Raw genomic sequence first — 57,671 nt, 5'->3', positions numbered from 1 at the left:
TTAATTTTAGGCATATTGATATCCATTAACACAACATCCGGATTATTATCTCTTACAAGATTAGCTGCATCCGTTCCGTCATCCGCTTCTGCAACTACCTTAAATGCCGGTTCGAATTCTAAAATTCGTTTGACACCTTCGCGAAATAATTTGTGGTCATCAATTAATACGATATTTACTTCTTTTTGTGCGTCCATATATATATCTCCTTTTCTACTAAATGATACTAATTGAACTGTCATGTTGTCTTCATCATTAATAGATAGATAGTTTTCTCTAGATTAAATAAGTCTATTGTAGTATATTTCATCATTATTGTCTCATTTCAGCTCAAACTATTTTTAACAGCTTATTTATTTATGAATGATGACACCCCTATGAAAAAATCCAGATACTTTCTACTTTTCTGCAAAAAGCTCTTTTTTTCTACAATATCTCTTTTTCATTATATACTTAAGTTAACGAATATGGAACATTAATTGTAACCGTTGTTCCTTTTCCTTCCCCTGTCACGATTTCCAGCTTGCCGTCAAGCATCTCCACGCGTTCTTTCATCCCGATTAATCCAAAGGAATTATCACTTTTTTCTTCCGGATTAAACCCTTTCCCGTTATCGGCTACAATCAGAATCAATCTATCTTTTAAAATTTCTAATTTCACTTTGATTGTTGTTGCTTCACTATGCTTTATCACATTCTGCGCAGCCTCCTGCATTAGCCGGAACAAAGCAACCTCATATTTGGAATCTAATCTTTTTTCTTTCCCAAATACAATAAAATCTACATGAATATTATGATATTCGGTCAATCTGTCAACATATTTCCGGATTGTCGGGATAAGTCCCAAATCATCCAAGGCCATTGGACGCAGGTCATAGATAATTCTCCGCACCTCCTGTAAAGAAGCACGAACATTTTTTCGCAGCGATTTAATTTCTTTGCTCACTTCTTCTGGCGACCCTTTTTTTATGACATAGTCCAAAATATCGGACCGTAACAAGACATTAGCCAGCATTTGAGCCGGTCCATCGTGGATTTCCCGGGAAAGCTTCTTCCTTTCCTCTTCTTGTGCTTCAATGATTTTCAAACCAAATTCCTGTTTTTCTCTGGCATCTTCAATCATCTCATTGACCTGTTTCATGTCATCCATCATAAAATTAAAAATAACCGTCATTTTAGCGGTAAGCTCTTCTCCGCGTTGCAATATATGTGTAAGATTTGTCAATCTGAGCTCTATCTCATCACGCCGCTTCCTTAACAGTTTTTCCTCTTCGCGCATAATGACTAATTTTGTTTGCAGATCATGTGTTTTTTCATAAACCTTCCGCACTTCTTCCTCAGAGTATTTCATAAAGTCTCTGCTGACTGCAGCAAGCTTCTTACGGTGATTTTTGACTTCGTTCTCTAACTGATCACCGTTTTTGATATATTCCTTTACTTTCTTTTTCGTTGATTCTAATTCCCCAGAAAGGTATTCATACTCTTTTCTGCCTTCCTCGGTCATTTCAAATACTTCATCCTTACTCTGGTTTACCATCTGCATTACATTCTCTACAATGTTATCTATCGCTTGACTGCTTAATCTTATTGTCATAAGAAACTCACCAACCTATGTTATAATTATTCGTAGCTTTCCTTGGTTTTATAAGGTTATTTAAAAATTAATTTCACCAAAATCCGGTATATATCTGTTAAATTAAATATGAAGCGAAGATAACAGCTGCTCAAGCGGACTTAAACGGCATTCCCAAAAGACACAGCTGGTTACAATGCCTTAGGGATGTTATGTAATACTTAAAATAATGAGGTGAAAATAAAATGCTATCAACTTATTATACCGTAAATAAACAGGGTACAGACGAAATAACCATTCAAAAGTCACGTTTTATCGCAAATGTTAAAAGGGTGGAATCAGAAGAGGAAGCACAGGAATTTATTCAATCTATTAAAAAGGAACACCGGGATGCGACACATAATTGCTCCGCATATATTATCGGGGAAACCGATTATATCCAAAAAGCGAATGATGACGGTGAACCAAGCGGAACAGCTGGTGTCCCAATGTTAGAAGTATTGAAGAAAAAAGGATTAAAGGATACTGCTGTGGTCGTGACAAGATATTTTGGAGGAATCAAACTGGGAGCCGGCGGGCTTATCCGTGCTTATGGCTCAGCAACCACACAAGGCATCCAAACGACCGGAATCGTCCGCAGAGAACTGATGCAAGGTGTTTCCGTCACTGTCGAATATACACTGCTCGGCAAGCTGGAAAACGAAATTCGTCAGCAGTCCAAATATCTTTTGGAGGACATTCATTATCTTGAGAATGTCGCATTTATTATTTATGTCAAAACGGAAGAAACCGATACTTTCCAAGATTGGATAACGGAAATGACAAATGCGCAAGCAGCATTCGAACTGCTCGGCCAGAAATATGTCGACATCGATGTAGAGGATACGCCTTCATAATAAAAAAACTCTGTCAGATTGCTCGATAATCCGACAGAGTTTTTATTTAATAACTTCTTTTTATGTTTGTGGTCGTATTTAATGATAATTCCTTAATAAGTAATTGAATGATTTCATCCATTGAATTTACTTTTTGATTTTCCGTATCATGAATAACCCGTTTCAATATCTTCTGATACTGTTCTTGCTCTCTGCCCATTCATCTACCGCCTTTAAATATTTTTTCTAAAAGTCGTTAACCTATACTCTACATGCAAATATGTAATATTGCACTCTAAGATGAATTTTCTTACTAAACGTAATTCTATATAAAAATAGAAGCGTTGTCTACTAATTTCGATAAATTTTTTAACTCTTTTGATAGATTCATAAATGACAGCGATTTCATCTATTCAAAGGCGTAACCCCCCCGTCAAAACTCCTCTTTACAGCTAATTCAAATCTCACAGCGAATCAAAAGTCCTACCCTCAGGAGAAATAGTACGCACAAAATTTGTTTTAAACATAGACGATTTATCTAATTTTCGATATAATCTATTACAGATTTATTTTTCCTGACAATTAGTAAAAATTTGTTTAAATTAAGGAAAGAATAGAGGAGAATATATTGGTGTCCAGATTAAATGATAGAAGTCGTAAAAGAAAAAAATGGCCATTTATTGTTGGTGGAATCATACTGTTTTTCATTTTAGTCGTCGGCGGCGGGGCCTTTTTTGTGTGGAATCAGGTTGGCAAGGTTGTTGAATCGATGCATAGTCCATTAGAAAGAGATAATGACCCTGAACGGCAGGATGAAATCAACCGGCTCTATAGCGATTCAGATGCAGTTAACATTCTGCTTCTGGGAGTAGATGAACGGGATGGCGATGTCGGACGTTCGGATACGATGATACTGCTTTCCTTAAATCCAAGAACCGACTCCATGCTTATGTTAAGTATTCCTCGTGATACCTATGTAAATATCCCGGATCGGGGAATGGATAAAATCAACCATGCGTATGCATTTGGTGAAGCTGCTCAAACAGGAGGCGGTACTGAATTATCTGTGGAAACAGTAGAAGAAGCCTTTGATTTGCCTATCCACTCCTATGTACGTGTGAATATGGAAGGTTTCCAGCAAGGTATTGATGCATTAGGCGGCGTTACTGTTCAAAACAGCACAGCTTTTTCTCAAGACGGGCATGATTTCAGCGAAGGAAATCTCACTTTAAATGGCGAGGAAGCTCTTTCTTATATCCGCATGAGAAAAGAAGACAGCCGCGGTGATATGGGAAGAAATGAACGCCAACGTAATGTTATCGTTGCTGCAATGGATGAAGCAGCCAGCTTTTCAAGCATTACCAAAGCAGGCAACATCCTGGACATCTTAGGAAATAATGTCCAAACGGATTTAGATATGAAACGGTTGCAAACATTATTTACAGACTATAGCGGAACAAGAAATAATGTCGAAACAATGGAAATAGAAGGAGACGGTCAAACCATCGGCGGAGTTTGGTATTATGTGGTACCTGATGATGAATTTAACCGTATCCGCTCAACGATTACCGACCATATGGAACAAAAATAAAGAAATGTGTCATTACTGAAACTTTTTTCATAGATTTCAGAACTGCAGACAGCTGATTCCAATTGGAAAACAAAACGTCACCTGGTAAATATACAGCGTGACGTTTTTTCACACAGTCTCTTCCTTTTTCTGATTGGATCAATATACTTTTAAAAATTTCATGTCATTCTATCTATTTTTCTAAAAAAAATGTAGAACGTGGTATACTTTTACGTAAAGAGATATTTTTTAATGGGGGTTAGAAAATGTGGAAAAAAAGTTTATGGATGATTCTTTTTATCGCCCTGTTAGCCGGGTGCTCTGAAGAACAAACCGACCCGACAAATACGTTAAATCAATATGCAGAAGCAGTAGAAGAAGGAGACTATGAATCTCTGTATCATCTTTTTTCTCAGGAAACAAAAGATACATATAGCGAAGAAGAGTCCGCTCTGCGCTTAGGAAAATTATATGATGATATTGCTGCTACGGATATTGAAATAAATATACAGCAATTAGAGGAAAGAGAAGTCGCTAACGCATATGACGACGGCATAGCAACGATTCCCTTCACTGTTAGCATGAACACAATCGCCGGTGAAATTTCATTTGATTACCAGGCAGAACTGACTTTAATCGAAAAGGAAGATGAAGAAGACAGCTGGCTGATCAATTGGGATTCCGGCTTTATCTTCCCTGATCTTGCAGATGGCGGAGAAATCCGCATTTCTACCAACGAGCCGGAAAGAGGAGAAATCCTTGACAAAAATCAGATGCCACTGGCAATCAATGATACCGTATACGAATTTGGAGTTATCCCGAGTGAATTGGGAGAAAATGAAGCAAAGCGCGAAGAAATAGCCCGTTTACTCGGAATGTCTGTCGACTCTATTAATTCCAGTATCGAAGCAGAATGGGTGGAAGATGATTTATTTGTTCCGCTGAAAACCATCCTCCCAGATGATTCAGATACCGTACAGGAGTTAAATGCAATCGATGGCGTTTCCTATCGTGAAATAAACGGCAGGGTTTATCCAGAAGGCGAAATAACTGCTCACTTAGTAGGTTATCTCCGCTCCGTAAATGCAGAGGATTTGGAAGAGCTAGACCCGACAGAATACACTTCTTCTGACAGAATCGGAGCACGGGGATTAGAAAGTTTATTTGAAGAAGAGCTTCGCGGTAAAAAAGGAGCGACGATTCAAGTAACAAAAGATGACGGAGAAGATGTGACTTTAGCTGAAACAGAAGCAGTAGACGGAGAGAATATTACAGTAACAATTGATATCAATATTCAGGATGATGTTTTTCAAGGATTTGATGAGGAGCCTGGCAATGCAGCTGTCATCGATCCAAAAACGGGGGAAACATTAGCCTTAGTCAGCAGCCCGTCTTTTGATCCAAACGATATTCTTTATGGCACTGCCCCAAATTATTGGGCAGATATGGAAGAGGATGAGTTACAGCCTATGCTGAATCGTTCTTCCTCCACGTTTGCGCCTGGTTCTGTTATTAAACCGGTCACTGGCGCAATCGGGCTGAAAAACGGTACGATTGAATACGATGAAGGCATTGAAATTGATGGATTGCAATGGGAGGATTACAATGTAACACGTGTATCGACCTCCGACGGACCTGTGGATTTAGATGATGCCCTGGTTCGTTCAGATAATATTTACTTTGCAATGAAAGCCGTTGAAATGGGCGGAGATGCTTTTGTTAAAGGGCTGCATGAATTTGGAGTTGGAGAAGAATTCCCATACACCTATCCGGTTTCAGATTCTACCATTTCTAATTCAGGTGAGTTAGACGACAATTATTTACTGGCACACACAAGCTATGGACAAGGTGAAATTGAAATGAGCGCGCTGCATCTGGCAACTACTTATTCCGCCTTCTTGAATAATGGAGATATGATACAGCCGACATTATTAACAGATGAAGAAACCGGGCAGTTTTGGAAAGAAGGCTTAGTTACGGAAGAACAAGCGAATCAAATCCAAGAGTCCCTTCGTAATGTGGTCACAGAAGGAACTGGTAAACCTGCTGAAGAAGCCGATTTTCCTATCTCAGGTAAAACAGGTACCGCCGAATTAAAATTAACCGGAGAAGACAGCGGAGATGAAAATAGCTGGTTTGTCGGCTACCCGACAGATGATCAAGATCTCATGATCGCCATCATGGTGGAAGGAACCAAAAACAATGACCGCAGCTCCGGAGTGGAGAAAGCTACAGAAATATTAATGGATATTAAAGAGTAGAGCTTCTATAGCAAAAAGGGTTTGAGCAACAATACCAGTGCTCAAACCCTTTTTTTATAAGCAAAAGAAAGCCATTTAACAGAATAGCATCTGTCAAACAGCTGAAATGGAAATATAGTCATTTTATTGATTGTTTAAGGCACTTGTTAATTCTAAGAATGTTTCTTTATCATCGTTATCAATCGCTTTATCAATCAGCCTTCTGACATTTTCATACTCCATTTCTGCTATCACCTGGTCTAAAGCCTTTTGCTGTTCGGAAACCTCCTGCGAATCTTCAGGTAAATAATAGGATTCTGCAATACGGTGAAGCATTTCCAAAAAGCCGGGAATCGAAATCAATTGTGACATGGAGATAGTGAGTACTTCTTTGCCTTTTTGAAAAGCAAAGACATCATCGACATTCTCAATTTTTTTCGTCTTGCGATTAATACGAACTTCCGTAGATTTTACAGGGATAAATTGATATACCTTCTTATTCATGATAATAGAGAAGTATTGATATGCTAAAATAATCCGGATATATTTCTCTTCTGTCTTTACATAATAAGGCTTTAACATTTTAACAGTAACCATCTTATCCCCCCTATTTAGGACACACTCTAAATTTTCTGTTAATTTATTCTACCGGATATAGCTGAAAAAATCAAGCAGAGATTTTTAATTGTTTAGAAAACTTGGTTTTTATTAAAAATTGAAATGATCACGGGCTTCCATTTAACGCTTCTGCTTCTTCCTCTGAAAAAACTCTCGAACGAGTTAAAAATCTTTTTCCTTCAGGTCCTTCTAACGAGAACATCCCGCCCCTTCCATTAACAACATCAATAATAAGCTGCGTATGCTTCCAATACTCAAATTGATCTCTAGATATATAAAATGGGATATCGCCTGGCAGTGTTCCTAATAAGACATCCGACTCGCCGGTTTTTAGCTCTCCAAGCGAATAACACATGGGCGAGCTTCCGTCACAGCAGCCTCCTGACTGATGAAACATAAGCGGGCCATGAATGTCTTTCAGCTTCTCCATCAAGTTCTGCGCATCCTGCGTTGCAACCACTCTGTCTACCATGGAAAATACCTCCTTATTTAAGTAACTGCAGACAAGAGAATCCGTATGTTTCGGCAGGCATACGTATCTAACCTATGCCTGCCATTTTGCTGTTCCTATAACCTTTTTTTATTTTAAAATAAACCAGCCGGGCCTTCGCTGTAGCTGACCAGTAAGTTCTTTGTCTGTTGATAATGATCCAGCATCATTAAATGATTTTCTCTGCCGATTCCTGATTTTTTATATCCTCCAAATGCGGCATGCGCAGGGTACTGATGATAACAATTGGTCCATACGCGCCCGGCTTGAATGCCGCGTCCAAAACGATACGCTGTGTTCATATCACGTGTCCAGATACCAGAACCTAGACCATATAGTGTATCATTTGCGATTTCCAGCGCCTCTTCCTTATCCTTGAATGTAGTTACGGATAATACCGGACCGAAAATCTCCTCCTGGAAAATACGCATCTTATTATTCCCTTTAAAAATTGTCGGCTGCACATAATACCCGGAAGCCAGTTCTCCGTCAAGCTTATTAACATCTCCACCGACAAGAACTTCTGCACCTTCCTGCTTGCCAATATCGAGATAAGACTTAATTTTTTCAAATTGTTCTTCCGAGGCTTGGGCTCCCATCATCGTCTCTGTATCAAGCGGGTGACCAATTTTAATTTGATTGACACGTTCAATTGCTTTTTCCATAAACCGGTCGTAGATTGATTCATGCACAAGGGCGCGGGACGGACATGTACAAACTTCCCCCTGGTTCAGGGCAAACATGACCATTCCTTCAATTGCTTTATCTACAAAGCTGTCATCCTTATCTAATATGTCTTCAAAAAATATATTCGGTGATTTGCCTCCCAGCTCCAAGGTTACTGGAATTATATTTTCAGACGCATATTGCATAATGAGACGGCCAGTCGTGGTTTCGCCTGTAAATGCAATTTTCGCGATACGGCTGTTTGTGGCAAGCGGCTTCCCTGCTTCTACTCCAAAACCGTTGACAATATTCACCACACCGTCTGGCAACAAGTCCTTGATTAAATCCAACAGCACATGAATCGAAGCCGGTGTCTGTTCAGCAGGCTTCAATACAACGCAGTTTCCGGCAGCCAATGCTGGGGCAAGCTTCCAGGTTGCCATTAATATTGGAAAGTTCCATGGAATAATTTGACCGACGACTCCTAACGGCTCATGAAAATGGTAAGCAACCGTATCATTATCAATTTGGCTCAGCGTCCCCTCTTGCGCGCGAATCGTCCCTGCAAAATAACGGAAATGATCGATTGCCAATGGAATATCTGCTGCCAAGGTCTCCCGGACTGCTTTCCCGTTCTCCCAGCTTTCTGCTACGGCCAGCTTTTCTAAATTCTCTTCCATCCGGTCAGCAATACGATTTAAAATCAGTGCCCGTTCTGCGACAGATGTTTGACCCCACGCATCTTTCGCCTCATATGCTGCATCAATCGCCGCATCCACGTCTTCCTTTGTGGAACGGGCGATTTCACAAAACACTTCACCTGTAATCGGAGTTGTATTCTCAAAGTAGTTTCCCTTTAGCGGCGGCTGATACTTTCCCCCAATGTAATTATCATAACGCTTTTCATAGTTTACAATAGCACCTTCTGTGTTCGGATTAGCATACCTCATTTAAACTCCTCCTTATTGTAAGCGATTACATTTTGATGTGAATAATATATTAATTTGTTATTACAGTATAGCAAATATTATCTTACATTTACAATAATTTCAACTATTAAATTTTTTATGTATGAAAATCCTTTATATTTCGTTTGCAAACTGCTCAGCTATAGGTATTTAAACTTGACTATACCACCATATTGAAAATATGCTTTCTATTTCCTGTTTAACGAACGCGAAGATGCAGCGGATCAAAATCAACCCGCTGCATCTTCGCTTCGTTCTATCCTCAGTAAATTATAGAGATACTATTTACTTCAATTCAGGAATTACTCGAACTTCTTTTGCCATTTCAGATTGGCATAAAGGGCAGCTCGGCTCAGCTTCAAAACTAAACGATTCTCTCATCCATCCTTGACAATCTTCTTGAGTGCATGACCAGACGTTTGTTTCCACCTCTGGCACTGGTTCCTTAGGTCCACGCGAAAAAGACATTATAGCATCTCCCTTCCTTATATACAGTATACGCTAAAACTTGAAAGAGTGAAACTTTTGAGCATAACAACTTTTCATACTTTTTTCAAATATTGTACCTTTATTTCCATAAATTCATGTGTCAGCTTCTTCTTATAGCTTGTACTACTTTCCATTTTGATATACTGTTTAAAAGCGAAATGCTCTATTTTTATTATATGCGCTGAATAGCTATATATGATAAAAAGATTCATATATACAAAAAAGAATTAGACAGCTTTTTGTATACTGCCCAATTCCTTTTGTATTCCCATACATGAAACATATGGATATCATCAATTATTTCAATGCAAATTTTTCAATTGCTTTACCGACACCGTCTTCCAGATTACTGTCTGTTACAGCATTAGCTGCTTCTTTTATTTTTTCTTGCGCATTGCCCATCGCAACACCTACACCTACTTGCTGAATCATTTTCAAATCGTTCAGACTGTCACCGACTGCCATAATTTCTTCCATGGAAATCCCGGTACGATCGCAAAGAAAGGATAATGCATTTGCTTTGCTTACACCTTCAGGGTTAATTTCAATATTTGTCGGCAAAGAGTTTGTTATTTCTAAACCCTCCAGCTCCTTTAACCTATCTTTAACTTCCTGCAGTCTATCCAGATCCTCTGAAGCACATCCGAATTTAAGCCATTGATAATCTTGTATATTTACTGTTTCATCGCCTTGAAATACTCCTTCCGTAGAAATCATCCATCTGTGTACCCCTGCTTCTTCGGTATATTGCTGCAGTTTTTCTACTGTTTCATTAGCCAACAGTTTCTGCTGGAGCAATTCTTTTTCCATTGTCCACACCTGGCCGCCGTTAGCTGTAATCATAAATGTCTGTAATTTTAACTCTTCTGCATAAGGATAGCATGTATCAATTCCCCGTCCAGTACTTAGTACCACTTGGATACCTTGACGCAATGCCTCCTGGATGGCTTCCTTATTACGCTTTGATACCTCAAGTGCCGGATTTAACAATGTTCCATCCATATCCAAGGCAATTAACTTCACCGATTTTGTCATTTTATTCATACCTCATTTCTCTGTTATCTTGTTTAAGTATACTGGAAACCCGGATGCTTTTACTACTAAAACGCAGCTTGGCGCATCCATTAGATTTTGAACTACCCCCGCTTATCCACCTTATAAGTTGCTTGAAGTGGGAGATTCCTAAGAACACCAACCTACCGGTCAGTTATGGATTAGGCTATCCCCGCAGTCCCTGCGGTTAATCGCAATGCTTCTTTACGAAGATTCCTGCTTGCGTTCCTATCTCTTTGGTGATGGCATTGACATGTTTCGTGGTATAGGATTGAACAGAATTCTTTTTTGATTTAAAACGAGGTGCCTTATTCTGTTTCTTATAATAGCGCGGATAGGAATCATTCACGTTTTCCACCGCTTTTTGAAGGGCAATACTATCGACTTCTTTGAGGAAGGGATAGGTTTTCTTCAATTCTGGAACCGCTTTGATTGCCTTATTTATTGAAAAATTCGCTCTTCCAATTATTTTGAAGAAGCTGTCCGTTTTGTACCATTTCATTCACCGTATGCCAATAGTGGTCTTTTTGTTTTCCTGTAAAATAGTTGTAGACAAAGCGGGAGCAGCCGATTGTCTTATGGATGAAGGTGATTTGTTTTTTGTTCGGATAGATACGAAAACGAAATGCTTTTTTTACTTTCATAGCTTCTTACCTCTCCTGTCTATTATATCAGAAAAAGGATGTTTACAGAACTTTTGTTCGATTAAATATTGGACAGTTTAGACACTCAAAAGCAATCTTTTGTGCATGGGAGATTCGTCTCTCCCTTACCTCTACGTGCTTGAAGAGGGAGTTTTCTCTCGTTTTTTTATAAAAAAACTGCTGTTTCTACAAATTATCCTATTATATTTCCCAGGAAATACTCTGTTTCTCGTTTTCAAAAAGAAAACACCTAATCAGATATTTCTAATTAAGTGCTTTCTAAACAGCTAGCTTTCGATAGTTTTCCCAGATTCATCTATATCATTGATGATTTCCTGAAGCTGATTTTTTTCGGTGAATTGAATAATCTGCTCCAAATCTAACAGTAAAATAAGTTCATCGTCAATCGTTGCTACACCTAATAAAAAGGTATCTTTTATCTCACCGACAAGCTTAGGGGCAGACTTAATGAAGGAAGCTGGTATATCCTTTACCTCTGTCGCCTGATCCACAACCATCCCAATTTGCATCTCATCAACTTGTACAACGAGCGTTCTGGTCTGGTCTGTGATATCAACACCGCCTAGATTCAATCTTTCCCGTAAATCAATAATAGGGGTCATTACTCCCCGCATTTCCGTAACACCTTTCATAAAACCAGGAGTACGAGGTATCTCTGTTAGAGATAATGCCCGCTCTATGGAAACGATTTGCTGCACATGAACAGCAAAGGTCTGTTCTTTTAATCTGAATATAATATGTTTCTCTGTATCCATTTACTTTCCCCCTTTCTTTAAATGCGCTTTAATCAATCAGCGCATTAGGATCAATAATCAAAGCGACCTCACCATCACCTAATATGGTTGCTCCTGATACGGCAAATACTTCTCCAAGATAATTCCCTAGCGATTTTAATACAACTTCCTGCTGACCAATCAGTTCATCGACAATTAATCCCAGCAGTTTTTCTCCCTTTTTGATGATTACAGTAGAATAACGATCTGCTTCCGTATCATAATCAGGAACCTTTAGTACCTTACCTAAAGACAAGACAGGTATAATTTTGCCACGATAATCGATAACATCTGCTCCTTGCGCACACATAATCTTTTCTTTAGGAAGCATAATCGTCTCTAAAATAGAAGTTAATGGAATCGCTAATGTTTCCTTCTTAACATGGACAAGCATGGTAGTAATAATCGATAAGGTCAAAGGCAGCTGGATGGAAAAGGTGCTTCCTTTCCCTGTCATAGTTGTTACGGAAATTTTACCGCCTAATGCTTCGATTTTATTTTTTACAACATCTAAGCCAACACCGCGTCCCGATACATCGGAAATCGTATCAGCTGTACTGAATCCTGAACTCATAATTAACGCTGCAACTTGATCATCGGTTAACTCTTCGGCTTCTTGAGGTGTAATAATATTGTTTTCAATCGCTTTTTCCGATACTTTTTCGCGGTTGATTCCCGCACCATCATCTTCTATTTCGACAAAAACATGATTTCCGCTGTGGTAAGCACGTAATACGAGCTTGCCTTCCTCCGGCTTATTGTTCGCAATCCGCTTCTCCGGCCTTTCAATTCCATGATCACAAGAATTACGAATCAGATGGACCAGCGGATCCCCAATTTCGTCAATGACCGTGCGATCTACTTCTGTTTCTGCACCTTTTATTTCCAGGGCAATTTTTTTATTTAAATCTTTGGATAATTGACGGATCATTCTTGGAAAACGGTTGAAAACCTGCTCGATTGGAACCATTCGCATCGCCAGAATCAGCGATTGCATATCCGAACTTACTCTGCTTAAATGCTCTACAGTCTCTCTTAAATCACTATTGTCTATTGAGGAAACAAGCACCTCAAGTCGGCTTCTATCAATCACAACCTCTTCAAATAAGTTTAAAAGATTATCAATCTTATCGAGATTTACCCGGATATTCTTAGAAGCAGTTTTCTTTCCGTTATTTTGTGCAGCCTCTTTATTTTTCGACACTTCTGCCTTTGTTTCAGACTTCTTCGCTGGTACCTCTGTCACCTTTTCACTGACCGTTTTTTTATTTGCTTGCACGATTTCTTTCTCTGCTGTTTTTTCCTCTGTCTGTTCCTCCGTATCCGAAGCCGTTTCATCCGTTTCGATCACATGTGCTTCAACCGTTTCCACTTCTGATACATTTTTCACTGCTTCCACCAAGGCGTCCGGCTCTTGGTCTGTCAAAAATAAAAGTGTAAATCCTGAATCAAATGTCCCTTCCTCAATCTCTTCTACAGTCGGGGAAGTACGGATAATTTCTCCCAAGTTCTCTAATACTTCAAACACCATAAATGCCCGGGCGCCTTTTAAAATACAGCTCGCTTCAAACGTTACTTTTAAATCATAGGGGGTCATCCCTTGTTCTTTGGCCTGCTGAACAACCGTGAACTGAAATTCATCTAAATCGGATGCTTTGAAATAATTTCCTGTATCTTCCTTTTCTTCCACTGCTGCTGCAGCTGCTGATTCAGAAATACCTTCTCCTTTTTCAATTGCTTCCAGTTTTTTCACATGTTCACTGACATCTTTTTTACCGTCTCCTCCGTTTCGCACAGAATCAACCATATCTTCCAAATCATCAATAGACATAAATAACGTATCGATGATTTCCGTGTTTGTCATTAATTCTTCATTACGAATCAGGTCCAGAACGTTCTCCATTTTATGCGTCAGAGAGGCAATATCTTCATACCCCATTGTTGCTGCCATCCCTTTTAGCGTATGGGCAGAGCGGAATATCTCATGTACATATTCCAAGTTAGAAGGATCTTCTTCTAATTTCAATATAAAATCATTGATTGACTGTAAATGCTCCTGGCTTTCATCTAAGAAAATATCCAAATATTGTTGCGTATCCATAAGATTTCCCCTCTATTCTAATCTTCATTTGTTTCATCCGGAACATTGATCTCATAATTAGGTAAAACCAGAACTTCTACACGTCTGTTCCTTGCTCTGTCTTCTTCTGTATCATTAGGAAAAGCCGGTTCAAATTCTCCATACCCCTTCACGCTAAACAGTGTCGGATCAAGATCATCATTTTGCATCAAAATCTGCATAAAATTCATTGCCCGTGTCACGCTCAATTCCCAATTTGATTCAAAATCTGCGTTATGAATTGGAACATCATCGGCATGGCCGCTGATAACGACCTGATGCGGAGGCTCTGTATGCAGGATTTGAGAAACATCTTCTGCAACCTGTATTCCTTCTTGTTTGACCACTGCACTTCCAGAATCAAACAGAATATCATTGCGCATGGTCACCAGCAGCCCTTCTCCTGTTAAAGTTGTTCCAAATTCTTCAGTAAGACCTGCTTCTTCAATATATATATTAATTTCTTCCTCGACCTGTCTAAGCCTGAGAAGCTCCTGTTCTCCTTCTATATCAGCTTCGTCAGCTGTCTCCTCTTCGCTTCCTTCTTCATCATCTGTGCCCTCTTCCATATAATCTCCTTCGTCCCGGCCTTCTTTCATACTGGGCGGAATTGGTTCCGACTCGTAATCTAACAGTCCTGTCCCTGATCCGGATGATAATTCATCACGAAAGACATTAGCAAGCTGGAAATATCTTTCCACATTGACATCACTGGAAGCAAATAAAACTATAAATAAGGCTACTAATAAGGTTAATAAATCAGAATAAGGAAGCAGCCAAGATTCATCTACATGTGATTGTTTTTTCTTTCTTTTTCTTCTAGCCATCGCTATCCCTCTTCTGCAGTTCTGCCAGCTCTTTGGAAGAAAGTAAAGATCCTAATTTTTCCTGCACAATTAAACGGGAATCGCCTGTTGTAATAGACAAGACGCCTTCCACAATTAATTCTTTTTGCAGTACTTCCCGCTTCGATTTTTCACGCAATTTATTAGCGAATGGGTGCCATAAAACATAACCTGTGAAAATCCCCAGCAAGGTCGCCACAAAGGCTGCTGAAATGGCATGTCCCAATGCGTCAATGTCAGACATATCAGCGAGTGCTGCAATCAATCCGATTACTGCACCAAGTACTCCCAGTGTCGGAGCATATGTACCAGCTTGTGAAAATATAGCAGCACCTTCTTCATGCCGCTGCTCCATCGCTTCTATCTTTTCAATCATGACATCTTTGATAAAATCCGGTGATTGTCCATCAATGGCTAATTGCAAACCAGACGAAAGAAAGGGGTCATCTACTTCATTTACTTGGTTCTCTAAAGAAAGAAGCCCTTCTTTACGCGTTTGATCTGCCCAATCCATGAATAAGACAATAAGCTCTTTTGAATCAGTTTGTTTCTCTTCAAAAAATAATTTCTTAAATAATGCCGGGACTTTCTTCAGCGCACTTCCCGGGAAGGCAATCGTAACTGCTGCAACTGTCCCTAACAGGATGATAAGAAATGCTGCCGGCTCAAGCAATGCAGCTAAGTCTGCTCCTTTTAATACCATCCCTACGCCGATAGCAATTAGTCCTAATATTAATCCTATGACTGATGATTTATCCATATGTATCCTCCCGTTTTCCATTGTACCTACTTTTAATATCGGTAAAATTCATAAATTATGAAGTCCCTTGGAAGGTAAATTTCGCATGAATCGACAAGTATTTTACAAATGATTGATTAATCTAAAGAAAAACAGGCTGTGCAAATCAGCACAAACCTGTTTTTCTTTAGTCTACTTGATAGATGACAGCTTGATAAGGTTTGAGTTTTCCCAGCGCTGCCTCTTCGTAATTGTTGATTAGCAATTTTAAGTTTTTATCCTTTAATTTCTCCGGTAATTCATATTCCGTTGCTTTCCCAAAGACATTCACCAAAATAATCCACTTATCTTCTTGATATGTTCGCGTATATGCATATATATCCGGATGTTCCGCTATCATTAGATTATAATTTCCATAGATGAGTCCCTGCTCTTGTTTCCGTAATGCAATCAGCCGTTTATAAAAATTCAAAATTGAATCGGCATGGTCTTGCTGTTCCTCTACATTGATAGCTGTATAATTTGGGTTTACTTTCATCCACGGTGCTCCTGTTGTAAAACCGCCATTTGCTTCATTGTTCCACTGCATTGGTGTACGGGAATGGTCTCGGCTTGTCTTAGCTAATGCAGCCAATATTTGCTCTTTCGGAACGCCTTTTTCCAGCTGCTCCTTATAAAAATTCTTTGAATCAACGGCATCATATTCCTCGATTGATTCAAATGGCGCATTCGTCATTCCAATTTCCTGTCCCTGATAAATAAATGGCGTTCCCTGCATCATAAAATATAGTACAGCGAAAGCTTTTGCCGAAGCTGCATGATACTTTTCCGGGTCTCCCCAGCTGGAAACAGAACGCGGCTGATCATGATTTTCTAAAAATAATGCATTCCAACCGACTTTCTCCAGACCCTTCTGCCATGTGGTAAACACATCCTTCAGTTCTTCTAAATCAAGCCCTTCCCCTGTTTCACGTCCCCAAAGATTGAGATGGTCAAATTGGAAAATCATATCAAATACCCCATGCTTTTCACCAACCCAGTCATCTGCCTGTGAAAGTTTCACGCCGTTAGCTTCCCCAACAGTCATAATGTCATAGTGATCCAGCGTTGCTTTTTTAAACTCCTGAAGGAATTCATGGATGCCCTCCTGATTCATATGTCCTTTAAAGGAAGGAACGTATTTTTTCTTTTTCGGGTTCGGCATATCTGGAAAGCTGAGTTTCTTTTTAATATGCGAGATTGCATCCACACGAAAGCCGTCAATTCCTTTATCCAGCCACCAGTTGACCATTTTGTATAAATCATTCCGGACTGCTTCATTTTCCCAATTTAAATCGGGCTGTTTTTTAGAAAAGATATGCATAAAGTATTCTTTTGTCTGCTCATCATATTTCCAGGCTGAGCCTCCAAAAATAGATTCCCAGTTATTTGGTTCTTCTCCATTCTTTTTCCCTGGATGCCAAATATAATAATCGCGGTATGGATTATTCTTCGATGACCTCGACTCGATAAACCAAGGATGTTCGTCAGAGGTATGATTAATCACTAAATCCATAATCAGACGCATGCCTTTTTGATGTGTTTTTTCAAGAAGCTCGTCAAAGTCCGCCATTGTCCCAAACTCTTTGGCAATCGCTTGATAATTGCTGATATCATAGCCATTATCATCATTAGGAGATTGATAGACAGGGCTCACCCAGATAACATCGATCCCTAAGTCCTTTAAATAATCTAATTTAGAGATAATGCCTTGAATATCGCCGATTCCATCTCCATTAGAATCCATAAAGCTTCTTGGGTAAATTTGATACGCTGTTGCTTCTTTCCACCATTTTTTATTCATTTTTCGACTTCCTTTCTTCGATCGCTGTGTAGGTTATTCGCTTAAACTAAAATAAGTCTATAGTGTTATAATAACATTAATAAACATATAAAAAGACTCTATAAAACAGAAAAATCAAACTCATCAAAAAAATAACGATTACACTTATCATAATCGTTATTAATCGGAAAAACAGCCAAATACTATATATAGCGACACCTATTTAATTGGCAATACTAATTAATATTCAATTAAGACATGAATAAAATAGTATAGGTTCTATTTGATACTATTTTATTTGATATTTTGTCCATAAATTTAATCAGATATATTAAAAGATAATTTCATTTATTTTTTAAACTGGTTTTCACACTCAAAATAAACACTTTTCATCTGTTCAAATCGTTATAATAACAATATAAAGCATATTTACAAAGAAATGAAAAGTTCTATTAAAATTAAAATTTATATTTTTTCACTTTTTTAAACGAACAGATTCACGGTAAACAATATCGTGTGGGATTATAATCCTTTTTCTAGTTAGCTTCTGATTCATGCACATCTTAATAATTGCTTTTGCTGACTCTACACCTAGCTGATAAATTTGAATATCAACAGTTGTCAACGCTGGTTTTATAATCTCTGAAAAATAAATATTATTGAAACTAGCCAACGATATATCTTCAGGAACTTTAAGTCCATATTCCTCTAACATGCTAATAACACCAACACTAATTAAGTCATCACTTACAACTATTGCATCCGGCTTAACTTCAAGTTTTAAAATTTGTTCCACAGCTTCTCTGCCGCCAGACTTTAAAAATTCTGTATGAAGCGCATATTCTTTTAGTACAGGAATCGCAGCTTCCTTCAAAGCCATTTCATAACCCTTTTGCCGATCAATAGTTACAACAAGATCAGCTGCTCCTCCAATAAAGGAAATACGTCTGTGCCCATTTTCTATTAAATACGCGGTAATATCTTTTCCTGCTTTTATGTTGTCGTTATCTACATGAACAATTTCATTTTTATACTCTAAAGGTTTTCCTACTATAACAAACGGAAAATCTTTCTCTTTTAAGAAATCTATAATTGGATCATTTAAACGGGAATAAAGTAAAATTATTCCGTCCACATACTTCCCTAAAACCATTCTTTCAACTTCTTTAAACTTTTCTTGCTCTGTTTGGCCAGTTGATAAAAGTATTGAAAATTGTTCTTGATGAAAGTAAGAACCTATTCCTCTTAAAACCTCTGCAAAAAATGGATTTTGCAGAGATTTATCTGCGGAGGAAGGCATAATGACACCAATTGTCTTTGTAGACTGTACAACTAAATTTCTTGCGGTTAGGTTAGGATGATAACCTAAATCTTGCATTGCTTTTCTAACTTTTTGCTTTGTCTTCTCGCTAATCCTCGAATTATTTGCAATCACTCTTGATACGGTGGATGGAGAACATCCGGTAGCCTTTGCTATATCCTTAATAGTAACAATTTTTATCACCCTCTAATTAGCTGGTTTATACAAATTTAGATTAAAACATTATATATAATATCCTTTCTTATATTTTAACCTATACCCTAGCCTTTTGTACCGCCTGAAGCCAAACCAGAAATTAAGAATCGTTGCAAGAACAAATAAATTGTTGCAATTGGTACAGCAATTAATACAGAACCTGCTGCAAATCTAGTAAAATTATTAGCAAACTGATCATTAATAAAATTATACAACCCTACAGCTAATGTATAATTCTCTTCACTGGATAACACAATAGAAGGAAGTAAGAAATCAAATAATGGAGCCATAAAATTAAATAAAGCAACCACTTCTAGAATTGGTTTTGCTAGTGGTAAAAGAATACTCCAAAAAATCCTAATAGGTCCTGCTCCATCGATTTTAGCGGCTTCATCCAATTCCTTTGGAATCGTATCAAAATACCCTTTTACAAGCCAGGCATTAAATGGTATTTGTCCTCCTAAATAAATTAAAATTAACCCTGTTAAAGAATCTAATAATCCAATCATATTTAAGAAAATGTATAGTGCTACCATCGCCATCATTACAGGGAACATTTGTAAAAGCAAAAAGATGTATAGCCCATTTTTACGTCCTACAAATTTAAACCTTGAAAAAGCATAAGCAACAAATGCTGTCAAAACAACACTTCCAATAGCGTTGGCAAAAGCAACAATTAACGAATTTTTATACCATAATAGATAATCACTTTCCGGACTGAATAGCCATTGATAATGTTCCAATGAAAAATTATCTGGAATAATACTAGAAGAATACAGACTTGTACCCTGATTCAGTGACATACCAATTGTCCAAAGAAGCGGATAAAAAATAACAACGGCAACAACTGCCAATATGAGATAAATAGCAGTTAATTCTAGCTTCGATTTTAATTTTGAATTCATTAAATGTCACCTTCTTCTTTAAAGGATCTTGTTCTACGGAATTGGTAAAAAGCAAACCCCGATACAATCAATCCCATAATAATTGAAATAACAGCTGCCATTGAGTAATTATTTGTATCAAAAGTTAATTTATATACCCAAGATATCAGAATATCCGTTCCACCAGCATTCTGTCCTCGTACAGCAGGACCGCCTTCATTAAATAAATAAATGACGTTAAAATTATTAAAGTTTTGAGCATATTGCATGATCAATAATGGCGCAGTTGCAAACATAACATGAGGAAACGTAATATTTTTGAATTTTTGAATCCGTGAAGCCCCATCAATATCTGCTGCTTCGTACCAATCTTTTGAAATACTTTGTAGTATCCCTGTAAATAGTGCAAAAATAAATGGAAACCCGAGCCATGTTTGTACCATAATAATAGCTACCCGACTATAGAGCGGGTCACTCAGCCAAGCCACCCCATCCCCGCCAAATAAAGGAATAATAATATCTCGGTTAATCGCTCCAAAATCATCATTAAACATCGCAGCAAATACAAGAATGGTCACAAACGCTGGAACAGCCCATGGCAAAATTAAAATTGTCCTAATTAATTTTTTAAATTTTAGTCTTTCATCATTTACCAATACTGCTAGAAAGAAACCTAAAGCAATCTGTAACGTTGTAGCAACTACCGTCCAGACAATGGTCCAGACAAATACACTGAAAAAGGTTTCTTGCCAAATTGGAACAGTAAATAAGTTTTTGAAGTTATCCAAACCGACCCAGTCTACTAAGTTCCGTGGCGGGGAATGGTATAAATCATAATTTGTGAATGCTAATAACAGAGAAAACAATAAAGGAAAAATAACAACAAAAATCATTAAGAATAAACCTGGAAAAGTAATAATATAAGGGAACGAATAGTCATAAACTTCTTTAATAACTTGTTTAAAACTTAATGGTACCCATCCCCTTTTTATTTTTTGGGCTTGTTTTCTGGCATCGAGCACATTAAACACATAAAGTGTAATTGCTATCACTGTAACAATTAAAGACAATACTCCTAATACCAGTAATCGAATGGAATGGTCAACCCCTGGGATAGTACCTAATGTACGTAAACCCCAAAGGCCGTAATTTATCGCCTCTAAAAATGCAAATAGAAATGCTCCTTCGATAACAATAAAGATAGCTCCTTTAATGTATCTGCGGTTATATAACTGACCTAACCCTGCAAATAATATGGAAAGTATAGTAGCAATAGCAGGGTTATGTTTTTGAAAATTCTTTTTTGGCTTTTTTTCTGGAGTAGTCAACCTTCCCCCTCCTTCAACTTTAAGTTAATGTACATAATAAAACCTCTTTTACATGCAGTTTGTTTAAATTAAAAAGAGGAGCTTATCTCCTCTTTTAATTATTCTCCTCCGCCTGCAGATTGTATATTATTATTAATCTGATCTACAGCTTCTTCTAACACTTCTTGGGCATCTTGCCCTTCAGCCAGGAATTGTAATGCATTTTGCATCGGTTCCCACACTTGAGCCATTTCTGGGGAACTCGGCATTGGGACGCCAAACTCGATTTGTTCAGCAAAGTCTGCATACATCGGATCTTCGATATTATTTAAAGCCTCTTCATTCGGAGGTAACTCTCCTGCAATATCATAATAAGTTTGTTGGTTCTCTTCATTTGTAATAAACATTGCTAAATCTTGAGCCCAATCCTTATTATCTGAATAATATGAAACCATCCAAGATTTAACACCTACAAATGTGGCGCTTGGCTCATTATTTATTTGTGGAAAAGGAGCAAATCCTAAATTATCACCTAAAGCGTTTTCATAAACTGGAATACTCCATGGTCCATTTATAACTGCACCTATTTTCCCTTCCGTAAACAATCCGTCAATTACATCTGCATTTGTACCTGCGGGGATTTTCCCAGATCCAAAAAATTCTTGATAAAATTCTCCGCCTTCAATTGCACCATCATTTGCTAAACCTACATCTGTCACATCATAGTCACCAGCTTCTCCCCCAAAGATATAACCGCCATAGTTTACTAAGAATGGATAAGCAAAATAGAAATCATTTGGTCTCATCAAAAATCCGTATTCGTCATTAGAAGCATCCGTATGTTCTTCAAGAATGTCTAACACATCTTCCATTGTTTCTGGAGCTTCACCCACTATACTTGTATTATAAAAAATACCATATGTTTCAATAACTGCAGGTAATCCATATATATCTGTTTCATCATCATAAGTATAAGTTACAGCGTCTACTGCTGCATCTACATATCTATTTAATTCATCATCGGTAACATCAAGAGGTTCTGCTAGTCCTTGCGCAACAATATTTCCAATTTGGTCATGCGGTTGATAGAACAAATCTGGCCCATTCCCTTCAGGTCCAGCTAATGATAACTGCTGTAATTGCTCAACCATTGGTTGTCCTTCTACCCTAACTGAAATGCCTTCCTGCTCTTCGTACCTCTCTACAATCTCATTAATGGCTTCCATTTGCTCATCTTGATCATTCATCCAAATCACTAGTTCTTCTGGTTTTTCTTCTTCTCCGCCAGCACTTTCTTCTCCAGGTTCTTCTCTGTCAGGTGCACATGCTCCTAAAATTAGAACAAACAAAAAAGAAACTAATGCAAAGAAACGAACTTTCCCTCTCATATTCCCAACTCCTTTTTTTATTCCACATTTGCGCAAACGTTTGCACAAATATTCTAGAGTTAATACTAATCTATTATTTATTTTTTTGCAAGGGGTTTCAAAAAATATTTTTTTGTTGAATGGAGAAGTGTTAGAAAAATAGTCATTTTTTCCAATAGAAAAATTTCTATTATATTTTCCTCTTGACTTATGACAGACTTTTTGCCAATAATAGATTTAACTACTTCATGTTTCACTAAAAATTTAAGGGCAATGCTTTGTCATAACAACAACCCCTGTTTTCTTAACCAGAAAGCAGGGGTTGTTTATTTTTAAGGAGGAGTTCCATGTTAAAAGAAGCCATATATCATAGACCGAAAGGGAATTTTGCTTACGCTTACAAAGAGAAAACATTGCATATTCGGCTGAAGACGAAGAAAAAAGATGCAAACAAAGTAAGCTTGATTTACGGTGATCCCTATGATTGGAAGAAGAAAAAATGGACTTATAAGAAAAAGTCGATGTCTATTTCCGCTTCAGATGACTTATTTGATTACTGGTTCATTGAACTTGATGTGCCTACGAGACGCTTAAGATATGGTTTTGAAATAAGCGATAGGAAGAATACATTAATTTATACAGAAAAAGGGTTTTATCCAAATATAGAAACTGACGATATATCCTACTATTTTTGTTTTCCATTCATCAATCCAATTGATATTTTTAAAACACCTGATTGGGTGAAAGAGACAGTGTGGTATCAAATTTTCCCGGACCGGTTTGCAAATGGAAATAAGAAAAATGATCCGGAGAAGGTTTTGCCCTGGGCTAGTGAAGCACCTGCCTTAGACAACTTTTTTGGCGGGGATTTTGAAGGTATCATTAACAATTTGGATTACTTAACTGATTTGGGAATAAACGGGATCTATCTGACTCCTATTTTTAAAGCATATTCCAACCACAAATACGATACCATTGACTATATGGAAATTGATCCGCAATTCGGAGACAAAGAAACGTTTAAAAAGCTTGTGGATGAATGTCATCAAAGAGGAATACGTGTGATGCTGGATGCTGTTTTTAATCATAGCGGTCTGTACTTTGGTCCTTTTCAGGATGTGCTGGAAAATCAGGAGAAATCGAAATACAAAGATTGGTTTCATCTGCATGAATTCCCGGTAAAGGATGTCTATCCACCTAACTATGATACATTCGGATATGTTGAAACGATGCCAAAACTAAACACAGAGAACCCGGAAGTCCGTTCTTACTTTTTAGATGTTGCCGCATACTGGATTGAAGAATTTGATATTGACGGCTGGCGTCTGGATGTAGCAAATGAAGTAGATCATTCCTTCTGGAAAGCATTCCGCAAGAAAGTTAAATCAATTAAACCTGACTTATATATTCTTGGAGAAATATGGCATGATGCACTCCCATGGTTGGAAGGAGACCAGTTTGATGCAGTCATGAACTATCCGTTTACCTTGGCAGGTTTAGATTATATTGCCAAAGAAAAGATTGACACTAAACAATTTGCTGACCGATTATCCAAATCTTATGCTTCTTATATGGAAAACAGTAATGAAGTGGCCTTTAACTTGCTCGACAGTCATGATACTCCTAGAGTTTTGACAGAATGCGGCGGGGATGTTAAAAAGGTTCGTCTATTGTATGCTCTGTTATTCTCTTTCCCTGGCACACCTTGTGTGTATTATGGCGATGAAATTGGTATGACTGGAGGAGAAGATCCCGAATGCAGAAAATGCATGGTATGGGATGAGGAGAATCAAAATACCTCTCTAAAAAACTTTATTAAACAATTTATTCAACTGCGCTTTACTGAAAAAGCATTTACACAAGGGAAGCTATCTATTATTCAGCCAAAAAAAGATGACTATTATTTTCATTTTATCCGAACGGTTGAAGACAGCTCTATTCACTTTTTTATAAACCCTGCGAATCAACCGACTGAGGTATCACTTGACTGTACTTCTACTAATCACGTTTTTAATCTATGGAATCAAAAGAAAATGCCAATTGAAAATAATAGTTTACGCATAGAAGTGCCAGCTAATGATTTCCTTATTTTAAAATTACAAAATTAGTATTATCTAATGATAGAATATATTTTTTAATTTCTTTCACCGGGTGTTATTTAAAATAAATAGTAAAAATAAGGGCTTAAATTTTTTTCATTACGAAATTATATAGAGTAAAAGTAACTGAAAGATATCTGTAATGAAAATGGAAATGTATTAGGATTTGCATTAATGACAATAGACCGCAGAAGGCATATTATTTTTATAAGATATAAAAAAGGAATTTCACATAACATGCGAAATTCCTTTTTTTCTATTTTTAGCTAGTTATATTCTCAGTGTTTTTGTCTTAAGCCCACCACATAGAAGCTGGAGGCTCCACGATATTCACCTGTTTTAAGTTCTTCACTGCAGCTTGAAAACCTTCTTCAACCGACATAATCGGATCTTCATGCTCTATACTAATCACATAATCATAGCCATATGTCCGAAGCGCACTCACAATATTCGACCATTCCTGAATACTATGGCCATACCCTACGGAACGAAAAGTCCAGGCACGTGTCTGCACTTCTCCATAAGGCTGCATATCAGTCAGCCCGTACATATTCACATTATCCTGGTCAATATACGTATCCTTAGCATGGAAATGATGAATGGCACCAGCTTTTCCAAGAATCTTGATTGCTGCTACCGGATCAATTCCCTGCCACCATAAATGACTCGGATCCAGGTTCGCCCCAATGGCATTATTTGTTGCTTCCCGCAGTTTTAGCATCGTATGCGGTGTATGGACGAGAAAACCGGCATGCAGCTCCAATCCTACTTTGACACCATGGTCTTCTGCAAATTGTCCCTGCTCTTTCCAATACGGAATCAATTTTTCTTCCCATTGCCATTTTAAGATATCGGCGTATTCCGTCGGCCAAGGGGTTACCGGCCAATTAGGATATTTCGAATCTTCATGGGAGCCCGGTGTACCTGAAAATGTATTAACAACCGGAACATCCAGCATCTCTGCCAAACGCACCGTTTTGATGAATGTATCATGGCTGGCTTTTGCCTGAGCTTTATTTGGAGAAACAGGATTATCATGACAGCTGAATGCGCTGATGGTTAATCCGCGTGATTCAATCTTATCTTTAAATTCTTTTCGCTTCTCACTGCTTTCCAATAATTCATCGATTTGACAATGCGCTGTACCGGGATTACCGCCTGTCCCTATTTCTACCGTATCCAGTCCAGCACCTTTCACATAATCAAGCATGTCTTCCAGCTTTTTATCTGCAAATAAAACCGTAAATACACCTAATTTCATTTTTCTCAGCCTCCCTTTAATTAATCGAGATACTTTTTCCCTGTTCACTGCTTTCATAAATGGCATCAATGACCTTCGTTACCTGCAGCGCATCCTCTGGACTGCTTTTCAATGTATCTTTCCCCAAGCAGGCATCGACAAAATTCTGTGCCTGTAAAAGGGCCGCTTCCTGTTGATCTTCCTTCGTATCGGCATGTGTCTCCACCATTCTATGATACTTCGGCTGATAGAATTCATAAGGAAAGACATTTACCCCTCCATTTTCGCCGGATATCGAGATATGTGTTTTATCCGCTTTGATATTTGCGGCCCAGGAGCATTCAAATAGCAGGGTGCTTCCATCATCAAAACGGATGTAGGCACTCACATGGTCATCGACGTCAATCGCTTCATGATCATAGCTTCCCCAGTCGTTAACCTGATCTGGCTGCTTACTTAAACACTGATAGGTTTGAGCATTGACCTCTATTGGTTTCGAAGGGGAAACAAGCCAAAGGGCTGTATCAAGTAAATGGCATCCCCAGTCAATCAAGCTTCCTCCGCCTTGAAGCTGTTTGTTTATAAATACACCCCAGCCTGGGACCTTTCTTTGCCGCATGGCTTGCACGCGCGTAACAATAGGTGCTCCCACTTCCGGCATCGACTCTTTTGCCAGCATCACAGAATCTACAAAACGATAATGATATCCAACCATTAATAGTTTATTATTTGCTTCTGCCGCTTCCAGCATGCGCTTTCCTTCATCTGCATTCATTGCCATTGGTTTCTCACATAAAACATGAACCCCTTGATTTAAGGCAGCAACTGCTATTGATTCATGAAATTTATTTGGTGTGCAGATGGTCACCGCATCTACGTGCTTGAACATGTCCAAATAATTTTCATATACATGAGGAATCGCATATTTTTCCGCTACTTCCTTCGCGCGGACCAAGTTAACATCCTGTACACCTGTTATTTCTACTTTATCACTTAATGACTGATAAACAGGGATATGGCGGTTTTCCGCTATTCCCCCTGCTCCAATCAGTCCCATTTTCAAACGCTTCATGATTTGTCACTTCTCCAAGGAATAGATTCTTTTTGTTTCAACGGATTCTAATGCTGCTAAAATAATAGCGAGCGATTTCTTTCCTTCTTCACCGTCGATCAAAGGTGTTGTATCATTTTGAATGGAATCAATAAAATGATCAATGACATGTGTCGTTGTCTGGCCGCCTTCATCATTGGACTGAATGGCGCCCAGCTCGTATTTTACTGTTTCGCCATTCGTATATTGAACAACTAAAGAATACGCCGGATCATCTTCTAAACGTAATGTAGCTTTCTCTCCGTAAATAATGGTGGAATTATCTTCTTTCGCTGTATAAGCCCAGCTGGCTGCTAATGTACCAATCGTGCCTTTTTCTGATTTGAGTATCAGCGTCGCGTTATCATCTACATTTGCATTTTCTTTTGCACTGGTTTCCACGAACGCACCAACCTCTACAAATTCATCCTGTAATAAATAACGGATTAAATCTGCTTTATGCACGCCTAAATCACCCATTGCCCCAATAAATGCTTCGTCTTTTTTAAAGAACCAGCTATCTTTGCCATCTGCACTCCATCCTTCGGGACCGCCATGTCCAAATGTGGTACGGAAGCTGTAAACCTTGCCAACCGCTCCAGATGCAATCAGTTCTCTGACTTTTTGATGCGAGTTGACAAAACGCTGATTATGTCCGATCATTAATTTCTTTCCACTCCGCTGTGCCGCTTCAATCATCTGATCTGCCTCTTCTGCAGAGGTTGCCATCGGCTTTTCACAAAGCACATGCTTTCCGGCATTCAGTGCATCCACACTGACAGGTGCATGTAAGTAATTTGGCAGACAAACGCTGACAGCATCAATGTCATCTTGTTTCAACAGTTCCTTATAATCTGTATATGCCTTTGCTTCATATTTAACCGCTGCTTCTTCTGCCCGTTCCCCGACGATATCGCACACTGCCGTGATTTCCACATGTTTATTTGCTGCATATTCCGGCAGATGGCGATGCTTTGCTATACTTCCGCATCCGATAACCGCTATTTTCAAACTCATTTTACCGCTTCCTCTCTCTATCTTGATTTATTTTTCAATCGGCTGATAATTGCCATACGTATGCTTTGGAGTATCTTGATTCTTAGCCCATTCTACTGCATTTTTGATTACTTGCTGGACCTCAGCCTGATGATACGTCGGATAGGTTTCATGGCCAGGACGGAAATAGAATATCTTCCCTCTGCCGCGTTTAAATGTTGCTCCGCTGCGGAAGACCTCTCCGCCGGTAAACCAACTGACAAAAACCAATTCATCTGGAGCAGGAATATCAAAATGCTCTCCATACATTTCTTCTTTTTCAATTTCAAAATATTCGCCGATTCCTTTGGCAATGGGATGAGATGGATCTACATTCCATACACGCTCTGTATCATCCGATTCACGCCATTTTAAATCACAGCCTGTCCCCATCAGTGATTTAAAGATTTTAGAGAAATGGCCGGAGTGAAGAACAATTAATCCCATTCCTTCTAATACACGCTGTTTTACGCGTTCCACAATGTCATCCTGTACTTCCCCATGCGCCATATGCCCCCACCAAACCAGGACTTCTGTGTTATTCAGCACTTCTTCTGTTAATCCATGCTCCGGTTCGTCTAATGTCGCTGTTGTTACGTCATGCCCTGCTTCTGTTAAAAAGCCGGCGATTGCGCCATGGATACCTTTTGGGTAAATGGATGCAACGGTTTCATTTGTTTTTTCGTGACGATTTTCATTCCATACAGTTATATTCATTCCTGTACCTCCTAGTTGTCTTATTTGCGTAAAGTAACGATTAATAAATCCAATAGAGAGAAAAACAGATCACAAGGATATAATCGCTTTCATTTACAGATAATCTAATTATTATCATAAAGGATATTCTATCAATTTAACATAAATGATATAATGAAAACATGAACTATTTAATTATAAAAGGAGAAAAATATGAGAGTCAGCTTTTGCGGTTATTCCTATCATAACCAATTATTTCACACGATGCATAAATCTCGTTATGCCTCTTATCTGTTTCGATTACAGATCGAAGGTAAAGCGAAAATTAAAGTAAACAATGAAACACATCATATTGAAAAAGGCGATTTATTAATTGTCAAACCCGGGGAAACCTATGAACTGCATGTAGCAGAAGGCCAACAAAGCGGTGACTATTGCTTATATTGTGAAGGCGAAGAAGTTGACCAGCTTTTTCGCCACAGGCCAGTACTTTCCAAAATTACGATGGATCACACCGTTTTAAATTTATGGCAATCCCTCTTTATTGAAGAAAGAAGACCGGAAAAAGAAAAGAATAGTAAATTAACTCACTACTTGCTAAGTGCACTTTGTGTTTCTCTAGAACGCTCATTGGATAAAAAATCAACAGACATTAACAGACCTTATATTGTTACAAAGATGATGCGCTATATTGAAGAAAATGCAACCAAACAAGACTTCAAAATAAATGATATTGCAAATTATTGTAATATGAGTGTGTCAAGATGTGTTCACCTTTTCAAGGAATATATTGGACAAACAATGGTGGAATATGCACAATCGATTCGGATTTCTACCGCAATCAATCAGATGAAATATACAACAATGACATTAGAAAATATTGCCCAAAACTGCGGCTTTGGCTCTTATTCGTATTTTCACCGTGTTTTCAAGAAATTTCATCTTGTTTCTCCAAGGGAATATCGTGAGAAAATGTTTGAATCTTAATGGTTGAATAAGCAAGTCAGTAAATTAAAAATTCCAGTGAACCATCCAAAGCTAAATAGAATTTATACCTTTAAACAGCTATATCTGAATTACTTATAACTCTATACCCCTTTGTTGGCTTATAGCAATAGTACCTTTAAGTATTGCAGCCCAGGAAGTCAAAAATTAATAGTTACTTTTAAAAAAAGTTATTTAATGAACTATGCTAAAGTTCTATTTTAATGGCAATTATCAAATCTCTTATCAAAATAATTTCAGTTATGCCGTGAGAGGTTAGATTAGAAAACTCTCAATAAAGAGAAACTTCCTTGTTTTGTGCTAAGAAGTTTCTCTTTTTATCCCTGTATCTTATCTTGGTCGTCTCTCTTTTGTTTCTGGGAATTTAGGAAACGGCTGATGCGGCATTGTTTGATACCAATATGCAACTGATGAAATATCATCTGCACGTTCAAACAATTTAATATCATCATTACCTATTTGTTGAAGCGTCACTGTCAATTTTTCATCAAAACGTATTGGATCCGGTAAATGCCAACGATACAGTCCATGCATTGGCAACGCATCTCTTCCGAATCCATGCGTCGGAATACTATCTTTAGTTGGAAAATTATCCCTTGTATGATCCTCCGTAGATTGAAAAGCATAACCTAAAAACGGTGTATTATAAGTGGATGATCGAATAACTCCATCTTTATGTTTTTTATGAAAAGCCCAAGCTCCGCCAAAATAATCTTCGGTACCTGTGCCGCAAATAGTCGGATATTTTTCATCATCATCAATATAGAATTTAAATTCTCCTTCGCCCCACCAATAACGCTCCAGTGCAGTTAAAGCAAGATAGGTTCCAACATAATGCCCCTTTCCTTCAATATTCCTGACTACCGTATAATCTTTTGCTTCCTTCGTATATTTTTCTCGACGCCATTGTGCATGAAAATATGCTGTATCATCGTCTATTTCGTCTTCTACGGTATAATTAATAGTGTAGAAGAAAGCATCAATATCTCCCTCGTGTTCATTTGTTATTTCGATACGTGCTTTTTTCCTAAATGGCATTGGAAAATAACAATTCATTGCTCCGGATGGATTAACTACGATAGGCATAGAATTAATATCACATCGTGTTCCAAAGCCATTACAGAAGAAGTCTCCCAATGGAGATTCAACAGATGGTGTTTCTTCATTATCCCAATACATCCGCAATACAAGATCTCTTAGTACAAAGCTTCCGTGTATGGTTGCATCTGTCACTGTCATCCAAATATGACGAATAGTTCCCGGCCCCTCTATTTCTGCCAATGTCAAGGTTTCCCCACTCTTTATTTGGATCATCGGGCTCCCTTTTCTGCTTGGTCCTAAATCACTTCCTTCTTTACCACCTTCTCCGGCTGCTCCAGTAGGATTCTCTGGATTAATAGACCTGCTTTTATTCTTTTTTAACTTTTCAATTCCTTCTAGTGTAAACATTTCAAAACTCCCTTTCTATATTATAATTTATCCTTTTATTGCTCCTCCGGTTAGACCGGAAATAATTCCTTTTCTGAATATAACTGTTAATATAACAATTGGTAGCATTGCAATGATTGAACCGGCAAATATGGTGCCGTATGGAATGGAATATGGACCACTGAATAGTGCAATACCAACCGAAACCGTCCGCATTGACGGATCTGAATTTATAATTAATGCCAGGAAGAATTCAATCCATGTTGCAATATAAGTGAAAATCGCTGCTGTAAATAACCCAGGCTTAATTAAGGGAAGGTATATTTTGTAAAAAATAGTAAATACATTTGCTCCATCAACTCTTGCGCTTTCTAGCAACGAAGTCGGAATCTGTACAAAATAATTTCGTAACAACCAAACTGCGAATGGCAAATTAAAAGCTATATAAGGGATTACCAGTCCAGTATATGTGTTCAACAAACCTAAATTATTCAGCATAATATAGACGGCCGGCGCAACGGTAACTGGAGGAAACATCGATAAAATCAACAGTCCAACCATCATTGGATATTTATTCGGTAATGGCAGTTTTGCTATAGCAAAGGCTGCCATACTTGAAAATATTAGTACAATAATTGTTGCAGATACAGATACAATCATACTGTTGAATAAATTTTCTAAAAAACCAAAATCAACTAATGCTTCCCGATAATGATCTAGTGTCCATGTTTCCGGAATTAAACTGGGCGGATAATCCCCCAATTCAGATGCCGGTTTTAAAGACGTAATAACTATCCAATAGAATGGGGCTATAATAATAGCCAAAAAACTAATCAAAACGGCATAACGGCCAGCAGTGGATAATCGTCGCATAGGTTAAGACTCTCCTTTCACAACAGAGCGAATCAGCGGATAAAATGTAATTGACAACATAATAATGAAAAATACAACGCTTACAGAAATCGCTGAACCTAGACCAAAATTCAAATTCTGAAACAATGATTTTTGTGCTAACATTGCAACTGGTTGGGTAGCATTACCCGGTCCGCCACCTGTTAATACAAACGGTAAATCAAATACCCCAAAAGCTTGTAATAAGCGAAAAATAATAGAAACTGCAATACTACCTTTAATAGCTGGCAACGTAATCTTCCAAAATTGTTGCCAAACATTTGCTCCATCCATGGAGGCAGCTTCATATTGATCCTTTGGAACCATTTGTAATCCTGCTAATAATATAATGACAACAAATGGGGTGGTCTTCCATATTTCTGCAATCATCATGCTGATAACAGCTGTATCGGGAGTCGCCAGCCAAGCAATTGGGCTGTCAATCAGATGTAGTGTTTCCAAAACATAGTTTAATACGCCATAGACAGCATTGTAGATGTATGACCACATCTGACCGGATACGACAGTGATTAACGCCCATGGGATTAACATAACAACCAGAGATACATTTAATAAACGCTTCACTTTATTAATCGCTAGCGCAATTAACAGTCCTAGCACAATTTCAACAGCAACCGTGACAAAAGCAAAATAGAATGTAAGCCATATGCTATCCCAATAAACCGAGTTGGTGAAGATATCAATGTAATGCTGCAGCCCAATAAAATCGAATATATACCCGCTGCTTGAGATATCTACATTGTTTAAGCTCATACGAATGGTGTAAAAAATTGGATAGAACATAATCGCTGCAAGCACCAGAAAAGCAGGAAGTACCATTAAATATCCGGGCACGTTTTTTTTCCATGGTCTATGATGCAAGGGTTGTTGATTCACATTTTTAGTTCTATTTGACATGCCTAAACCTCTTTTCTTGTGTTATAATCCAGATTCATTTGCTGATTTTATTTGTTCTTCCATAACTTCCAGTATTTCCTTAACATCTCGATCTCTGACAAACATATCATTCACATTCATATATATACCTTCAGAAATAGCATTATAGTTTGGAGATTTCGGCCTTGGTGTCGGAACTGCTTCTTGATAAATTTCTAATATAGGATATTCCTGAATCATTTCAGGATCTTCCGTAATACTGATATTGGTCGGAATCATATCATGTTTTTCTACCATCAGCCTTTGAGCTTCTTCACCTGTTAAATAATCCATAAAAGCTAAAGATGCTTCTAGGTTCTCTGTATTTGGGTTGATAAACACATTCCATCCGGATTGTGTTGTGTTACTTTCTCCGCCTTCAAAGGCAGGAAGCGGTACTATTCCTACATTTTCACTTATTGCAGAGGTGTCAGAATCCTGTAATTGACCATAGTAACTCATCCAATTACGTAAGAAAGCTGCTGATCCTGAACTAAACGTATTCGTTGCTTCATCTTCATGAAAAGTAGCTACTGCATTTGGTGTTGCACCGCTAGTAAACAATTCTTTTACAAAGGACAAAGCTTTTTCAGTTTCCGGTGAGTTAATCACGACATTCTCATCTTCATCTAAGACATCCCCGCCTGCTGCACGTAAATATTCTAAGAAATTTGTCGTTAACCCTTCATAAGAAGCTCCCTGCCAAACGAACCCGTAGTCTACATATCCCTCTTCTTGTAATTGTATGGAGGTTTCTTGCAATTCTTCCCATGTGCTCGGAACAGGCAACCCCGCTTCTTCTAAAATATCCTCGCGATAATAAAGAACGCCAATATTATCATAGAATGGAGCACCATAGATTCCGCCTTCGTAAGTAACAGAATCAATCAATGTTTCTGGAAAACGATTCCAAAATTCCTCTGGCATTACATTTGACAAATCCATTGCAATGTTTGCATTCCCAAATTGTGCTGGCCAATTGGAATCCCCGCTGTAAATATCCGGTGTTTCGTTTTGCCCTCCAATTGTGGTCGTATAATAAGTTTGTGATTGATTTGTAGTAGACGGCGCTTCCTCCAACTCAACATTAACGTTTGGGTATTGTTCTTCAAACCCTTCTATTAATTCTTGTCTTAACCCTAATCCGGAAAGACCTCCGCTTGACCATACAATTGTTCCTTCTGGCTCAGAATAGTCTACAGGTTCCTGCATATCCTCTTCAGAAGAAGCATTCTCATTATTACTACAACCTACTATTAATAAAAGTAGAATAATATTAGAAAAACAAATGATTTTTTTCATTTTCTTCATCCTCCATGAAAAGTTAAACGTTTAACTTTCGTGTTAAAAATTAATAAGTTTATCAAACTTATTATTTAAATTTTACTTTGAATACACCCGCAGGTCTCTCCAATAATCAATTTATTCTTTAACTCCTCTGTCTTTTTATTTTCTCCGTTTTTTATATCTAATAACTTTTGTATTGCTTGCTCCCCTATTCTTTGAACAGGTTGCTCAATAATAGTGATTTGCGGATGTAAAAATTCCATCCATGGTTCTATATCAAATCCTATAACTGCAATGTCATCAGGAATTTTTTTATCTCTTTTTTTCAGCTCTCTATATGCTCCTAAAAGTAATTGGTTATTCGTAATGTAAACTGCTTCTATACGAGGATTTTGGTCCAATAAATTTTTCATTGCTTTCTGACCAGTTTCAATACTTCCGTCACCACAAGCTATAAAGTTGTCTTTTACAGAGAAACCAGCAGATTTCATTGCCTTCATATATCCCTGTTTTCGATCTTCCATAGAGGAAACTTCCGTATTTGCATAAATAATACCTATTTCTTTATAGGAATGTTCGTTGATTAGATGATTGACTGCTTCAACTGAAATTTGTTCATTATTTGTAGCTAACGTATATTCTTCCAGACCAGGCACTTTACGATCCAAAAAAACCATAGATGTGTTATTTAGATAGCGTTTTAATTTTTCCTTTGTCCATCCTTTTGTTGGTGCCATAATAATTCCTTCTGCTCTTTGTTGCATCAGAGAATCAAGAAATGACTGTTGTGCTTCTATGTCTTCCCCTGTACTTCCTACAATAATTTTCCAACCTAAGGCTTCTGCTTGAACCTGTATTCCATTAAGTACATCTGTAAAAAATGGATTATAACCAATGGTTAAAACACCAATTAATTGGCTAGAACCAGATTTAAGCTGGCGAGCGGATGCATGTGGTATATAACCTAATGTTTCAACAGATTTTAACACTTTCTCTTTCGTTTCTTTCTTTACAGATTTTGTACCATGTAATACATGCGATACTGTAGCTGTTGATAAACCGCAATGTTTACTTACATCTTTCAAAGTTACGTTCAAAAGACACCCTCTCCTAAATAAAAAAGTTAAACGTTTAATATTTAATTACATAATAAAGATATCGCTTTCAATTGTCAATAAATATCGAGATTTTTTATTCACTTATATAAGTTGAACTTAATATTTTACCTTTCGGCAACCGCTACAGAAAAACACTTCTTTTCCCATGGTAGTCTCTAGGATTTTTCTCCGCTGGTTACAGTGCTTATCCTTTAAATAAATAGTTAATTTTTAGACACAAAAGAAAGATTTATTAATTCACTTAATATTGATTGCAATAGTAAATGTCTCACTCTTTGGAGTGACACTATACAATGTTTGAATAGAATTTCTTAATAAGTTGCCTAAGTCAACTTATTAAGAAATTCAGCGAACTCTCCTGCTAAAGTCTGACAGTTTATCAAAGGATTCGTTTAATATGCTAGAATTTTATTTATCTTTTATCAATACTATTCTCCAAAAATCTACTGTTAAGTTTCATACTTTTCAAATATTCTTCTAATCATAAAAGAGCTAACATAAGCAATAAAAGAAAAACCAATAAAAATATCCATATATAATTTTATTACCAGCCATAATGGTGAGAAGAGCATTAACACTCCGGGTCCCAGTATAAAGACAATAATTAATAAAATAAAATACATATTAGCTATACTTATTTTTATTACATTTATACAAGCTTCTTTTATTGTACACTTATAACGTGCAATATATGGAAAAATCAGTACAAGATATATACAGAAAATGGCCGAGAACATTACTAAACTCATTAAAATTATTGTTGAAAATTTTCCAGTATAAAATTGTAAAAAGAAATAGTTTAATGCTAGAATTATTCCGAATAAAGCTAAAAGCCCCCAAATAAGTGTACTTTGTTTGAAATTATTTTTGAATGCCTGCCAAAACCCGTTGATTAGCCCACCCTCTTCACCCCTAACCATTTTCAACGTAATTGAAAACATAGCAGTAACAGAAGCACCAATTGTTACAATCGGCAAACTGAAAAGGATAAACACTATATTTAGTAAAATCAATTCTACTACTCTAGATAAAAAATGATATACAGGACCGTCTATCCCTAAGATACTCCCCATGTTTTATTCCTCCCCAGTTGACACTATTCTTTAACAGATCCCACAACAATACCCGTTACAAAGTATTTTTGAAGAAAAGGATAAATCAATAATAAAGGAATCGTAGAAACTACTATTTTTGCTGCATTGAGATTCCGATTCTGTACTTCAGCAATATTCTGCAGCGCATCACTATTTGTACCAGACCTCACCAACTCAGAAATATCAATGGTAAGAGACTGAATATAGGTCATAATCGGATAGTTACTTACTTGACTCATATAAATAAGTCCTGTCATAAAATCATTCCAGTTACCTACAATACTAAACAATGCCACTGTTGCTAGAGCCGGCAAAGAAACCGGAATATAGACTTTAGTTAATATTTGCAGTGGACTGGCCCCATCAATAATAGCTGCTTCTTCCAAAGATTTTGGGACACCGACAAAGAAATTCATAATTAAAATCACGCTAAAAATTGGTACTGCCCCCGGTAAGACTAAAACCCAAATGGTATCTAATAAATTCAGGTTCCTGATGATAATATAGGTCGGAATTAATCCGCCGCTAAATAACATGGCAAAAACAATGATGTTCATATAGATATTTCTACTCTTGAATTCACGTTTCGTTTTGGATAATGGGTAAGCCATTAACACAATTAATGTCAAGTTAATTACTAAAGCAAGCACCACGCGCTGTACAGATATAAAGAATGATCTCCAGAACTGTGCATCCTCCATAATCATTTCGTAAGCACCTGTTGAAAAATTGACCGGCGTAAGTCCAACTATGTTAGCCGCCACTGCTGCCCCGCTGCTGAAGGATATAGCAACGATATTCCACAAGGGTAATAGACATATTAACCCCAAAAATATAACGATAAGATAAATGATAAATTTTCCCATTTTCGTGGAGAGACTATTTCCTTGTATCATTTATACTCCCCCTTAGAATAATTTTCTTTCTGTGAATTTTTTGGCTATATTATTAGCTGACAGTATTAGAATCAAACCAATTACAGATCTAAACAAACCTACAGCTGCTCCAAAACTGTAATCACGTCCGACCAAACCTTCTCTATATACATAAGTATCAATCGTATCCCCAGTTTCATAAACCATTGGAGAATAGAGGTTATATACTTGATCAAAGCCGCCTTCTAGTACACTTGGGAGACTTAAAATGGCTAAGAGCAGGATAATCGGCAGCATCCCCGGTAAGGTAATATGCCAAACACGTTTCCACCAATTTGCTCCATCCATACTGGCAGCTTCATGCAAGCCTGGATCGATAGAAGCAATAGCAGCTAAATAAATCACGGAGTTAAAGCCAAACTCTTTCCAGACATCCGAACCAATTAATAAGGGCTGAAACCAGGTATTACTTCCAAGAAAATTAATTCTATCCAGACCGAACGAATCTAAAATTTGATTAACCGTTCCGTCCAAACTAAATAAATTGACCACAACCGTTGCCAAAACTACCCATGATAAAAAGTGAGGTAAATAAACAATAGTCTGTACAGATTTTTTAAGCAATTTCACACGAATTTCATTTAATAAAATCGCAAATGCAATTGCAAGCAGCGAACCAAAAATAATTTTCCCTAATGCAATTACAATTGTATTCCGAAACACTTTTCCAATATCAGGAAGGTTGAACATATAACTGAAATGTTCCAGTCCTACAAACTCTGAGCCAAAGAAACCTTTTGCCGGTACAAAATCCTGAAAAGCCATGATGATTCCAAACATTGGCGCAAAGCTAAATATAAGCAAAAAAATCATTCCTGGCGCTAGCATAGCGTGGTAGGTTAATTTCGCCTTTTTCACATCTTTCTTACGATCACGTGCAGGTGCAACCTGATTATTTATTGCCAACTTCTTTCCCTCCTTTAAAGAAAACTTGGTATTCGTTAAAGGGAGTCTTGAAAGCGTATTTTGCTTTCTTAGAATCCCTTATGCTCTGGAGTGCAAGCCTTTCGGCGAATGCCTTAGTTGCGCTTATACTTGGTACCTAAAAATTTTTACTACGTCGAATCACTTCTGCGCTAAAATTTTATGCTTTCCTAATGTGTAACAGAGGGGCTGTTGCTCAACCCCTCTTCACTATCTATTCTTGTTGAGTCAGCTCTTCTTCTATTTCATCCAGGATTTCGTTACCGCCTTGATTATGCCAGTTGTCAACAAACGTATCAAAATAATCAACCGGCTCTGCTCCTGTTATAATCTTAATAAAGTCTTCTTCTTCTAACTTTGTTAGATTAGCTCCTTTTTGTTCCATTGTTGGTGTGTTCACCACATAAGCTGCTTCTACCCAATTAAATCGTTCTTCTTCCGTCAGCTTGTTCATTAACCCCCACCCTACAATACGGGAATGATAGCTAGACCAGTTAGAAGTTGGTGCGTCCTCAGGATTTTCCGTATAATTTTCAATTCCATTTATACTTTGTCTAACTTGAGGATTAGTAATTTCTTCAACAGCCATCTCTTCATTCAAAACAGCTTGAACATCTTGATAATCATCCAAATATGTCTGCATTGGAAGAACTACGATGTTAAATGGTTTCGTTGAATCATCGACACCTTGTTCCAAATATTCTGCGACCTCAGGGAACGTATTTTCCATATCCTCTTCTGTTGTATTTTCAATGTCGTCATAAAATAAGTTCAACATTTCGACTGCTTTCTCTGGATGCTCATATCCTTTCCTGACAACGATAAAATTACTGCCTGTTGTTTTTTGTTCGGGTACATTTACTTTGCCCTCATCATCCGCTAATGCATAAGCTGTAAATCTTGCATCATTATCCATCTCTCTAATATTCGATAACCCCCAGTCCGGTATGTGCCAAGGGCCTGTTGCGATACCTGTTTGCCCATTTGTAAGCAAGGCCATAATGTCATCAAATGATCTCGTTCCAAATTGCGGGTCAATGATACCTTCCTCAAACCAGTCATTCATTAATTCAAGTGCTTGTTTTGTACCTTCTGATGTTGATCCATAAGAAATACTGCCATCTTCTTCTATTAAATATTTTTTAGGCTGTCCTTCATAAACCGCAGCAATAGAATTCATCGTAAATGATCCATAATCTCCTGCATTTAAATAATTTTCAAAAGGTATCCCAACCGGATTGCCAGAATCACCTGGATCATTTTCAATGAAAGATTTCGCAACTTCTTCCAATTCGTCCAAAGTTATCAGGCTGTCTCCATCTTCATCTATTGATAAATCTAATTCTTCTAACCAATCCTCACGTATCCAAACCATTTGCGGTGCTGCCAGAGACTCCGTTCCCGGAAGTGCCATAAGGCTGTCCTCAAAGGTCGCATCTTCTAAAGGCTGATTATCATAGGTGGCATAGGTTTCTTTAATATAATCACTCGCATTTTCTTCATATACATCGCTTAAATCTTCAATTAAATCATTATCGACTAAATCTTTCAGCTCCTCTCTGGAAACGATCATCATATCTGGTAAATCTCCAGAAGAAATAGCCAAAGCTACTTGCCTGTTATAGTCTTCTCCCTCTGCTTCGAATGCATTTCGAATCTCTATATCTAATACTTCTTCAGCTACACGAGTATACGCATTATCTTCAAAAGTATCCCCTTCAGGCAGTTTAGGATTGGAGCCTGTCGAACGGCCGATATTGATAATAGGCTTGCCATCTTCTGTTGTTGTTTCCCCATCATTGGAAGATTTCTGTACACATGCAGCTAATGTACTGGTTAGCATTAATAAGATTATTAGTAATTTAATATTTTTCAATGAATCCGTTTTCATTTTCTTATAATCTCCCTTCATATTCTGTCTTTCTAGCAAAATCATGGCCATCGATTTCGTATAAATTTATTTTAATTGATGTTTGATGCATGGGAAATATCAAATAATCCGTTTTCATATACTATTTTCCGGAATATTTTATTATTTTCATGCTTGAATTAAAAAAACCCCACAACTATTTTGTGGAGTTTTTCTCCTATTCATCTACATGGTGAGACAATTGTGTCTCTCCATGAACAATTGGGATAACCAAAGTTACTTTCGTATAGTAATCCATTTCACTTTCATACTTTAAACCGTAAGAAGAACCATAAAATAATTGCACTCTATTATGGACATTTCTAACACCATATCCTTCCGTCTTGGTAGTTAAGATGGACTGTAGCTTCGTTGGTTCTATTCCTGCTCCATTATCAGTCACAGAAAATTCTAATGTATTTTCTATTCTTTTTAATTTGATCATCAATTTCCCACGCTCAGAACTTTCTTTATGGTCGATTCCATGATTAATAGCATTCTCCACTAATGGCTGTAAAAGTAAATTTAACATGGTATAGTGATAAGTTGATTTATCCAGTTCATAATGTACATCAAATGAATTGGAATGCATTAATTGTTGAATATTTATATAAGAAATCACATTTTCAAGTTCTTTCTCTACTTCTATAATACTTCTCCCTTTATTTAAAGTAGTTCGATAAAAGCTGGACAGGTGTTGAGTCATCTGGCTGATTTCTTCTTGTTCTGCCATAATAGCTTTACTATTAATCAATGAAAGGCTATTGTAGAAAAAATGCGGATTGATTTGCGCCTGTAAAGCTTTCATTTCATATTCTTGCTGGGCAATTTTACTTTTATATACCTGATTGATCATATTATTTAATTTATTGACCATATCTCCAAATTGTTTGATTAAGCTTCCAATTTCATCCGTACCGCTGTTAAAAACGGAGACTGTCAAATCTCCTTCTTCTATCTTTCGCATATTTTCCGATAGTTTTTCTAGTGGTCTAACCACTACTTTTGCCAATAAATAAATAGATAATACCATAATTAAAATACTTAATAAGATAACCAATACAACCGTTACTCTCATCGGAAGCGTAGCAGCTGAAATAATATCAGTCGGCCGATATAAATAAACAGTCCAACTATAAGAAGGTAATTCAGCTTGTTGAATGACAAAATCAGATTCAATGTTATCAACACCTTCTGCTGACTCTAATAATGAAAATTTACCTTCCAGACTTCTATCAGAAAATGTTTCATATGAATAAACAGGATTTCCGTCACTGTCCAAAATTGCGACACCATAATCCTCTTCAAATAAACTGGACATTGAGTCAAAAAATTGTTGATAATTTATTTCCATTTGAAGAATATTATTATACATTCTGCGTTCATCAAATATTGGATAAATCAGCTTAAATATTTCATCCTCCGATGAAGCTACCAGAGTTGGCCGATTCGAATCCTTAGTACTGTTAAACCAGCTATTTTGATTAATGTCTGCCAGCGGTCTCAGTAATTGATCATAAGGGTTCATTTGATTATCGGTATAAACAGTAATAGAATCAATATCCGTCTGTAAAGTTGGCGGGGTAGCCAATGTAGGAGCCAATGTATCATTATAAAACTTATACATTTCATAGTTGCTATCATACTCTGCAGTTAATCCATTTTTTATTTCTTCATTCCATACAATTTGATTAACTATGTTCAAATAATTATCGATTTTATAATCTATATTTAGAATGGACTGGTTTAATGCTTCAGAAAGATTTTCATTTTCACGGGTAACTAATGAATCTTGTATTTGGTAATACCACATACTTCCTAACGTCATAATAGGTAAGCAGCTGGCAACAATACAAATCAGTAATATTTTCTTGCGGAATTTTAAATTAATAAAGCCTTGTTTAAAAAGATTCATCTCATTCACTTCACCTCTACCTTCTTTTCATCTCCCGGTATTTTTGGGGACTGACACCTAAATGCTCTCTAAAAATTCTAATAAAATAGGAATCGTTTTTATAACCAATCACTTTACTTATAGTATTCACTTTCATATTGGTATTACTAAGCAATTCTTCTGCTTTATTCATCCTTACCTGTTTAATATATTTATTAATTCCTACCCCAGTATCCTGTTTGAACTTATCACTTAAATAACCAGGCGTTAAATATACTTTTTCCGCTAACATGTCTAAACCCAGGTCTTTTTCTATATTCTCTATAATATATTGTTTCACTATTTCAATGACATGCTTCGGTGAATTCTTCTCTTCTTCTAATCCTTTTATTACTTTCCTTTGTACTTCCAGTAAAGTCTGCTTGATGTCAGAGAAATGTTTATAAGAGTAGATTAATTCAATGTATCTATTCATGCTGTCTTTACTGTATTCCGGCATTGTCTGAAAAAATAACTGCAGCAGCCGGGCGAACAAGAAGCGAAGATAACCTTGTGCAGTATTCGTTCTTTTATCGTACTTTTGAATAATTAGACTTATCTTTTGCTCTAATTCTACTGTATCCCCCTGTTGAAGTGCTCTTTCGATTTCTTCTAATAAATATTCATCTTCTTTGTACTCTTTACTATCTGTTAATGGTGTATCAATTGGATAGATAAAGACATCTGAATAAAAAAAGCGATCTTTTAAGTAACCTTCTAACTCATTATACGTTTGAGCTATTTGGACTGGATTCTTCATATGATTACTTACAGAGAGAACACAATTGATGCCATATGTTTCTTGGATTTTTTGTTGTATTTGCTTAGCAGCTTCCTTATATGTAAATGGTCTCCTTAAATTATCTTTAAATAGTAAGACGATTTGAAAAGGATTTAGATTAATTACGTCATATTTACTATCTAATGTGGCTCTCTTAATCACTTCATAAAAATATTCATTTTCTTCCTCAAACAAACTATCCAAAAAAGCAGTATCAGAATGGACAAGAATCATTCGATTATAGTCATTTAAAAAATCAAAATTTAAGAAAGGGTATTCATTTTTCAATATATCTATCGGTGTTTGATTTAATAAACGATATAGAATATGCTGTTTTATAAATAATTGATTTACTTCTCTTTTTTCTTGCTCCTCTTTACGTTTTTTAATATTCCTCATTACTTCTGTCATTGTTTGATTAAATTCTTCTGGTTTAACAGGCTTTAATATATAATTATCAGCTCTTAGCGTTAGGGCTTTCTTAACAAAATTAAAATCATCATGACCGCTAAAAAATATAATTTCTATATCATCATAGCGCTCCCTTACTTTCGTTGCTAATTCTATACCGTTTACAAAAGGCATTTGCACATCAGTAAGTAAAATATCAGCAGGGCTTCTCACTAATTCTTCAAAAGCTTCTTTCCCATTAGCCGCTTCTACGATTTCTAACTCGAAATCAAATTTTTTTAATAAAAAACGAATGACGTTTCTTTCATCTTTTTCATCATCTACAATTAGAATACGATACATCATCCGACCTCCTTTATTAAAATATAACATTCATTTAAAGATATGAACTATGTTTATTCTAAATTATCTTTTGAGAAAACTTCATAATTTACTATCATTTGACTGATGTATAACTTAAATAGGATAAATAATGCATAAAATAAATGAAAAAGAACCCGTTTCCGATAAAGTTAATAGTATCACAATTAACTACCGGAAAAGAGTTCTTATAATGGCTGCTTTATTTTTTAAATCACACTTTGTTTCAAACTAAATTAAAATTATTTAACAATCGAGAAGAACTATCCTTAATTGTCTGTTCAATCTTTTTTCTTGTTGCTTCACTGACATATCCATCATTTAAATATCTGGACACGGTGCTCTTTGCAACTCCTGCTTTTTCAGAAATATCTCGAATTGTGGCCATAATTTCTATCCTTTCAGCTCTGGTCATCTTCTATTCTTATTAGATATTATATCTTATTATCCTGCCATTTTCACTCATTGTATAATTAACACCTGAATTATTCCTGGAATATTGCAGCCTTACAAATTCTTACCTACCACCGCATAGTCGTTGCAAATAAATAAAGCAATAAGCAATAATATAAGAAATTGCTCATTTAAGTGTTTTTAGCTTACCATTAAAGTTTATTTTAACTTTGATATGGACTAATTTTCATTTCTGTCATTTTCAAAATGACACCCAAAATACCAAATCACATTTATAGAGTGACTTGGTATTTTTAATAAATTAAATCTAATTATACTGTACGCTTAAAGATACATTAAATATAGGAATTAAGTAGATATTCATTATCAAATCTAAAACCAATTAAATAAATCAAACAACACTCCCCCCTCTTTAAGTCCTCCATCGTGCAAATCCGCCTTCTGAATTTATCACCTGCCCTGTAATCCAGGACGCTTCGTCAGTTAACAGCCAGCTTATGAGATTAGCCGTATCACTAGGTTCCCCAAAACGATTAAATGGGAATTTACTTCTTACCTCTTTCCATTTACTTTCTATTAAATAACCTGTGTCTACTGGACCAGGATTCACTGTATTAATTGTAATATTTTTATCAGCTAATTCATCAGCTAACGTAAGGACGATTTCTGCTAATCCGCCTTTTGCAGTAGCATAAGCCACTTCTCCGGGCATCGGGCCTTGCTGCTGTCCGGAAGTCATAAAAATAATCTTCCCAATATTTTTTTCGGATGAATGCTGTTTCATAAATAATTGGGCAAGCAGCAGCGAAGAGCGTGTATTTATAATATAGTGTTTGTCAATCATCTCTGCCGTTAGTTCTTCTAAAGGTCCATCGGAACCACTCAAGGCATGATTACAAACTAAACCGTCTACATGTCCACAATGTTTTTTTATTTTTTTGAACAACTCTTCAGGAGCAGAAGCATCCATAAAGTTGCCTTTGAACTCATGAAATGTTGCGTCTTCTACAAGCTCTGCTTTCACTCCCTCTATCACAGCATCTAAGTCATCAGCTCCCCAATCTTGCTCTCGATCGTGTGCTTGATAATGGTGAATAATAATAGAAGCTCCAAGGGCAGCTGCTTTTCTGGCTATAGCATATCCTATTCCGGCTCGTCTGCTGACTCCTGTAATCAAGATTTTTCTTCCTTTTAATGGATACTGTTTCCTCGTTAATTCGCTCATGATTTTCTCCTTTCTAAAATACAGCTTATAAGTGACTTGAATTTTTATAACTTCACTTAATTTTGAAAACGTTTTCTATTATTCTATTTTAGCATAAAGTATAAGGAAATAAGTAAAAAGCATTCGCTTTTTGAAATCTTTATTTTGTTAAAAACAATGACTTGATGCCATTCTGCCTGATTTCTTTAAAATTTGGAATGAGACATGATTTGATAAATGATTCAAGATTGACAATCCTTTAAATTAAATTTAAACTTATATAAATGTAATCGTTTTCAAAGGAGGAGATACTATGGGGGAAAAGCTTAAAATAGCAATTATTGGCTGCGGGGGAATTGCAAATGGAAAACATTTGCCAAGCCTTAGCAAATTGGAGCAAGTAGAAATGACAGCGTTTTGCGATATTGTACGTGAAAGGGCAGAAAAAGCTGCAAAGGAATATGGAACGAAAGATGCGAAGACATATGTGGACTTTAAAGAATTATTACAAGACACATCCATTGATGTTGTTCATGTCTGTACCCCAAACAATGCGCATATGGAAATCACAGTGGCTGCGTTGGAATCTGGAAAACATGTCATGTGTGAGAAACCAATGGCCAAGACAACAGAAGAAGCTAAAAAGATGGTAGAAGCAGCTGAACGCACAGGCAAAAAATTAACGATTGGGTATAATAACCGATTTAGACCCGACAGCCAGCATCTGCATAAGCTTTGTGAGCGAGGAGATTTGGGAGAAATATATTATGCAAAAGCACACGCTATAAGAAGAAGGGCAGTACCTACATGGGGAGTGTTTCTCGACGAAGAAAAGCAAGGAGGCGGACCATTAATTGATATTGGTACACATGCGCTTGACTTAACATTATGGATGATGAATAACTATAAACCCAAATCGGTTATGGGAACGGTCTATCATAAATTAGGGAAAAATGAAAATGCAGCAAATGCCTGGGGACCTTGGGATCCAGAGGCCTTTACAGTAGAAGATTCTGCATTTGGTTTTATAACGATGGAAAATGGCGCAACAATTGTTCTGGAATCTAGCTGGGCATTGAATTCCTTAGACGTGGATGAAGCAAAATGCTCTCTCAGCGGCACGAAAAGTGGTGCAGATATGAAAAATGGATTACGAATTAATGGTGAAGACTTTGGTAAATTATATACTCAGGAAATTGAATTGGAATCAGGAGGAGTGGCATTTTACGACGGTAACTCTGAAAGTGATCCTGATTTAGAAGCAAGAAATTGGATTGAAAGTATTATCAATGATACCGAACCAGTCGTGAAGCCAAGTGAAGCACTTGTTGTCACGCAAATATTGGAAGCAATATACGAATCGGCACGAACGGGGAAAGCCGTTTATTTTAATCAATAGTAAAGTTAAAAAATGAGTTTTGTAGAATATATATTTAGGGGGAAATTGAATTGGTTAATATTGCATTGTTAAGCAGGTGGCATGTACATGCGGATGACTACGCCCGAGAAATTCAAGCTAATGATAATTTATCTATTAAACTCGTGTGGGATGAAAATGCGGACAGAGGAGAAAAGTGGGCAGAGGAATTAGGAATCCCTTTTGAATCGGATCTTCAAAAGGTTTTAACAAATCCATCAATTGAAGGAGTAGTTGTCACTACCCCAACAAATTTGCATAAAGAAGTAATTATCTCAGCTGCAAAAAATAAAAAACATATTTTCACTGAAAAAATTTTAGCTTTTACAGTGAAAGATTGTGAGGAAATTTATAATACGATAGACCAATATGGCGTTAAATTAATGGTTTCACTTCCAAGATTAACAGAAGATTATTATTTATATGCGCAAAAGGTAATAGATAATAACTGGATTGGAAGACTTACTACTATTCGATGCCGTACTGCTCATGATGGGGCGGTTGTAGGGCCGGGAGAAAGCGAGGGCTGGTTACCGAAGCGTTTTTTTGAAAAAGAGCAATCTGGAGGCGGCGCATTAATTGATTTAGGTGCCCACCCCATCTATTTGACTAACCGGCTGGCTGGTAATGTAAAAAAACTGGTTTCCCATATGAATCATACAAACAACCTTGGAGCAGATGACAACGCTGTCGTCTTAGTAGAATATGAATCTGGTGCGATGGGGATTCTCGAGACTGGTTTCCTATCCAAAGGCAGTCCGTTTCAATTAGAGCTCTACGGAACAGAAGGCACGATACTAATCGAAGACAACAAAATCCGCCAGACATTTGGAAATGGGGAGTGGTCCACACCGGATAACCCGCCAGAAGCATTGCCTATGCCTATGGAACAATGGGCATCCGCAATTATAAATGGAACTGCCCCGTCTATAAATAAGTCTGATGTTATTAATCTAACCTTAGTTAACGAAATAGCAATGAAATCAAACAAAGAAGGATGCTGGATAAATCCTTCATGACTCATAACCACAATTACTGAGATGAATTTCTATCACATAGTTAGAGCGGATAACCCTCAAGTTATCCGCTCTAACTATGTTTATTTCTATTCTTTCACAGACCCTGATGTTAAGCCTGAAACAATTCGTCTTTGGAAAATCAATACTAAAATAACAATTGGAATGGTTACAATAACCGTTGCTGCACTGATATCTCCCCAAGGAACAGAATATTCACTTTGGTACATGGAAATTCCAACTGGTACCGTTCTCCATACATCATCACTATTAATTGTTAGAGCAAATAAATACTCATTCCACGCCGCAATGAATACCAGAATAGCAGTCGTAAAAATACCTGGTGTCGCCAGCGGTAAAATAATTTTACGGAATGTTTGAAATGGACTGGCTCCATCAAGTTTAGCAGATTCCTCCAATTCAAATGGAATCTTTTGAAAAAAGGTAGACAGAATCCAAATTGATAATGGTAAACTGATTGTCATGTAAGGAATAACCAATCCCGTATAACTATTACGTAAGCCTAACTCTGTTACGATATTGAAGATTGGCGAAATAACTGCTACTTGTGGAAACATGGAAGCAGCTAAAATAACTCCCAGGAATAAACCTTTCCCTTTTATCGGTAATCTAGTTACTGCGTAAGATGCAAAGGCAGCACAACCTACCGCCAAAATTGTTGTTACCGTTGAAACGACAAAACTATTTAACATATATCGCAAAAGCGGGCGATTCGTTACCGCAGCTTCATAGGATTCGGTCGTAGGATTTGTTGTAAACCATTTAAATGATGTAAATATTTCTCCTACAGGCTTTATCGACGTTAAGAACACCCAAATAAACGGAAACATCACTAAAAATACAAATATGATTAGAAATATATAGAAACCTATACCTGCACGTTTATTCATATTATTTCTCCTTCCTATTTCGTACGTCCTGCGAATAGATCTGAACCAATTAAGCGTACATAAATAAAGCTAATCAATGCTACAGCTAAAAATACAATAACCGATAATACGGAACCTTCTCCAAAGTTCTGTTGCGAGAACAAGGTTATGTATGCGTATATCGAAATAGATTCGGTAGCATTCGCTGGTCCCCCGCCAGTTAGTACATAGATAAGATCGAATACCCGGAAGGCATCAAGTGTTCTAAATAATAAAGCAACTAAAATAGAAGATTTCAACAATGGCAGTGTTATCTTAAAGAACTGTTGAAATTTGTTGGCTCCATCTACATCACTTGCTTCATATAAGGAATTCGGTATGGTCTGCAGTCCAGCTAAGAGCAATAATGCCATGTAAGGTGTCGTTTTCCACACATCGGCAAAAATTATCGAGAACATCCCGCCAGACGAGGTAGACAGCAGCCAAGATGAATTGGGTATCAGGTTCCATTCATTAAAATAATGCGCTATAACACCCGTTTGACCATCTAATAAGAAGCCCCACATCATCGCACCTACTGCAGTCGGGATTGCCCAAGGAATCAGCACGGAGGCACGTACAATACCACGGCCGCTAAAGGTACGGTTAATTAATAAGGCAACAGCCAAACCTAATACAAGTTCAAAAGCAACAGAAGCAATCGTAAATATCATCGTATTACTTAATGATTTCCACATTCGGCCATCTTGAAGATATTTAGCATAATTAGAGAAGCCAATAAAATTAGATTCCAAAATATTTGTGCTGGTAGCCTCAATTAAGGAGCTTGTTTGCTCATAATTCTGTGCTAAATCCTCATTGTCTGCTTCTCCAGCCATCACCTGCAATTCTTCTGAAATAGAATTCAAAGCAGTTCGATAATCTTCTGCAAAATCATTGTCCAGTTTCGCATATTTCAAATCGCTGTCGGAAATCGGCTGGAAATTCATCAACATCTCATCAATTTGTTCCATTTTAGCATTGATTTCACTATCTGATGCCAATTCACTATGGAAACCTTCAATTGTTTCTCTAGCCTGCTGAATAGTTGCTATATCATCACCATCAGCACTGCCTTCTAAATTGCTAAGCTGACTGTCGATATAAAAGTAATTATCCACATAGCGTTCCAAATCCATATTGGCACTTAACATCCGCTCCGACCTCGTCGGATCATTTAAGCGATAATCAAATAAACTATTATAAAAGGACTGAGCAACTGGCCACAATGTAATTAATACGACAAGTATGATAGATGGAAGTATCATCAAATAACCTAGCCGCTTTTCATTCAAATGAAATTTCTTCACATTTTTCCCCTCCCTTTCCGTTAAGCACACATTTTGATGTACTTAATAGAAAGAGCAAGATGAAATTCAAAGCGCTCATCTTGCTCACCTCTTTAGAAAGCTTTATTCTTCCATAGCATTTTCGATTTGTGTCTGCATGTTCTCTGCAGCTTGTTCAGCTGTTTGATCACCAGTCAGCACTTGTGAAACCTGAATTTGAATGATATCGGAAATTTCAGGGTAAATCGGTGATACTGGTCGTGGAACAGCTGCACTAAGCCCCTCAACAAATTCTGGATTTTGGAATAAAGGGGCAGCTTCTTGTACTTCTGGATCATCATAAAGCGCTTCGATAGTTGGAGCGTGATTTCCTACAATTGCTCCTGTTTTTTGACCTTGTTCACCAGCTAAATATTTTACTAATTCCCAAGACTCTTCTGGGTGCTCTGTATAACGATTAATCATTGCTGTCCAGCCGCCTAATGCCGAAGCACTTCCTTCATCACCGGCAGGTAATGGAGCGATTTGTACGTTATCTACAACTTCAGAACGCTCTTCATCATTGGAAGAAGATTGCATATATGGCCAGTTACGGGCAAATACAGCGTCTCCTGCAATCCAAGCATTTTCTGTTTCGATCTCTTGGAAATTCAAGATATTACCTGGTACAAAATCAGATTGTACTATTTCTGCTAATTTCTCTAAGCCTTTAATCGTTTCCGGACTATTTACCACTACTTCATTATCTTCATTAATAACTTCACCGCCATAAGAAGCAATGATTTCAACAAAGTTTGTCACCAAACCTTCATATTGAGATGCTTGTAATAGATAGCCAAACTCTGTATCACCTTCACCTTGCAACTCACCAGCTTGTTCGATTAATTCATCCCATGTAGTTGGCGGTTCTTCCGTTACATCTGTACGATAATAGAGGAAGGAGGCATCAATAAATAATGGGAGCGCCCATTGTCTGCCATTAAAATTACCTGCTTGAATCGGTCCATCAAAGTGCTCTTCTAAATCAATGCCGTCTGCTTCAATAAAACGGTCTAATTCTAATGCATAGTTTGCTTGGGCAAATTCAGCCGGCCAAATGCTATCACCGTTAAACACGTCAATCTCGGAGCTTTGTGAACTAAACATGGTTACATATTGATCATGCTGCTGACCTGTATCTGAAGGCATTTCACGATAATCAACTTTAATATTTGGATTTAATTCCTCAAATTCTTCAATTTGTGCTTCTACTTTACCAGTCGTATCAACACCTGTAGCATAAACAATCGTTACTTGCTCACCGTCTTCGGAAGCGCTTTCATATTCTCCATTACTTTCTGCTTCCGAATCATCTGTCCCTGAACCGCCATCTCCACCACACGCAGCCATAAAAGCAACTAATAAAAATAATACTCCAAACAATAACAATTTCTTTACCTGTGGCATTACAGACCCTCCTCTTTTTGTTAATCGACCCCTCTTTGAAATCGATTACATTTATTATAGCAGAATGTTCCTTCCAGTCAATCGTTTCTTTAAAAATTTTCAGTTATTACTTGTTTCTACTATATTTTTCAAATAAAAAAGTTCAATTAAATGATATCAGTAGATGTAACAGACGCTTTTTTCATAAAAAATATACGTAAATAAAAAGCAAGATGAACAACCTTTCACTACTTATCCACCTTGCCTATCATTACTCTTCTAAAGCTGCTTCCAATTGTGCTTCCATATTTTCTACCGCTTCTTCAGCCGTCTGTTCTCCTGTTAATACTCGAGAAACCTCAATTTGAATAATTTCAGATATCTCTGGATAAATCGGGGATACCGGACGTGGCACAGCCACACTTAAGCCTTCTACGAAACTTGGATTTGAAAATAATGGTCCAGCTTCCTGTACCTCTGGATCATTATACAGGGATTCTACAGTTGGGGCACGTGCGCCTTCTAGTGCTCCTTTTTTTTGACCTTCTTCACTTGCCAGGAACTTTACTAATTCCCAGGATTCTTCTGGATGTTCAGAATATCGATTAATCATTGCCATCCATCCGCCTAATGCTGAAGTGCTTCCCTCATCACCTGCAGGAATAGGTGCAATGTCTACATTTCCTGCGACTTCTGAACGTGCTTCGTCATTGGATGAAGACTGCATATATGTCCAATTACGGGCAAATACAGCATCCCCTGCAATCCATGCATTTTCTGTTTCAATCTCTTGAAAATTCAAGATATTCCCTGGTACAAAATCAGATTGTGCAATTTCTGCAAATTTTTCTAAGCCTTTAATTGTTTCAGGACTATTAATGACTACATTATTATTTTCATCGATAACGCTTCCCCCATAAGAAGCGATAATTTCAATAAAATTGGTTACCATCCCTTCATACTGAGAGCCTTGCATTAAATAACCAAATTCTGTTCCTTCTTCTCCTTGCATTTCTTCCGCTTGCTCAATCAATTCATCCCAAGTCGCAGGCGGTGTATCTGTTATATCTGTACGGTAATAAAGAAAGGAAGCATTCATATATATCGGCAATGCCCACTGTCTGCCATTGTAATTACCTGCTTGAATGGGACCATCAAAGTGATTATCTAAATTAAAGCTGTCTGCTTCTATAAAACGATCTAACTCCAAGGCATAGTTGGCTTGAGCAAACTCCGCTGCCCAAATAATATCTCCATTATATACATCCACTTCCGAACTCTGAGAACCAAACATCGTTACATATTGATCATGCTGCTGGCCTGTATCGGCCGGCATTTCACGATACTCCACGTTAATATGCGGGTATTCTTGTTCAAATGCTTCAATTTGACTTTCCGTGGCACCTGTTGTATCTACACCTGTCGCATAGACAATCGTTACCTGTTCATCGGAAGCGCTTTCATTTCCTTCATTACTGTCTGTCTCGGAACCATTATCTCCACTACATGCAACCATAAAAATAACTAATAAATATAATACTCCAAACAGCAATATTTTCTTTATCTGCGGCATTAGAAATCCTCCTCTTTTTATTAGTCGACCCTCTATGAAATCGATTACATTTATTATAGCAGAATGTTCTACCCGTTCAATTGTTTCTTTTTAAATTTTCAGTCTTTACTTTGAATTAAATCAGCTATTAGTTCATGTGCTTAGCTAGTAATAGGAAGAGTCAGATAAAATAAAACCCCTCTCTGTTGTAACAATAGGTACGTCTCTAATCAGGTTGACTCTCTTATAATAAGCTCATGCTCTAAGATTATGTCTTCTACCTCTTCGCCCTGTATTTTTTTTATCAGCATGTCCACCGATATCTCCCCCATTTTATACATCGGCTGTGCAACGGTAGTTAAAGAAGGATACGTCATACTGGTAAATTCAATCTTATCAAATCCCACTACTGCCATCTCATTTGGGACATCAATCCCTCTGGTATTTAATTCTTTCAATGCTCCAATAGCTAACATATCTGAAACAGCAAACACTGCTGTAAGATCCTTCTTCTTATTCAATATAGAACGCATCACCTGCTGTCCCGATTCAAGTGACACATCGTTGGCAGAATAGAACCAGTCTTCTTCCGGTTCAATATGAAATTCTTTTAACGCTCGAAGATATCCTTTTTTTCTATCCCTCGCGTATAGAAATGACTCGCTGACATTTATGAGTCCTATTCGCTGATGCCCCTGTTTTAATAAATATTTTGTTACCTGATAAGCTGCTAATTCACTATCTATTGTTACATAAGGCAAATTTTTCGAACTTACATATTCGCTGCATTGTACAAATGGATACCTTTTTGCCATATTAACCAATACTTGACGGTCAATTGTTGGATCCATCGTAATCGCGCCCACAGCCAGTTGATTTTTTAATAAATCAAAATATACTTTTTCCCTTTCCAATTTAGAATGAGTTTGACAAAGCAGAATATTATAACCATACTCAAGTGCTTTTTCTTCTATTCCTTCTACAATTTTCAAATAAAATTGGTTAGATATCTTAGGTAATAACACTAATAACATCTTACTTTCCGCATTCCGTAAATTCCGGCCTAAAATATTTGGTGAATAATCCAATTCGCGAATTGATTGTTCGACTTTCTTGCGTGTTAATTCTGCAACCGATGAAGGATTGTTTAATACTCGCGATACAGTAGCAACGGACACCCCTGCATGTTTGGCAACATCCTGAATTGTCGGCAATATAATCCCCCCTTTTCAACATATAAATATACCTTTTTTATAAGCTGCATCACCTCTCTAAAAAAGTAATCGAACTAAATGTAATCCTTTACATTGTATTTTTATCATAATACATAATTCGATAAAAGCAATAGAAAACTGTTTTATATGAGGATGAGTCGATTTTTGAATTTACATCTCAGCAATAATTTTTGAGAGTATCACCTAATATTTTCTAATGAAACAGAAAGCTTTATCATGCAAATTTTGATTATTTCTTTTAGATTCAAAAAGCGGTTGCACAATCAGATAATTGATTGTGCAACCGCTCGCTTCTCTCTTATATCCCTAACGTATTCCCTCCATTTACAGATAACGATTGACCAGTGATGAAATTCCCTGCGTCTGAGGCAAGAAATAAAACAGCATTTCCTATATCTTGAGGGACTCCCATTCTGCCAAGTGGAACTCCACTCCGATATTCACTCGTATCTTCTGCTTCATGTCGTTCAACCGGTATAAACCCAGGGTTAATCATATTAACAGTAATACTAAAAGAACCAAGTTCATTTGCCCAAGAGCGTGTCAACCCTAGCTGGGCAGCCTTGGCCATGACATAGTTTGAATGATTAGGAGTACCTAACTGAACTACTTCACTTCCGATATTTATAATTCGACCATTCTTTTTTTCTTTCATCCCTGGCAGGACAGCCTTTGTTAATAATAACGGCGCTTTCACAAAAAATTCGAGTTGCTCTAAATAATCTTGCCATGCTAGTTTCTCGATTGATATTACAGGCTGTGGACCAGTAGCGTTATTCACCAATATATCAATACTTCCTTGTGTTTCATCTTCAGCCTGTTTTATCAGTTTTTTTACTGATTCTTCATCCCGTACATCACCTTGAATGGCTATCGCTTTTCCTCCATCCGATTCAATAAAATCAACCGTATCTTGCGCATTTTTGTAATTATTCGCATAGTTCACGATGACTGTAGCTCCTGCATCTGCTAAAGTTTTACTTATATGTTTCCCAAGTCCTCTTGAAGCTCCTGTAACCAATGCCACTTTTCCGTTTAAATTATGAGACATAATTATTCTCCTTTATTTTAGTATCGAGCTATTAGCACTTTCTTTCTTGAATAGAACTCTACGCCATACTTCCATTTTGCAAAAAAAGAACATAAAGGGAAATACTCCAATCCAAAGAATAGAAAGAAAGCTATCAGTAGAGATTCTTGATTAGATTTTCAATTACTATTATTTAAGAACTCAAAAATTAAGTTTAACAGTATTTTTGAGATATCAAGTAATATCAAAATATATGGACTCATTGCACATCTGTAAAATTTGAAGTACATAACTACATTCAAACAAATTAACTTTCTACTATGATATCATAGTAGAAAACAACCCATCAGAAGGAGCATCCCCATGAAAGTAAAAATGAACGTACAAACAGCCTACCACGGAGAATTACTACGTGCCGGCAAAGAATATGAAATCGACGAAGAAACGGCAAAACGCTGGATTGCCAGTAAATTGGCTGAGGAAGTACAAGAAATCTCTGAAGATGAATAACAGGTGCATCGATAAAAATTAGGCTTTCCTGGGTTGATTTTCAAGAGTATCATTAGTATTTTTCATTACTCTATATTTTATATTTCGAACAACCCTTTGAACATGCTATCAGTTCGGTCAGAACATACCAAAATAGCCCGTCTGCTATTAAAACAGACGGGCTATTTTCATAACGCGCTCCAATCAAAAGTACCTACCGATTCGCAAAAAATTCTTCTGCTTCTTCTAAATACTTCTCTTGATCTGGAGTCAAATCATACTCCTCTTCAATTGCAGACACGGGGCAAACTGCTTTGCATGCGCCGCAATCAATGCAAATATCCGGATCAATATAAAATTGCTTGAGTCCTTCTTCTATACAATCAACAGGGCAAACACTGACGCATTCTCCTGCTTTTTCTCCTCTGCATGGATCAAGAATAACAAAAGCCATGGAAAGAAAACCCTCCTTACATGAATAAACATGGTTCACCTTAAATGATAATTCTTTTAAAGAATGAAGTAAACTGTTTCACCTTTATTTATGTGTATTTTCTGTGAAAAAATAAAGCTTTCACATTATTTGATTTCAATAATCCCTTTTTCTCCAGCATATCCTTCCCTTTTCAGTAATTCGATTTGCCGGCCATCTTCCAGATTGGTAAAGATAATAGGTGTAATTGTTGACTTGGCATTTTTACCGATATATTCTAAGTCTGCTTTTAATAAAGGCTGGCCTGTCTCCACTTCTTCGCCTTCTTTGACAAGTATGTCAAATCCTTTTCCTTTGAGATGCACGGTATCGATACCGATATGAATCATGATTTCTTTACCTGTTTCTGATTCCAGACTAATTGCATGCTTGGTAGGAAAGATGTTACTGACTCTTCCATTTACCGGAGAAACAACGATTCCATCTGACGGCTCAACTGCAAAGCCGTCTCCCATCATCCTGCTGGAAAATAGTTGATCAGGAACACTTGAAATCGGAATGAGTTTTCCACTTAGAGGAGAAGCAATCCCTTCCACACTATCAGGATGCTGTCTTTGAAGATTTATTTCATCCACAGTATATAAACTCGAACTGTCTAATGCTGGTCTAGGCGTTCTCCCAGATATGATATCTTGCATTTGTCCTTTAATAATTTCCGAACGCGGTCCGAAAATAGCTTGGATATTATCCCCTACCTCTTGTATACCTGTAGCTCCAAGCTGTTTTAGCTGATGCTTATCAACATGTTGAATCGAATTTACTGATGCCCGTAATCGCGTGATACAAGCATCCAAATGCGTAATATTTTCTCGTCCGCCCATTGCCTCCAGTACATGATAAGCTAAATCAGCCGGCTTTCTTTGCTCTCTGCTCTCATTTGATTCCACCGCTTTTTCTCTTCCCGGTGTCATCAGATTAAATTTCTTAATAAAAAAGCGGAATAAGAAGTAATAAAGGATAGCAAACAGAAGCCCGACTATGATCGCTATCCACCATGATTCTTGATTCGGCAAAACACCGAACAGCACAAAGTCTATAGCTCCTCCAGAGAAGGTATAGCCGACATTGACACTGAACCATGTCATCAATACAAAGGATAATCCATCTAACACAGCGTGAATAAAGAACAGGAATGGCGATACAAATAAGAATGAAAACTCAAGCGGTTCGGTAATTCCTGTTAGGAAGGACGTTAAAGCTCCTGAAGCCAGCAGTCCCGCAACCAGTTTTTTATTCTCCGGTCGAGCCGTATGATACATCGCAAGTGCTGCAGCAGGCAACCCGAACATCATAATCGGAAATTCCCCGGCCATAAAATTCCCTGCCGTAATCTCTGCATTATCTCTTAATTGCGCAAAGAATATCGTCATATCTCCACGAATGATTTCACCGGCAAGGTTGGTATATGTGCCAAATTCATACCAAAAA

At 37.2% G+C, this 57,671-nt stretch carries 49 protein-coding genes and 2 pseudogenes (2 of these 51 running past the window's edge); 8 read left to right on the top strand and 43 right to left on the bottom strand.

The window, feature by feature from the left end; translation table 11 throughout:
- Both BN997_RS04850 and BN997_RS04845 read right to left on the bottom strand, forming a co-directional pair.
- Positions 1 to 197: the 5' end (the start) of a response regulator gene (locus BN997_RS04850; protein WP_042530169.1), read on the bottom strand. The gene continues 496 nt to the left of window position 1, outside the view; 197 of the gene's 693 nt are visible here — the first part of the coding sequence; the start codon lies at positions 195 to 197; its stop codon lies beyond the left edge, outside the window.
- A gap of 256 nt (positions 198 to 453) precedes the next feature.
- Complete coding sequence (locus BN997_RS04845; RefSeq protein ID WP_042530167.1) at positions 454 to 1,593, bottom strand: sensor histidine kinase; 1,140 nt, start codon at positions 1,591 to 1,593, stop codon at positions 454 to 456.
- A gap of 224 nt (positions 1,594 to 1,817) precedes the next feature.
- Here BN997_RS04845 and BN997_RS04840 point away from each other — a divergent pair, with 224 nt between their 5' ends.
- Positions 1,818 to 2,468, top strand: coding sequence for a YigZ family protein (locus BN997_RS04840; protein WP_042530165.1), 651 nt, complete (start codon positions 1,818 to 1,820; stop codon positions 2,466 to 2,468).
- Between the two features lie 46 nt (positions 2,469 to 2,514).
- Here the strand turns inward: BN997_RS04840 and BN997_RS23095 are convergent, their stop codons facing one another.
- A complete protein-coding gene (locus tag BN997_RS23095; RefSeq protein ID WP_175297007.1) occupies positions 2,515 to 2,667 on the bottom strand; it encodes a hypothetical protein in 153 nt (50 codons plus the stop codon).
- Positions 2,668 to 3,075: 408 nt separating this feature from the next.
- On the opposite strand from BN997_RS23095, the gene BN997_RS04835 reads away from it, so the two are divergent.
- Positions 3,076 to 4,038, top strand: coding sequence for an LCP family glycopolymer transferase (locus BN997_RS04835; protein ID WP_042530164.1), 963 nt, complete (start codon positions 3,076 to 3,078; stop codon positions 4,036 to 4,038).
- A 245-nt stretch (positions 4,039 to 4,283) separates the two neighbouring features.
- On the top strand, positions 4,284 to 6,278 hold the full coding sequence (locus tag BN997_RS04830; protein WP_042530162.1) for a penicillin-binding transpeptidase domain-containing protein: 1,995 nt from the start codon (positions 4,284 to 4,286) through the stop codon (positions 6,276 to 6,278).
- A 123-nt stretch (positions 6,279 to 6,401) separates the two neighbouring features.
- Here the strand turns inward: BN997_RS04830 and BN997_RS04825 are convergent, their stop codons facing one another.
- The 15 genes and pseudogenes from BN997_RS04825 to BN997_RS04755 all read right to left on the bottom strand — a co-directional run bounded on the left by BN997_RS04825 (position 6,402) and on the right by BN997_RS04755 (position 22,599).
- Positions 6,402 to 6,854 (bottom strand): IDEAL domain-containing protein, encoded by a 453-nt coding sequence (locus BN997_RS04825; RefSeq protein ID WP_042530160.1) that lies wholly within the window; start codon positions 6,852 to 6,854, stop codon positions 6,402 to 6,404.
- Positions 6,855 to 6,981: 127 nt separating this feature from the next.
- On the bottom strand, positions 6,982 to 7,347 hold the full coding sequence (locus BN997_RS04820; RefSeq protein WP_042530158.1) for a DUF779 domain-containing protein: 366 nt from the start codon (positions 7,345 to 7,347) through the stop codon (positions 6,982 to 6,984).
- Between the two features lie 113 nt (positions 7,348 to 7,460).
- On the bottom strand, positions 7,461 to 8,981 hold the full coding sequence (gene exaC, locus BN997_RS04815) for an acetaldehyde dehydrogenase ExaC (protein ID WP_042530156.1): 1,521 nt from the start codon (positions 8,979 to 8,981) through the stop codon (positions 7,461 to 7,463).
- 303 nt (positions 8,982 to 9,284) lie between these two features.
- A complete protein-coding gene (locus BN997_RS04810) occupies positions 9,285 to 9,467 on the bottom strand; it encodes a cold-shock protein (RefSeq protein WP_040978795.1) in 183 nt (60 codons plus the stop codon).
- Between the two features lie 318 nt (positions 9,468 to 9,785).
- Positions 9,786 to 10,523 carry a Cof-type HAD-IIB family hydrolase gene (locus tag BN997_RS04805; protein ID WP_052484911.1) on the bottom strand — a complete coding sequence of 246 codons (738 nt, stop codon included), beginning with the start codon at positions 10,521 to 10,523 and terminating at the stop codon, positions 9,786 to 9,788.
- Between the two features lie 265 nt (positions 10,524 to 10,788).
- Positions 10,789 to 11,185: pseudogene (locus BN997_RS22445) on the bottom strand (helix-turn-helix domain-containing protein); the annotation flags it as partial.
- Positions 11,186 to 11,472: 287 nt separating this feature from the next.
- On the bottom strand, positions 11,473 to 11,961 hold the full coding sequence (locus tag BN997_RS04795) for a chemotaxis protein CheW (RefSeq protein ID WP_042530151.1): 489 nt from the start codon (positions 11,959 to 11,961) through the stop codon (positions 11,473 to 11,475).
- Positions 11,962 to 11,989: 28 nt separating this feature from the next.
- Positions 11,990 to 14,080, bottom strand: a complete 2,091-nt coding sequence (locus tag BN997_RS04790; RefSeq protein WP_042530149.1) for a chemotaxis protein CheA — start codon at positions 14,078 to 14,080, stop codon at positions 11,990 to 11,992.
- A gap of 17 nt (positions 14,081 to 14,097) precedes the next feature.
- Positions 14,098 to 14,925 carry a flagellar motor protein MotB gene (gene motB / locus BN997_RS04785; RefSeq protein WP_042530147.1) on the bottom strand — a complete coding sequence of 276 codons (828 nt, stop codon included), beginning with the start codon at positions 14,923 to 14,925 and terminating at the stop codon, positions 14,098 to 14,100.
- On the bottom strand, positions 14,918 to 15,703 hold the full coding sequence (motA, locus tag BN997_RS04780; protein ID WP_042530145.1) for a flagellar motor stator protein MotA: 786 nt from the start codon (positions 15,701 to 15,703) through the stop codon (positions 14,918 to 14,920). Before motA ends, motB begins: the two co-directional genes overlap by 8 nt.
- 166 nt (positions 15,704 to 15,869) lie before the next feature.
- Entirely contained in the window at positions 15,870 to 17,525 is a 1,656-nt protein-coding gene (locus BN997_RS04775; protein ID WP_042530143.1) for a glycoside hydrolase family 13 protein, read from the bottom strand.
- Positions 17,526 to 17,979: 454 nt separating this feature from the next.
- The gene (locus BN997_RS04770; protein WP_042535782.1) at positions 17,980 to 18,999 is read right to left on the bottom strand and encodes a LacI family DNA-binding transcriptional regulator; all 1,020 of its coding nucleotides are present in this window, start codon (positions 18,997 to 18,999) and stop codon (positions 17,980 to 17,982) included.
- 86 nt (positions 19,000 to 19,085) lie between these two features.
- Positions 19,086 to 19,925 carry a sugar ABC transporter permease gene (locus BN997_RS04765; protein ID WP_042530142.1) on the bottom strand — a complete coding sequence of 280 codons (840 nt, stop codon included), beginning with the start codon at positions 19,923 to 19,925 and terminating at the stop codon, positions 19,086 to 19,088.
- A complete protein-coding gene (locus tag BN997_RS04760) occupies positions 19,925 to 21,232 on the bottom strand; it encodes a sugar ABC transporter permease (protein ID WP_042530140.1) in 1,308 nt (435 codons plus the stop codon). The genes BN997_RS04765 and BN997_RS04760 overlap by 1 nt, the downstream gene beginning before the upstream one ends.
- Positions 21,233 to 21,330: 98 nt before the next feature.
- Complete coding sequence (locus tag BN997_RS04755) at positions 21,331 to 22,599, bottom strand: sugar ABC transporter substrate-binding protein (RefSeq protein ID WP_042530138.1); 1,269 nt, start codon at positions 22,597 to 22,599, stop codon at positions 21,331 to 21,333.
- 326 nt (positions 22,600 to 22,925) lie between these two features.
- On the opposite strand from BN997_RS04755, the gene BN997_RS04750 reads away from it, so the two are divergent.
- On the top strand, positions 22,926 to 24,686 hold the full coding sequence (locus BN997_RS04750; protein WP_042530137.1) for a glycoside hydrolase family 13 protein: 1,761 nt from the start codon (positions 22,926 to 22,928) through the stop codon (positions 24,684 to 24,686).
- Between the two features lie 283 nt (positions 24,687 to 24,969).
- Here BN997_RS04750 and BN997_RS04745 read toward each other — a convergent pair whose 3' ends face one another.
- Genes BN997_RS04745 through BN997_RS04730 form a run of 4 tightly spaced genes read right to left on the bottom strand, consistent with a single transcriptional unit; the run spans position 24,970 to position 28,759 of the window.
- Entirely contained in the window at positions 24,970 to 25,938 is a 969-nt protein-coding gene (locus BN997_RS04745) for a sugar phosphate isomerase/epimerase family protein (RefSeq protein ID WP_042530134.1), read from the bottom strand.
- Positions 25,939 to 25,954: 16 nt separating this feature from the next.
- Complete coding sequence (locus BN997_RS04740; RefSeq protein WP_042530131.1) at positions 25,955 to 26,989, bottom strand: Gfo/Idh/MocA family protein; 1,035 nt, start codon at positions 26,987 to 26,989, stop codon at positions 25,955 to 25,957.
- A gap of 6 nt (positions 26,990 to 26,995) precedes the next feature.
- Complete coding sequence (locus tag BN997_RS04735) at positions 26,996 to 28,024, bottom strand: Gfo/Idh/MocA family protein (RefSeq protein ID WP_042530130.1); 1,029 nt, start codon at positions 28,022 to 28,024, stop codon at positions 26,996 to 26,998.
- Between the two features lie 27 nt (positions 28,025 to 28,051).
- Entirely contained in the window at positions 28,052 to 28,759 is a 708-nt protein-coding gene (locus BN997_RS04730; RefSeq protein ID WP_042530128.1) for a ThuA domain-containing protein, read from the bottom strand.
- A gap of 192 nt (positions 28,760 to 28,951) precedes the next feature.
- Here BN997_RS04730 and BN997_RS04725 point away from each other — a divergent pair, with 192 nt between their 5' ends.
- Positions 28,952 to 29,725 carry an AraC family transcriptional regulator gene (locus tag BN997_RS04725; protein WP_042530125.1) on the top strand — a complete coding sequence of 258 codons (774 nt, stop codon included), beginning with the start codon at positions 28,952 to 28,954 and terminating at the stop codon, positions 29,723 to 29,725.
- Between the two features lie 348 nt (positions 29,726 to 30,073).
- On the opposite strand, the gene BN997_RS04720 is transcribed toward BN997_RS04725, so the two are convergent.
- The 13 genes and pseudogenes from BN997_RS04720 to BN997_RS04665 all read right to left on the bottom strand — a co-directional run bounded on the left by BN997_RS04720 (position 30,074) and on the right by BN997_RS04665 (position 45,389).
- Positions 30,074 to 31,192, bottom strand: a complete 1,119-nt coding sequence (locus BN997_RS04720) for a glycoside hydrolase family 172 protein (protein WP_042530123.1) — start codon at positions 31,190 to 31,192, stop codon at positions 30,074 to 30,076.
- A gap of 27 nt (positions 31,193 to 31,219) precedes the next feature.
- Positions 31,220 to 32,044, bottom strand: a complete 825-nt coding sequence (locus tag BN997_RS04715) for a carbohydrate ABC transporter permease (protein WP_042530121.1) — start codon at positions 32,042 to 32,044, stop codon at positions 31,220 to 31,222.
- Positions 32,045 to 32,047: 3 nt separating this feature from the next.
- Complete coding sequence (locus tag BN997_RS04710) at positions 32,048 to 32,980, bottom strand: carbohydrate ABC transporter permease (protein ID WP_052484908.1); 933 nt, start codon at positions 32,978 to 32,980, stop codon at positions 32,048 to 32,050.
- A 21-nt stretch (positions 32,981 to 33,001) separates the two neighbouring features.
- On the bottom strand, positions 33,002 to 34,300 hold the full coding sequence (locus BN997_RS04705) for an ABC transporter substrate-binding protein (RefSeq protein ID WP_052484907.1): 1,299 nt from the start codon (positions 34,298 to 34,300) through the stop codon (positions 33,002 to 33,004).
- 74 nt (positions 34,301 to 34,374) lie between these two features.
- On the bottom strand, positions 34,375 to 35,382 hold the full coding sequence (locus BN997_RS04700; RefSeq protein ID WP_042530119.1) for a substrate-binding domain-containing protein: 1,008 nt from the start codon (positions 35,380 to 35,382) through the stop codon (positions 34,375 to 34,377).
- A 470-nt stretch (positions 35,383 to 35,852) separates the two neighbouring features.
- On the bottom strand, positions 35,853 to 36,476 hold the full coding sequence (locus tag BN997_RS04695) for a YesL family protein (protein WP_042530117.1): 624 nt from the start codon (positions 36,474 to 36,476) through the stop codon (positions 35,853 to 35,855).
- A 23-nt stretch (positions 36,477 to 36,499) separates the two neighbouring features.
- Complete coding sequence (locus BN997_RS04690; protein ID WP_042530114.1) at positions 36,500 to 37,393, bottom strand: carbohydrate ABC transporter permease; 894 nt, start codon at positions 37,391 to 37,393, stop codon at positions 36,500 to 36,502.
- A gap of 12 nt (positions 37,394 to 37,405) precedes the next feature.
- Entirely contained in the window at positions 37,406 to 38,260 is an 855-nt protein-coding gene (locus tag BN997_RS04685) for an ABC transporter permease (protein ID WP_084613013.1), read from the bottom strand.
- Positions 38,261 to 38,570: 310 nt separating this feature from the next.
- A complete protein-coding gene (locus BN997_RS04680) occupies positions 38,571 to 40,247 on the bottom strand; it encodes an extracellular solute-binding protein (RefSeq protein ID WP_052485102.1) in 1,677 nt (558 codons plus the stop codon).
- Positions 40,248 to 40,443: 196 nt separating this feature from the next.
- Positions 40,444 to 42,180: a cache domain-containing sensor histidine kinase gene (locus BN997_RS04675; protein WP_226894996.1), complete on the bottom strand. Its 1,737-nt coding sequence runs from the start codon at positions 42,178 to 42,180 to the stop codon at positions 40,444 to 40,446.
- A gap of 16 nt (positions 42,181 to 42,196) precedes the next feature.
- Positions 42,197 to 43,735 carry a response regulator gene (locus tag BN997_RS04670; protein ID WP_175297006.1) on the bottom strand — a complete coding sequence of 513 codons (1,539 nt, stop codon included), beginning with the start codon at positions 43,733 to 43,735 and terminating at the stop codon, positions 42,197 to 42,199.
- 277 nt (positions 43,736 to 44,012) lie between these two features.
- Positions 44,013 to 44,138, bottom strand: a pseudogene (locus BN997_RS22440) (LacI family DNA-binding transcriptional regulator); the annotation flags it as partial.
- Positions 44,139 to 44,576: 438 nt separating this feature from the next.
- Entirely contained in the window at positions 44,577 to 45,389 is an 813-nt protein-coding gene (locus BN997_RS04665) for an SDR family oxidoreductase (RefSeq protein WP_042530108.1), read from the bottom strand.
- A gap of 292 nt (positions 45,390 to 45,681) precedes the next feature.
- Here BN997_RS04665 and BN997_RS04660 point away from each other — a divergent pair, with 292 nt between their 5' ends.
- Complete coding sequence (locus BN997_RS04660; protein ID WP_042530106.1) at positions 45,682 to 46,767, top strand: Gfo/Idh/MocA family protein; 1,086 nt, start codon at positions 45,682 to 45,684, stop codon at positions 46,765 to 46,767.
- 50 nt (positions 46,768 to 46,817) lie between these two features.
- A complete protein-coding gene (locus BN997_RS04655; RefSeq protein ID WP_042530104.1) occupies positions 46,818 to 47,804 on the top strand; it encodes a Gfo/Idh/MocA family protein in 987 nt (328 codons plus the stop codon).
- 86 nt (positions 47,805 to 47,890) lie between these two features.
- On the opposite strand, the gene BN997_RS04650 is transcribed toward BN997_RS04655, so the two are convergent.
- The 6 genes from BN997_RS04650 to BN997_RS04625 form a co-directional block, all read right to left on the bottom strand.
- On the bottom strand, positions 47,891 to 48,712 hold the full coding sequence (locus BN997_RS04650) for a carbohydrate ABC transporter permease (RefSeq protein WP_042530103.1): 822 nt from the start codon (positions 48,710 to 48,712) through the stop codon (positions 47,891 to 47,893).
- Positions 48,713 to 48,726: 14 nt separating this feature from the next.
- Complete coding sequence (locus tag BN997_RS04645; protein ID WP_042535775.1) at positions 48,727 to 49,998, bottom strand: carbohydrate ABC transporter permease; 1,272 nt, start codon at positions 49,996 to 49,998, stop codon at positions 48,727 to 48,729.
- A 144-nt stretch (positions 49,999 to 50,142) separates the two neighbouring features.
- On the bottom strand, positions 50,143 to 51,465 hold the full coding sequence (locus BN997_RS04640; protein ID WP_042530101.1) for an ABC transporter substrate-binding protein: 1,323 nt from the start codon (positions 51,463 to 51,465) through the stop codon (positions 50,143 to 50,145).
- 250 nt (positions 51,466 to 51,715) lie between these two features.
- The gene (locus tag BN997_RS04635) at positions 51,716 to 53,017 is read right to left on the bottom strand and encodes an ABC transporter substrate-binding protein (protein ID WP_042530099.1); all 1,302 of its coding nucleotides are present in this window, start codon (positions 53,015 to 53,017) and stop codon (positions 51,716 to 51,718) included.
- Between the two features lie 209 nt (positions 53,018 to 53,226).
- Positions 53,227 to 54,210, bottom strand: a complete 984-nt coding sequence (locus tag BN997_RS04630) for a LacI family DNA-binding transcriptional regulator (protein ID WP_042530096.1) — start codon at positions 54,208 to 54,210, stop codon at positions 53,227 to 53,229.
- A gap of 319 nt (positions 54,211 to 54,529) precedes the next feature.
- Entirely contained in the window at positions 54,530 to 55,282 is a 753-nt protein-coding gene (locus BN997_RS04625) for an SDR family oxidoreductase (protein ID WP_042530094.1), read from the bottom strand.
- A 342-nt stretch (positions 55,283 to 55,624) separates the two neighbouring features.
- On the opposite strand from BN997_RS04625, the gene BN997_RS23090 reads away from it, so the two are divergent.
- Positions 55,625 to 55,771, top strand: a complete 147-nt coding sequence (locus tag BN997_RS23090) for a hypothetical protein (protein WP_175297005.1) — start codon at positions 55,625 to 55,627, stop codon at positions 55,769 to 55,771.
- A gap of 193 nt (positions 55,772 to 55,964) precedes the next feature.
- Here BN997_RS23090 and BN997_RS04620 read toward each other — a convergent pair whose 3' ends face one another.
- Together BN997_RS04620 and ptsG are read right to left on the bottom strand one after the other, a co-directional pair.
- Positions 55,965 to 56,204, bottom strand: a complete 240-nt coding sequence (locus BN997_RS04620) for an indolepyruvate ferredoxin oxidoreductase subunit alpha (RefSeq protein WP_042530092.1) — start codon at positions 56,202 to 56,204, stop codon at positions 55,965 to 55,967.
- Between the two features lie 125 nt (positions 56,205 to 56,329).
- Positions 56,330 to 57,671, bottom strand: partial view of a glucose-specific PTS transporter subunit IIBC gene (ptsG, locus tag BN997_RS04615; RefSeq protein WP_042530090.1) — the 3' portion only. 698 nt of this gene lie beyond the right edge of the window; 1,342 of the gene's 2,040 nt are visible here — the last part of the coding sequence; its start codon lies beyond the right edge, outside the window; it ends in the stop codon at positions 56,330 to 56,332.

This window comes from Oceanobacillus oncorhynchi (genome assembly GCF_000821065.1).
In the GTDB taxonomy this organism is placed as follows: Bacteria; Bacillota; Bacilli; order Bacillales; family Amphibacillaceae; genus Oceanobacillus; species Oceanobacillus oncorhynchi.
The sequence above is the reverse complement of the archived record's forward strand: the minus strand, read 5'-3'. Positions and strand labels throughout refer to the sequence as shown.

Coding starts and splice junctions, on each gene's coding strand:
- BN997_RS04845 (WP_042530167.1), bottom strand. CDS start 1,593: ATGACAATAAGATTAAGCAGTCAAGCGATAGATAACATTGTAGAGAAT.
- BN997_RS04840 (WP_042530165.1), top strand. CDS start 1,818: ATGCTATCAACTTATTATACCGTAAATAAACAGGGTACAGACGAAATA.
- BN997_RS23095 (WP_175297007.1), bottom strand. CDS start 2,667: ATGGGCAGAGAGCAAGAACAGTATCAGAAGATATTGAAACGGGTTATT.
- BN997_RS04830 (WP_042530162.1), top strand. CDS start 4,284: ATGTGGAAAAAAAGTTTATGGATGATTCTTTTTATCGCCCTGTTAGCC.
- BN997_RS04825 (WP_042530160.1), bottom strand. CDS start 6,854: ATGGTTACTGTTAAAATGTTAAAGCCTTATTATGTAAAGACAGAAGAG.
- BN997_RS04820 (WP_042530158.1), bottom strand. CDS start 7,347: ATGGTAGACAGAGTGGTTGCAACGCAGGATGCGCAGAACTTGATGGAG.
- exaC (WP_042530156.1), bottom strand. CDS start 8,981: ATGAGGTATGCTAATCCGAACACAGAAGGTGCTATTGTAAACTATGAA.
- BN997_RS04810 (WP_040978795.1), bottom strand. CDS start 9,467: ATGTCTTTTTCGCGTGGACCTAAGGAACCAGTGCCAGAGGTGGAAACA.
- BN997_RS04805 (WP_052484911.1), bottom strand. CDS start 10,523: ATGACAAAATCGGTGAAGTTAATTGCCTTGGATATGGATGGAACATTG.
- BN997_RS04795 (WP_042530151.1), bottom strand. CDS start 11,961: ATGGATACAGAGAAACATATTATATTCAGATTAAAAGAACAGACCTTT.
- BN997_RS04790 (WP_042530149.1), bottom strand. CDS start 14,080: ATGGATACGCAACAATATTTGGATATTTTCTTAGATGAAAGCCAGGAG.
- motB (WP_042530147.1), bottom strand. CDS start 14,925: ATGGCTAGAAGAAAAAGAAAGAAAAAACAATCACATGTAGATGAATCT.
- motA (WP_042530145.1), bottom strand. CDS start 15,703: ATGGATAAATCATCAGTCATAGGATTAATATTAGGACTAATTGCTATC.
- BN997_RS04775 (WP_042530143.1), bottom strand. CDS start 17,525: ATGAATAAAAAATGGTGGAAAGAAGCAACAGCGTATCAAATTTACCCA.
- BN997_RS04765 (WP_042530142.1), bottom strand. CDS start 19,925: ATGAATTCAAAATTAAAATCGAAGCTAGAATTAACTGCTATTTATCTC.
- BN997_RS04755 (WP_042530138.1), bottom strand. CDS start 22,599: ATGAGAGGGAAAGTTCGTTTCTTTGCATTAGTTTCTTTTTTGTTTGTT.
- BN997_RS04750 (WP_042530137.1), top strand. CDS start 22,926: ATGTTAAAAGAAGCCATATATCATAGACCGAAAGGGAATTTTGCTTAC.
- BN997_RS04745 (WP_042530134.1), bottom strand. CDS start 25,938: ATGAAATTAGGTGTATTTACGGTTTTATTTGCAGATAAAAAGCTGGAA.
- BN997_RS04740 (WP_042530131.1), bottom strand. CDS start 26,989: ATGAAGCGTTTGAAAATGGGACTGATTGGAGCAGGGGGAATAGCGGAA.
- BN997_RS04735 (WP_042530130.1), bottom strand. CDS start 28,024: ATGAGTTTGAAAATAGCGGTTATCGGATGCGGAAGTATAGCAAAGCAT.
- BN997_RS04730 (WP_042530128.1), bottom strand. CDS start 28,759: ATGAATATAACTGTATGGAATGAAAATCGTCACGAAAAAACAAATGAA.
- BN997_RS04725 (WP_042530125.1), top strand. CDS start 28,952: ATGAGAGTCAGCTTTTGCGGTTATTCCTATCATAACCAATTATTTCAC.
- BN997_RS04720 (WP_042530123.1), bottom strand. CDS start 31,192: ATGTTTACACTAGAAGGAATTGAAAAGTTAAAAAAGAATAAAAGCAGG.
- BN997_RS04715 (WP_042530121.1), bottom strand. CDS start 32,044: ATGCGACGATTATCCACTGCTGGCCGTTATGCCGTTTTGATTAGTTTT.
- BN997_RS04710 (WP_052484908.1), bottom strand. CDS start 32,980: ATGTCAAATAGAACTAAAAATGTGAATCAACAACCCTTGCATCATAGA.
- BN997_RS04705 (WP_052484907.1), bottom strand. CDS start 34,300: ATGAAAAAAATCATTTGTTTTTCTAATATTATTCTACTTTTATTAATA.
- BN997_RS04695 (WP_042530117.1), bottom strand. CDS start 36,476: ATGGGGAGTATCTTAGGGATAGACGGTCCTGTATATCATTTTTTATCT.
- BN997_RS04690 (WP_042530114.1), bottom strand. CDS start 37,393: ATGATACAAGGAAATAGTCTCTCCACGAAAATGGGAAAATTTATCATT.
- BN997_RS04685 (WP_084613013.1), bottom strand. CDS start 38,260: ATGCTAGCGCCAGGAATGATTTTTTTGCTTATATTTAGCTTTGCGCCA.
- BN997_RS04680 (WP_052485102.1), bottom strand. CDS start 40,247: ATGAAAACGGATTCATTGAAAAATATTAAATTACTAATAATCTTATTA.
- BN997_RS04675 (WP_226894996.1), bottom strand. CDS start 42,180: ATGAATCTTTTTAAACAAGGCTTTATTAATTTAAAATTCCGCAAGAAA.
- BN997_RS04670 (WP_175297006.1), bottom strand. CDS start 43,735: ATGATGTATCGTATTCTAATTGTAGATGATGAAAAAGATGAAAGAAAC.
- BN997_RS04665 (WP_042530108.1), bottom strand. CDS start 45,389: ATGAGCGAATTAACGAGGAAACAGTATCCATTAAAAGGAAGAAAAATC.
- BN997_RS04660 (WP_042530106.1), top strand. CDS start 45,682: ATGGGGGAAAAGCTTAAAATAGCAATTATTGGCTGCGGGGGAATTGCA.
- BN997_RS04650 (WP_042530103.1), bottom strand. CDS start 48,712: ATGAATAAACGTGCAGGTATAGGTTTCTATATATTTCTAATCATATTT.
- BN997_RS04645 (WP_042535775.1), bottom strand. CDS start 49,998: ATGATACTTCCATCTATCATACTTGTCGTATTAATTACATTGTGGCCA.
- BN997_RS04640 (WP_042530101.1), bottom strand. CDS start 51,465: ATGCCACAGGTAAAGAAATTGTTATTGTTTGGAGTATTATTTTTATTA.
- BN997_RS04635 (WP_042530099.1), bottom strand. CDS start 53,017: ATGCCGCAGATAAAGAAAATATTGCTGTTTGGAGTATTATATTTATTA.
- BN997_RS04625 (WP_042530094.1), bottom strand. CDS start 55,282: ATGTCTCATAATTTAAACGGAAAAGTGGCATTGGTTACAGGAGCTTCA.
- BN997_RS23090 (WP_175297005.1), top strand. CDS start 55,625: ATGAAAGTAAAAATGAACGTACAAACAGCCTACCACGGAGAATTACTA.
- BN997_RS04620 (WP_042530092.1), bottom strand. CDS start 56,204: ATGGCTTTTGTTATTCTTGATCCATGCAGAGGAGAAAAAGCAGGAGAA.